Here is a 43,668-nt window from a genome sequence, read left to right on the forward strand (position 1 = left end):
CAGAGAGGCCGCAGGCGCGCATCGCGTGCATGACGGCTGCGACCGCGAGCTCGGAGGCCTCCACCTTGAGAAGATTGATCGAGGACTGGAAGTCGACGGACGACAGCGCGCGTTCGTCGCCTTCGCGAGCCTGATAGAACTGGCGATTCGCGGAGATGATCGCACGCAGTTTCGTCAGCGTCATTTTGGCGGTGGTGAAATGCGCCGCGCCGGGAGGCATATTGCCGCCCGCCCCGCGGGCGGCCTTGCGGATGAAGAGCTGCGCTCGGTCCACCGCCGCAGCCGCGATCCCCGCCCACACCGAAGACCAGCAGAGGTGTGCGACGGGTGTCATTGTCTGCGCATGAATCTTTTCGTATGCGACGGGGAATATCTGGTCCGCAGTGCCTCTGAAGTTCAGCTTGAACCCGGCGCTGCAGGTCCCACGCATGCCAAGCGTCTCCCACGCGAGAGTGGGTTCCAGCGTGTAGTCGTCGCGGGTGATGGCCAGGAGCACCTGATCGGATCCGGCCGCAGAGTCGGAACGACGGGCAACGGTGATGATGCCGTCCGCCTCGGCGCCGTATGAAATCACCGTCGCGTCGCGCACCAGCGAAATCTCGCCGCCTGCGCGCTCCACCGCGGCCGAGCTGAATCTGATGTTTCCGCCGTTCTGGCCCTCCGTGGTCGACGATGCCAGCAGCAGCTGTTCGGCAGCCACACGGCGCATGAGGCTTTCGTGCCAGCCGCTGCCCGCGCCGTGGCGGACCAGACACGCGATCTTGGTCTGATGCATCGCGAAGATCATCCCGACCGAGGCGCAGGCACGGCCGAGCGCGTAGCACATATCGGTCACGTCGGAGATAGATGCTCCGTCGCCGCCGAACTCGATCGGAATCTGAGCACCCAGAAGTCTCTCCTTGCGCGCCGCTTCGATCGCCTCCCGCGGGAAGCGCGCTTCGCGATCGACCGCCCCTGCCTCCGTCGCAGCGACCCGCGCGACATTTGCCGTCCGCTGCCGAAACGAGGAGTCGTCAGGAGAGAATGCTACTCGGCCAATTTCCGTGGCGATGTCGCGGAACTGGACTTCCTGCACATTCATGGCCAAGGCCCCGGATTTCATGGTTGAACGACGCGAAACATGCGAGATGAATTCCGCCGAAAATCGACAACTAGCCCACTTCCCTGGCTGCGTCGTTGGCGCAAAAGTGGGTATCAAGGAGCTTCCGCTCCCGGGCGAGGTACCTCCGAAGCAGACTGTTGACCCGAAGAGCAGTTGGGTATCGTCGCCCGATTGTGATCAGGCCCGGTCACGGCGAGGGACCGTTGAAATGCATAACTTTACCGTCAACGTTCAGAACCGTGTTCTATCCGTCGTCAGGAGTGTCCTCGAGCAGAACGCGATCACCGCAGATGTCCACCCGGATTCGCGGCTGGTGGATATCGGCCTGAGCTCGATGGGCATGGTCGAGCTGATGCTCAAGGTTGAGGCCGAGTTCGATCTCATCCTTCCCCAACTCGCGATCACGCCCGAAAATTTTCAATCGGTGAAGACGATGGAGCGGATGATCCTCAACCAGCTCGGACCCGGGTCGGGATGAAGCCAGTTGAACACGGTTTCTGCTCCGACGATCACGCCGGCCGCATCGACAACGATTGCGCGGTCGTTCTGGCCGCGACCTTGCCGGCTAGCGAGCAGGTACGCGTGGATGTCGATCCAACCCGACTGCCTGACCAGGTCGTGAAGACAGCCGGGGCGACCAGACGCGATGCGCCGCAGCGCAGACGCTCCGCCGCCAAGACGTGGCTGCAAGCCCTCGCGCTAACCGCGCAGGTCGAAGCGCAGCCGCATCGGTTGTTCGCCGACATCGTGGAAGAATGGGCACAGCGTCAGCCCGGGCGACCTGCCCTGCTCTCGGACGGCCAATCGTTCACCTATGGAGAGCTCGCCGCGCGGATCAACCGGTATGCGCGCTGGGCGCGCAGCCTCGGCCTCCATGCCGGCCACACCGTCTGTCTGCTGATGCCGAACCGGCCGGACTACCTCGCCTGCTGGCTTGGCATCAGCAGGGTCGGCGGGACGGTAGCGCTGATCAATACCAGGCTGGTCGGCCGGTCGCTCGCCCACTGCATCGACGTCGCACGTGCCGATCACGTCATCCTTGCTGCCGATTGCGTGGAAGCGTTCGAAACCGCACGTCCATACCTGCACCACATACCGCAAAGCTGGAGCCTTGGCACCGGCGGCCCAAGCGGCGATCTGGACGCGATGCTCGCCGCCTTCGAGCCGCGCCCGCTATCCCCCGCCGAACGTGGCGACGTCACGATCGAGCGACGTGCACTCCTCATCTACACCTCGGGCACCACGGGGCTACCGAAGGCGGCGAACGTCAGTCATCGCCGCATTCTCACCTGGGGCGGATGGTTTGCTGGACTGACGGACGCGTCCAGCAGCGATCGTCTCTACGATTGCCTGCCGCTCTACCACTCCGTGGGAGGCGTCGCAGCTCCCTGCAGCATGCTGTCCGCGGGGGGCTCGGTCGCGATTGCGGAGAAATTCTCCGCTAGCAGCTTCTGGGACGACATCGCGCGTTTCGACTGCACCGTCTTCCAATATATCGGTGAGCTGTGCCGCTATTTGCTGAAAGCGCCGGCGTCTGAACGAGAGGCGCGACACGGGTTGCGGCTGGCCGTCGGCAACGGATTGCGTGGCGACATCTGGGAAATGTTCGCCAGCCGGTTCGCAATTCCGCAGATCCTCGAATTCTATGCCGCAACGGAAGGCAATTTCTCCCTGTTCAACGTCGAAGGAAAACCCGGCGCGATCGGCCGGATTCCGCCGGTGCTTGCGCACCGCTTTCCCGCCTCGATCGTCAAGGTCGATGCCGACAGCGGCAGTCCACTCCGCAGCGACGCCGGGCTCTGCATCGCCTGCGGCCCCGGCGAGACGGGCGAGGCTGTCGGACGCATCGGCGGCGCCGATCGCGATGGCGCGCCTTTCGAGGGCTACACAGATCCCGTCGAGACGGAGAAAAAGATCCTGCGCGACGTCTTTACCGAGGGCGATGTCTGGTTTCGCACCGGTGATCTGATGCTGCGCGATGAGCAAGGCTACTTGCATTTCGTCGACCGCGTCGGCGACACCTTCCGCTGGAAGGGCGAGAACGTTGCGACCAGCGAAGTGAACGACGCAATAAGGGACTGCCCCGGCGTTCTCGACGCCTCGACCTATGGAGTTGCCGTTTCCGGGGCCGATGGCCGCGCGGGCATGGCGGCCCTGGTGGTGGACCGAAGTTTCGATTTCGGGATGTTCAGAGAACACCTTTCGCGTCGGCTTCCGCCCTATGCAGTCCCAGCCTTCGTCAGGCTGTGCCGGGCGCTCGAGGCGACCGACACTTTCAAGCAGAAGAAGCAGCGGTTGATCCGCGAGGGATTCGATCCGTCAGTCGTGGACGATCCGCTGTTCCTGCGCGATTCAGCAACCGGCGACTATCGTTCGATCGACCGGGCGGTCTACGCGGGCATCGTTGAAGGCGAGATCAGGCTCTAACATCGGCCCGGAAAGCCGAGCAGTGAGGTGTACCATGTCGGTCAAGTCGAAGATTTTCTCCGCGATGAAGCAGATCGCCGAGGAACAGAAGGTCACGCTTCCGTCACTCGAGGACGATCTGCCACTGAACGAGACCGGGTTCGATTCGCTGGCATTCGCAATCCTGGTTGCGCGGCTGGAGGACGAGCTCGGCATTGATCCCTTCACAGTCGCCGAGGACGCAGCCTTCCCGTCAACCCTCGGTGAGTTTGTCCGAGCCTACGAGAATGTCCCCGCCTGACATCTTCGCACTGCGCCAATATCTCGGCCCGGAGCTGAAGGATCGCACGATTTCCGATGCCCGGCACAGTGTATCGCTGACCGACATTATCGAGTACAGCTGCCTGACCGGCAAATCCCGCGAGCTGTCCGGCCGCTCGGTGCTGCTTGCGACGTCGGGACAGCTGCTGTCCGCACTTGCAATGATTGAGCTCGACGGCGTCGCCCGCCGCATACTTCTGTGCCCGCCCGACCTCGATTGGGACCGCCTCCAGGTCCTGCTCGAGCAGGCCGAGATCGACACCATCGTCACCGATCGGCCGTTACACCGATGTAGTGCTGGGGGGCACGACGTCGTCGGCATCGACCTGCCCGAACGGAGGACCGTGGGATGGAAGGTCGACCGCGCGACCGAGTGGCTGATGCTGACCTCGGGGACGTCAGGGCTGCCGAAGATCGTCCGGCATACGCTCGATGGGCTCGCCGGCGCGATCATCGCCGACGGGACTGCGCGCTACCGGAACGCAACCTGGGCGACGTTCTACGACATCCGTCGCTACGGCGGCCTGCAAATCTTCCTTCGCGCCTTGATCGGCGGCGGATCGATGGTGCTTTCGGAGCCCGGGGAAGCCATCGTGGACCATGTGGCGCGGCTGCGCGTGGGCGGCGTCACCCACGTATCCGGGACACCGTCGCATTGGCGCAAGCTCCTGATGAGCGGCGCGGCCGCCGACTTCTCGCCGCACTATGTCCGCCTGTCGGGCGAGATCGCTGACCAGGCAGTGCTCGACGGCCTGGCTCGGGCATTTCCGCATGCGTCGATCGGCCACGCCTACGCCTCGACCGAGGCTGGCGTCGGTTTCAGCGTGGACGACGGGCGCGAGGGTTTTCCTGCCCACCTGATCGGACGGAATCGCGGCGGCGTTGAGATTAAGGTGGTCGACGGCTCGCTGCGGATCCGTTCCAGGCGTACTGCGCGCGCCTATGTCGGCGCCGATGCGCCGCCGCTCGCCGACACTGACGGCTTCGTCGATACCGGCGATATTGTCGAGCTGCGCGGCGAACGCTACCACTTCGTCGGCCGGCGAGGCGGCATCATCAACATCGGCGGCTTGAAGGTCCATCCGGAGGAGGTGGAGGCCGTGATAAACCGGCACGCCTCCGTCCAGATGTCGCGCGCGCGATCGCGCAGGAGCCCGATCACCGGCGCCATCGTGGTCGCCGATGTCGTCCTTGCCGACGGCACCGATCGGGAGCGCCACGAGACGATCCGCAAGGAGATTCTCAGCCGGTGCAAAGACTGCCTGGCGGCCTGGAAGGTGCCTGCCGTGATCCGCTTTGTCGAACGGCTCGAGGTTACGGCAGCGGGGAAACTGGCACGCACCGATGCGTAACGTCCTCGTGACCGGCGGTAGCCGCGGTATCGGCCTTGCCATTGCGCGCGGGCTCGCCGCATCCGGCGACTACAATGTGGTCGCGGTAGCGCGCCGAGAGAGTGGCGAGCTCGCCGCTGCGGTCCGCGAAGCACAAGGGCGCCTGCATTTCCGCGCCTGCGACCTCGCGGTGACCGATGCGATTCCGGCCTTCGCAAAATCGGTGCGCGACGAATTTGGCACGATCTACGGGCTCGTCAACAATGCCGGGATCGGCACCGATGGGGTGCTGGCCACCATGCACAATTCCGAAATCGAGGCCCTGATTCGCCTGAACGTATTGTCGCCGATCATCCTGACCAAATACGTGGCCCGCCATATGATGGCCGACGGTGCGGGGCGGATCGTCAACATTTCCTCGATCGTCGCCTCAACCGGCTACAACGGCCTGTCGGTGTATGCCGCGTCGAAGGCCGCGGTTGCCGGCTTCACCCGTTCGCTGGCCCGCGAGCTCGGAAGGGTCGGCATCACCGTGAACGCGATCGCGCCCGGCTTCATCGACACGGAATTGACCAGATCCCTGGACGACGCAGGCCGTCGACGCATTACTGGCCGCAGCGCATTGCGTCGCCTGCCCGAAGCCGACGACTCGCTTCAATGGTCGAATATCTTCTCGGCGAAGGCGGCCGGAACATCACCGGCACGGTGGTGACGGTCGACGCCGGTAATACCGCCTGACTACTGAAACTATCGAAGGTCGACGGTGCCTGACTGCCGGCCGTGCACTTCATTCCAGCGCAGGCCCCTTCAGATGCTCCAGCATCGTGTTGCAGGCGTCCTCTGCCTCCGTGAAACTCGCAAACTCCGAGCCGCCGATCTTGATCGCGCCGTCACCCCGATAGAGCGGCCGCCACGACGCCACATAGCCGTCATGTCCATGAAAGCCAGACCCGTCAGGGCTCTCGTACGTGATCACAAAGGAAAAGCCGTCGCCGGTCGCGCTCCAAATTTCCATGTTCTCGATGGCACGGTGAAAATGAAGGGACATCAAGATGCGCCCACCTACGCGATTTCGGTTCGACGACAGAGTTTGGTCCCGATGGCGGGCCGTCCATGGAGAAACGGCCCTGACCATAGGGGGCAGCAGGGAGGGCCAGGGCCGCCGCTCCAGATGTGCCCACGTCCAGTCGGCACATCTCTGCGATCGCATCTGGAGCCGTTCGCTATCGCCCGCGACTGAGTTTTACCTGACAACGGACAAACCGCGATGGACCCAGAGCTGCAGATGACCAATAAATACACTTCTCTGCCGATACTTTGGCTGCGATTTTGGATCAGCCGCCTGCCCCGACGGACTACCCCACCAAGCTGCCGGGACATTGACCTCGCCGATCAAGCGGCGCCCGTACCCATCATTTCCGGATTTCCGGCGCACGGCGACATCTGGCGTCTCGTTCCGCGCCCGTCGAGCCCGATCGCACAGATGGTTAAAGCAGCCTCCACGATGATCGTCCCAGCCTGGGCGGCGTATCCATCAGAGGCCGGCTGCCCATCGCCCTGCGAGCGTCGACCGGTAATGGTGGCGCGCGAGGATTTTCCCGGCGCTCCCCCACCTGCTCCACTCAATCGGGAATGCGGGCCTTCTCCCGCGGGCCGGTCGCGCGATCATGTTGCGAGATGGCGAGGGCCGCGAGCACGGTCCGATTGCTGATTTCAAGCTTCTGAAAGATGTTGTGCAGGTGCACCTTGATGGTGCCATCGGCTATGTTCAACCGTCGCCCGATTTCCTTGTTCGACAATCCTTCGGAGACCAGACGCATGATCTGACGCTCGCGGTCCGTCAGCGCCGTCAGCGCACTCTCCGAATTCGTGCTCTGCTCGTGCGAAACGATCGACTCGGATGGGGTGGCCGGCAGCAGGTTGTGATTGTTGGCGACGTGCCGCAAGGACTGCACCAGCGCTTCCGGCTCCGTGTCTTTCAGGACGATGCTGCAGGTCATCGGCGTCGCCGTGAGTACCAGTTCGCAATCCTCACTCGCGGCGAAAAATACCAAATGGGTCGAACGATTTTCTGAGTTGATGGTCGAAAGAATTCTCAGCGCGCCGAGCTCAGGCATTGCGGCGTCGACAATCGCGATATCAGGCGCCAGGTTCCGGATCGCCTCGATGCAGCTCGCAGCATCGCTACAAGATGCGACAATATTGAAATCGGCTACGGCACCGAGCACGTTGCTCAGGCCCTTCAAAACAACCGGATGCCGGTCTGCAATGACTACACTGGTACGTCGCATTGGGCGCTCCTCAGCGTGTCGCCCCCAAAAAGATAAACTCTGCGCCCCATCACTATTCACTACTAGCGATAGAATCATCTGAAATTAACAATAACACAAGCAATACTTACGGGTTAACAGGTGCGCTGGTCTGCTCGCTTCCCGACTCTCGTACAGCAATTTGGCGAGGCCAACGCCCGTAAGAACCCGGTCATCAGACAGAGACGTGCCGGCCTCTGATGCGACGAGCCCCGGACAACGGCGAAATCTCCGACGGCGTACAGCTTCGATATTTCCTCAACGTTCGATGGGCGATGCGTAGTTAACTCGCTTGCAGAATGTGTTCGCGCAGACGTAGCAACGACGAACAAAAACTCCGACAAGTTCTTCAACGTTGAATCAACATCCCGACCTAATTCACGCAGAGACTGTGCTAGACGCGGTTTTTGGGCGTCGTAATCGTACGGATATATGCCGGACCGCTCCTATAACCAACGATATATAGGGCGTTTGGAAATTCGCATCTAACATTCATAAAAGATTAAGCAATCCGGGGTGATCGCCGACAACGTTCGGCAAAAGGCAAAACAAAAGGCAAAAGAGGAGGATCACGATCGAAGTAACTCGATATTTTTCAGGACTACAAGCCAAGGGAGAACGACCAACTTAACAACAACGATTCGTTCGTCCGTCGAAAGACAAAATTGAATTCAACCGTCCGTCGCTGTTGTGTCATTGCGTAGGCTGGAGGGTAAAATGAGGAGGCGGCAATCTTACGGAACGGTCCTTATTGGAAAGAACGTTCTGATTAGAGAAGGTCGGCGCCAACGGCTACTTCGTTAACGTCATTTCGTGCGACGCATTCATCAAGTCCGTCGAGCTCGTCACGATGGGCGAGACCGTCTTCCCGCCGGCGTTTCTGACGTTTGCTCTTGACGGAAGTCACGAGCGCGAAACGGCGCCGCTCAACGAGAACGAGCACGCGATCCTCGTCACGGAGGACACGATCTCGCCGCAGCTCTCGCCACGCGAAAAGGCAATTCTATCCTGCCTTATCGAAGGCGACTCCAACAAATGCATCGCCCGAAAGATCGATATCGCCGAAGCTACCGTGAAGGTCCACGTCAAGGCGATCCTGCGCAAGATCCGGGTTCAGAACCGGACACAGGCGGCGATTTGGGGAATGAACCATGGGTCGCTGGTGCGAGCGGCAAGCGGTCGCGCGCTCACAGCCGATCCGGGCAGAGGGATCGCGAAGATCTCCGAGATGGAGCAGATCAACGAGCCTGCTCCATTGGCCCCGCAGTCCACTCACGTCGCGGTACCTCCCATCGACGGTCTACTCCGCAAGGGTGAGGATCGAGGGGCTCGCGCGGCGGCACGGCTCTACAAGTAGGCGCAGGGACCCGCGCGCGGGCACTATCCTCGCGCGCGGGTCGCTGCGGGTTCTTCATCGCTCCCGCAGCGATTCCTGTCTGTACCTCGCCAGCGGCGAGAGAAGATAGCTGATGATCCTGCGCGAGCCGGTCTTGATCTCGACCGTTACCGCCATGCCAGGGCCGAGCTTGACGAGTTTATCCTCGACCTGCATGTGCGTGCGGTCGAGTGAAATGCGCGCCGCATATTCCAGCTCCTGACCTCTCGGCTCACTGCTGCTTTGCGCCGCGCCCGATGCCCGGTCGTTCGATCCGCCTTGTGGCCTGTCGTGCGTTATGGCGTCCGTCGACACGCTCAACACGTCCCCATGAAGGAGTCCGTAGCGCGTGAAGTTGAACGTATCGACCTTGATCTCCGCCTTCTGTCCCGGATGAACGAACCCGATGTCTCGGTTGGAGAGCATGGCCTCGATCTCGAGCTGACTCTCGCTTGGAACCACGATGGCGAGCGCCTGCGCCGGCGTTACCACGCCGCCCACCGTGTGAACGGCGAGCTGCTGCACGACGCCGTCGACCGGCGCAGTCAAATGCTGGAGTTTCGTGCGCCGCTCCGCCTTGACCATCTCCTGCGCAGCGCTCGCCGCCTTCTGCTCGGCTTTCGCAAGCGCGTCATAGGTGGAACGCCGATACTCCGCGGCGGTCCTTTCTTTCGTTTCCTTCAGCAACGCGATGGCTGCGTCGGCTTCATGGAGCCGGCTCTGCTGGAGGACGAGATCCTGCTGAAGGCCGACCAGCTCCTGATACTCGGAGAGATAGACGACCTTCGAGGCCAAGGCCTTGTCGACGAGCCCCTTGCGAATGTCGACCCGCTCCTGCAGCACCGGTATGGTCGCCTGGAGCTTCGCCACGCTCGCCGACGTGGTCGCCCGCTCCGCTTCCTTCTGAGCTTGCTGGCGCTCGATCTCGGCAAGCTTGGCGCTCTGCTCGGCGCGCTGGCTGATCAGAAACTGGCGATGCATCTCGATCTCCGCCGCACTTGCGCCCTGCGGTGACCGGAAGGCGGCCAGCGGATCATCGGTCAGCGCTGCGCGCAGCCGCGCGACGTCGAGTTCAGCCGCGAGGAGATCGCTTCTCTGGCGCTCCTGATCGGCTTCCGTCATCGTTGGGTCGAGCTCGATCAGAACGTCGCCCGCCTTGACGCTCTGTCCGTCCCGTACGTGGATGGCGCGGACAACGCCCGTCTCGAACGGCTGGATCAGCTTGGTACGACCACCTGGCACGATCTTGCCGGTCGCGGTAGCGACGATATCGACGCTGCCGAATGATGCCCACAACAGCGCGACGCAAAAGAGCGCGATGATGCTCGCCCCGATCGCGCGGCCGATCGGCGACGGCGGCGTTTCGGTGATCTCGAGCGCCGCGGGCAGGAATGCAATCTCGTGCTCGCGCCGCCGAACTTCGGCTCTCGGAAACGGAACGATATTTCGGCTAGCGGACGTCATGGATACCGGCCTGCAGATAGTGGAGGTTTGCGTAGCGCCCGTTCGAGCGGATCAGCTCATCATGGCTACCGTCCTCGACGATGCGGCCATGCTCGAGCGTGATGATCCGGTTTGCATTGCGCACGGTCGAAAGCCGATGAGCGATGACGAACACAGTCCGGCCCGCGGCAATCCGCTTCATGTTTTGCTGGATGGCGCGCTCGCTCTCGTAATCGAGCGCGCTGGTAGCCTCGTCGAAGATGAGAATGCGCGGATTGGTAATGAGTGCGCGAGCGATCGCGACACGCTGGCGCTGGCCACCGGACAAGCTGCTACCGCGTTCGCCCACGATGGTGTCATAGCCCTCAGGCAGCTCCAGGATGAAGTCGTGAGCGCCGGCGAGTGACGCCGCCTCGATGACGCGCTCCATGGGCATGGTCGGGTCGGCGAGCGCAATATTCTCGCGAATCGAGCGATTGAAGAGCACGTTCTCCTGCAAGACCACGCCGATCTGGCGTCGAAGCCAGGTCAGATCGACCATCGCGAGGTCGACGCCGTCGACCAGCACGCGTCCGCTCTCCGGCACGTAGAGACGCTGGATCAGCTTGGCGATGGTGCTCTTGCCGGAGCCCGACGAGCCCACGATACCGACGACCTGGCCGGGCTCGACGCCGAAGGACACGTCGTGCAGCACTTCCGGGCCATCGGTACGATAGCGGAAGGTTGCATGCTCGAATGTGACCTTGCCACGGATTGGCGGCAGCGCAGCCCGGGTCGAACTGAAGCTTGGCTCGGGAATGGTGTTGAGAATGTCGCCAAGACGATCGACCGACAGACGGGCCTGATGGAAGTCCTGCCAGATCTGCGCGAGCCGGAGCACCGGCATGCTCACCCGGGCCGCCAGCATGTTGAACGCGACCAACTCGCCGACGGTCAGGTCGCCGCCGATCACGAGCCTGGCGCCGAAGTAGAGCGTTGCGGCGGTGACCAGCTTGTTGATCATCTGGACCGCCTGGCTCGCGGTATTGTTCAGGCTGAGCACGCGGAAGCTCGCCCCCACATAGCCGGCGAGTTGCTCCTCCCAGCGCCGCTGCATCTGCGGCTCGACCGCCATCGACTTCAGCGTCTCGACACCCGTGACGCTCTCGACCAGGAAGGCCTGGTTCTCCGAGCCCCGGTTGAACTTTTCATCGAGGCGCCGGCGAAACAGCGGCGCGGCGCCGGCGGAAATACCGATGTAGAACGGGAACGATGCCAGAACGAGCAGGGTCAACGACGTCGAATAGTAGAACATCACCGCGAGGAAGACGACGGTGAACAAGAGATCGACGACGAGCGTGAGCGCCGAGCTCGTCAGGAACTGGCGGATGTTCTCGAGCTCGCGAACGCGTGCGACGGAATCGCCGACACGGCGGGTCTGGAAATATGCGATCGGCAACGCCATCAGGTGACGAAACAACCGGGCGCCAAGCTCGACGTCGATGCGGTTCGTGGTGTGCGCGAACAGATGGACGCGCAACGTGCCGAGAACCGTCTCGAACAGGGTCAATCCGACGAGGCCCGCGACCAGGACGTCGAGCGTGCTGACGCTTCGATGCACGAGCACCTTGTCGATGATGACCTGGAAGAACAGCGGGGCGACGAGGGCGAAGACCTGAAGGAAGAACGACGCGATCAGCACCTCGCCGAGAAGACGACGATACTTGTGGACCGCACCGAGAAACCAGCTGATGTCGAATCGCCGGGAGAGATCCGTCAGGCTCGCCCGTCGGGTCATCAGGATGATATCGCCGTCCCAGATGGCCTCGAGCTCGGCCTGAGTCATGGCCTCGGGTCGGGGGGACAATGGGCGCTGAACGAGAAGCTTGTCCTCGATGACCTTGCCCAGGATCAGGAAGCTGCCGTCGCGCAGCACGGCAATTCCCGGCAGCGGCGTGACGCCAAGCCTGTTCCAGCTCGACCGCTGCGACCGGGCCTTGAGCCCGAACTCCTTGGCGCAGCGCAGGATTTCGGTCACACCGATCCGCGCCGTGCCCATGCGATGCCGAATTTGCTCCGGATCGGCCGCAATGCCGTGGCAACGCAGCAGGATCGTCGCCGCAATGAGCCCTGACTCATCGCCGCTTGCAGGTTCAAGAACCGGCTCCTCGACAGCCATATCGGGTCGATCGGGTGACCGGGTGCGCAGCATGACATCGCGGGCGCGCATGAAGACGTCGCTAGCGCGCCTCAACATGACGTCCCTGACGCGCGTCAACATAGTACCGGCATGCATCGCGGCATCGCCGGCACGCTGCGCCAGATCACGCCCCGGGATATTCATGCCCGCAAGGGAATGAAGCAACCTGTGCACGAGATTCTGTGAGCCGGCCAGGATTAAACGGCCGTCCCACACCTCTTCGAACTCGGCGCGCGTCATCATCCTCGGACGCGATGCGGTCGGATACAGCACAAGTGCCGTCTCGTCCTCGACCTTGCCGAGAAGCAGGAATCCGCCATCACGCAGCGACGCGATTCCGGGTAACGTGGTGCTTGCAAGTCGCTTCCAACGCGTCGTGCGCGAGCGGACTTTGATTCCGAATTCGTGGGCACAGCGAAGCATCGCGCTGATGCCGATATCGTTGCTGCCACAACGGTCGCGGAGCTGCTCGGGCTCGGCGTTCACGCCATGAAGACGGAGGAACAGAGCCAGGGCTCGAAGCCCGAGATCTGCGGCATGGGCATTTCCATTCTGGATCGCCATATTTTTTACTCAACCCTTCGCGGCTACCGACCGCGTATGATGTTCCTTCTGATGCATTCACAAACTTGACGGTGCCGCACCCAGGCGTTGGGCCTGGGTGCGGCCGGGCATTAATGTTGCGGTCTGGTCAGCAACGATTCATGTCCCCAAGCGGTGGCTTGCGAAGCGGCGGCGACGATGTGTCCGGGATCGAACCGACCGGTGTTACCGGCCAGATACTGGTTCAGCAGCGCAAAGCTCTGGCTCGCCAGGGACGCCGTGCTCGGGGCGGCCGCGACCGGATGATCCGCCACGAGGATCGGCTCCCGCCCGGTCGATGCCAGCGTGCTGGTCGCCGGGTCCATGTGCTGCTGGAGCAGCGCGAAGGCCCGGCTTGCCAAGCCCCCCGCGTTCGCGGCGATCGCATGCTGAAGATCCGTTGAGTTGATCGTCTGCGGCGAGGTCGTGGTCGCAGCGGCCGTGGTCGTGGCGGGCGCGGTCGTGACGGTCGTGGTGGGAGAAGACACGTGATCCGTGCTGGTGCTCGTATGCGAGGACGTGCTCGTATGCGACGTGCTCGTATGCGAGGACGTGCTCGTATGCGACGTGCTCGTATGCGACGCGCTCGTATGCGACGACGACGTGCTCGTATGCCACGACGTCGACCGAGGATCCGTCACGGTGATGGTCTTCGGCGAGGACGTCGACACGGAGCCGGTGGTCGGATCCTTCGCGCTTGCCGTCAGTGTCAGTGTCGCGACCGGATGTCCGCCACCCCTGTAATACGAGTGTAGCGTCAGTCCGCTGTCGACCTGCGCGGCCGTCAAGGTGATGTTGCTTCCCCTGAACGTCTTACCATCGAGCTTGTCGGTGATCGTCTCGTACCTCGGCAACCCCGCGATGTTCACGGTCACGGCGTCGTTGGAGTCGCTCGTCGCCACCTTGGTCCCGAGGTCGACCTTGCCGCCTCGCCCGGCAACCCAGAGCGAGTCATCCGCGATAGTCAGGACCGGCTTGGTCGATGACGGGGTCGAAGGGGTGGTCGGCGTCGTTGGGGCGCTCGGCGTGGTCGGCGTCGTCGGCGTGGTCGATGTCGGCGGGTCGATCTGAAGACCCGTAAACGTCTTCACCGCGCCCGAGAGATTGGCCGCAACACCGGACGAATCCTTGATGCTCGCACCGCTCGGAAGGTTGACCCCCGTGATGGCGAGCGCGGACACACTGGTGTCGGTCGACGCGACAGTGGTTTTGAACGTGAGCGTGCCCGTGCCCGAGCCGCCGACATAGGTGGCCTTGCCGCCGTCATTGAGCGACAGCGTGGGCGTGCCCGTCACCTTCACGGCCTCATTGAAGGCAAGCGTCAGGGTGATCGTGTCTCCCACATTCTCGGTGCCCGTTCCAGGTGAGGCCGTGGCCTTGGTCACCTCCGGTGTGACTGATGGTGTCGTCGGCGTCGTTGGCGCCGACGGCGCGCTCGGCGTCGACGGCGCGCTCGGCGTCGACGGCGCGCTCGGCGTCGTCGATGTCGGCGGGTCGATCTGAAGACCCGTGAAGGTCTTCACCGCGCCCGAGAGATTGGCCGCAACACCGGACGAATCCTTGATGCTCGCACCGCTCGGAAGGTTGACCCCCGTGATGGCGAGCGCGGACACACTGGTGTCGGTCGACGCGACAGTCGTTTTGAACGTGAGCGTGCCCGTGCCCGAGCCGCCGACATAGGTGGCCTTGCCGCCGTCATTGAGCGACAGCGTGGGCGTGCCCGTCACATTCACGGCCTCATTGAAGGCAAGCGTCAGGGTGATCGTATCTCCCACGTTCTCGGTGCCCGTTCCAGGCGAGGCCGTGGCCTTGGTCACCTCCGGTGTGACTGATGGTGTCGTCGGCGTCGTCGGCGTCGTCGCTGGCGCCGACGGCGCGCTCGGGGCCGACGGCGCGCTGGGGGCCGATGCCGCCCCGGTCGTTATCTGCAGATTGCTATAGTCTGCGGCAACCGCTTCCGAGGCTGGCGCGCGGTAGACGCCTTCCTTCCAATAATAGCTCTCGTTGCTCGTCCCACTTCCGAGCGGTCCCGTGTAGTTGACGATCTGCGTCCCATCTCGCCAGACCTTGAGAGTTCCGGTTCCGTCACTGCCAAAGTCCACTTGAATGTTCATTTGGTATTGATGGCCCCGCTCGATGGGGTTCGGATCCCGATAAATGTCGTTCTCCGCACCGTTTGGGCCACGTGTGATGATCATCATGTGCTCGCCGTACATCGCAACCGCGAATGGAGGCGAACCACCCTTTATGGTGTTGTGAATCTGGCCGAGAACCATCCATGAAGAGGTGTTTGCCGCTCCAGACTCCAGCGTAAAACCGTAGGATATGTTGATCTGGGTGTTCGGAGAGTAGTGTTGATTCAACTCGATCTCCGAACGTTCGGAGGTGTTGCCGCTCGAGATGTCGTTGCTCCAAGAGTCCCCCGAGTCCACCTGGAACCTCAGCGTGTTGCTATCGGGCTCCGTCAGGCTGTAGCTACGGTTCGCGTTTTCGACCTGAGCGCTCATCCCACCGACGGTGACGCTGCCACCATTTGCACTCGAGAACGAAGTGATGTTCGCCATTCCGTCATCCTTTTTGATTGCTAAAGACAGGGCATTCCACTGCCGCACGAACACGCGCGCGACATACCGCATACTCACAGCATTACGCCGCGAGCAGATTTTCAAAGCAGTGGGATTTTTGAAGCGCCCCCCCGACTGCTGGAACGGTTGGTTATTAATCAAACGTGGCAAAAAAAGTTTCGAAATGTGATTTTTACACACCTATGCAGGCATACGTAGGTATGTAATTGAGGCCAGGACGCAGGTATTTATGCGGGTATCCAGGTCATCGGCGTCCGGTCACGTAACGGCTGGGGGGCGAATAGCACGCAATGCAGCGCCGGCCGATTTGGCGATCAGGACCACCCACCTGGGCCACAGCATCTTTTGAATGCGCGCATTTGATCGCGACCTGATCCGCAGAGGGCATGATGGCCAGCGGTCATGTGGACCGCGCAACTGGCTGAACGCATCGCTGCTCAACCAATGCTGCAGCGTGACGATTCTTCTTGCCGACGCGGAGCCGTCCACACACAGCCCGCGTGATCGTGCGCTGGCTTCTCCAACCGAGAGCTGTTGTTTTCGGGTTCGATGATGCACGCGCAAACCGTCAAAGACGCGCGAGCCGCGCGCGAGACGAACGCATGTCTGCGTCGATCGATCTTAGTGCACTGGTGCGCGGGTGCCACGCCGCCGCTTGGGTCGCTGTCGCGGATCGCCAAATTTGAGCTCGGCCACCAGACGCCAGAGCTGAACCTCGTGACCGTCCGCCAACCGCCCGGCCCGCTCGGTTGCAGACGCGTCGTCTGGGCAGTGAAGGTTGACGACTCCCCCCAACTGGCCATGTTCGTCCAAAACGAATGCACGATAGTGTGGCATCGCAAATCCCCACGCGCGATAACATCTTACTTGCAGCCCCGCTCTTCGGCGCGGAGATTTTGGGTCATTACGAGCTACCTCTGATGGGCGACATGCTTGCTGCAGCATGCTCCGAACCGCGCAGATGCGGACCCTTCATCGCTCGTTCAAGCACGGCCGGAGCGTACACTAAGCCGTGATGGCGGAAATGGCCCGGTCCGGCTCTTCGGAAGCACTACGATAGCCGTTCGGGTTCTGTAATTGCCAACGCCAATGATCGGCACACATTTGCGCCAAAGACCGCGTCGATCTCCAACCCAACACTTCTTCTGCATGCGTCGGGTCGGCATAACAGACGGCGGCATCGCCTACCCGGCGTTCGGCGAACTCATACGGCACCGGCCTGCCGCTCACCGCCTCGAATGTCCGAACGACTTCCAGGACACTGTTGCCGTTTCCCGTCCCGAGATTGACCGTGAGCAGCCCAGGCCCTTTCAGATGGCGCAAGACGCTTAGATGACCAGCGGCAAGATCGACGACATGGATGAAGTCGCGAATGCCGGTGCCATCGGGCGTGTCGTAGTCGTTGCCCCAAATCCGCAGCTTCTCGCGCTTTCCAATCGCCACTTGCGCCACAAACGGCACCAGGTTGTTCGGAACGCCCAGCGGATCTTCTCCGATCAGCCCGCTCTCGTGCGCGCCAACAGGATTGAAATAGCGCAGAATGCCGATCCGCCAATCATCGTCCGACTGGTAGACATCCTTGAGCATTTCTTCGATGAAGTACTTCGTGCGACCGTATGGATTTGCCGGTCCAAGGGGATGCTTTTCGTCGAGCGGCAGGTATGTCGGTATCCCGTAGACAGTGGCGGACGAACTAAAGACCAACGTCTTGACCTTTGCGCTCTTCATGGCCGACAAGAGCCGCATCGTTCCGAAGATGTTGTTCTCGTAATAGGTCATGGGCCGAACGTTGGACTCGCCGACAGCCTTCAGCCCCGCAAGATGGATGACAGCCGTCACATCGTAGGCCCGAAGTGTTTCGTAGATGGCCTCTTCATCCCGAATGTCGGTGTGCCGAAAGACGAGCGACCTCCCGCAGATGGATTGCACCCGATCGAGCGAGGCTGTTTTGCTGTTGGAGAGATTGTCAACGACGACGACATCGAACCCGGCGTCTAGCAACGCGATACAGATGTGGGAGCCGATGTAGCCTGCGCCTCCTGTCAACATGATCATCAGTGACACCTTCCACTTGGCTCAAACCGGTTTGGTGCGACGCCTACCGCCGGCTACGCATTCCAGAGACCGCCATCCCTCCACGTGACTCTCGCTGGCAGCCCAGTGCAACAGCCCCGAAGGACTACCCCTTCGGCGTCTCGCGGAGAGCTCTCGATGGCGCACGCGACAAACGCGATCGAGAGCAAGCAAAAGCCCGGAATACTGCTACCGCCGGCGCTGCGCCTCGCATCGACGACGGGCTTCGCGTTGTCCGCGACAGGTTTCCCGCGCGAGCAAACCAACCGTCACGGCATCTGGCGCAACGGGCTACGCAAGCGCGAGATCCTGAGCGGCTATTCGGCGGCGATGATATGTGGCTGCTCGTACGATTGGACTGCCCGATCGCCGCGGAAGAATGCAACGGTCGGCCTCAATCCGTCTTGCAGCTTTACGGTCGGTTGCCAGCCCAATTCGGCTCTGGCGAGCGTCGTATCGGGGCGGCGTTGCCTCGGATCATCGCGGGGCAAAGGTAACTTGACGAGCTTTGATGACGAGCCCGTTTCAGCGATCACCAGTTCCGCAAGCTCGCGAATGGTGAATTCTCCTTCGTTCCCCAGGTTGACCGGCCCGGTGATTGAAGGTCGACTGTCCATAAGACGCACAAGGCCATCTACCAAGTCGTCAACGTAGCAGAACGAACGTGTCTGGTTGCCGTCACCGTAAAGCGTAATCGGCTCGCCGCTGAGCGCCTGAATGATGAAATTGGAAACTACTCGACCGTCTGATCGATGCATCCTCGGCCCGTACGTGTTGAAGATGCGGGCAACCTTGATTTCGACGCCGCATTGTCTGTGATAATCGAAAAACAAAGTTTCGGCGCACCGCTTCCCTTCATCGTAACAGGACCGAGGACCAATGGGATTCACGTGACCCCAATAGTGCTCGGTTTGAGGATGAACCGCAGGATCGCCATAGACCTCACTCGTCGAGGCCTGCAGAATTCGACACTTCAGCCGCTTCGCAAGGCCCAACATATTTATCGCGCCGAGTACCGAGGTCTTTGTGGTCTGCACCGGATCGTGCTGGTATTGCACCGGCGATGCGGGACAAGCCAAGTTGTAGATTTCATCGACCTCTACGTACAAGGGAAAGGTGATATCGTGGCGTAGAAATTCGAAGCGCGCATTTGCGTGCAAATGCTCAATGTTCTGCTTGGTTCCCGTGAAGAGATTGTCCACGCAGACAACCTCGTGGCCGTCAGAGAGCAGTCGGTCGATCAAGTGGGAGCCTAAAAAGCCGGCTCCGCCCGTGACCAAAACGCGTTTGCAACTGCCATACGTACGTCGCATGTGGATCTCCTTCGAAATGAATAGGCCGGACGCTGCATTATGCTGGCAGCGTCGCCGGTCGCATCCCAGCCTGGCGCGCTTCCGTTCGAGTTGTCTTTGGCCCCTGAACGTAAAGCCGCTCGGAACTCTGCCCGCCAAGGCTGCGAGGACCGCCCTGGAGGTCTTTCTCCAATCGCCACGAATTCGCTTCGGAAAGTACGGCCTCGTCACCTCCTCCCGACGCGCAGCGAGTCGTCCCCGCCCGCATCGGCTCGGCCCATCGCTGACGCTGCCGGAATACTCGAGCTGCTTAGCTTTCGGGGAGTATCGGGACCGTCCTGGTATCGCAGGGTCACCTCGACGGCGTCACCCGGCTGCAGCTCGGTATCTTCACTCGCGACAATCCGTTCCTGCCCTTTATCGCCTTTCCTGATGATGGCGATGTCCGGCTTACTGCCAGTTCCTCGTACGAGTTGCGATCGAACCATCGACGTGTACTGGAGCTTCTCGCTCACACTCTGCAGCTTTTCGCGAAGTTGGTTCAGCTTTACACTGGTGTCTTGCAACTCACGGAGCAGGTCGAGCCTGCGCTGATCGTCGAGCTTTGCCAGCTTTCTGGTGAACTCGTCCTGCTGCTTCTTGACCTGCAGAAGTTGCGCAGAAGTCTGCAGCTTCCTGGTTGATGACAGCAGCACCGCGCGACGCGCATCCGTAACGCGAGGGCTGATCAAGGAACCCTTTCCGAACAGATCGGACGCTTTCTGCAGTTCTTCGAGGTCTGACTGAAGTCCCTCTTCATCTTTCTTCTGCTGCTCCGACAACACGCGGACCTCATCGTCTCCTTGTCGGATACCGCGCTGAAGGAACATCTTTTCCTGCTGATAGTCGCTCTGCTTCGTCTTCAAGATTTCCGTTTCGGCATGAACGATTTCCGAGATCGCCGATCGAGCTACGGGCACGTCCGTCAAGGCGACCGGACTGATCTGCGCCGTTTCTCCGAGCTCGGACTTGATGCGCCACATACGCGCCTGCTCTTTGGCGAAGTCCGTCCAAAGCGATCCATACTCGCTTCTCATGTCTGCCGACTCGAGATATGGATTGTTCATTCTGATATGCATGATGTCGTAGCCGCCCGCCAAAGCGATGAGTTGGCGCGCGGTGATGGACAGCCGATAAGCGTACTCACCCGGCTTTGACACGTCCCCGTTCGCGTATATCGGCCTGTATTCCGCTACGGTCGTCGTGACCTCATCTGCATCGATCACGATCGCGACCTCGCGGCCATCCGCAGCCCTCTGGCGAAATGTCTTGCTGGCCAGTGCGGCCCCGATTTTGGTTCGGATCTGCGGTAAAGGCAGGCCGGCTACTGGAAGCACTCCGACCAGTGGCAACGAAATATTCCCATCTATCTGGACGGGAGCGCGATATTTGAGATCTGGCACGCCCGCCACCGCGACCTCCAGTACATCTCCGACGTTTACGCGATATTCGGCCCTTACTTGAGTGACGGACATCGTCACGCCGACAGTCACCAAGCCCCACTTGATGCAACGACCCAGCTTGTTGCCAAGCACGTCGATAGGACGCCTATTGCGCAGTCTGGAGTTCGGCACGGCGGCAACTCCCTGTACGAACGTGGTCACCGGATGAAATCCTTCAGTCTGTTTGCGGAAGGCAGCATGCTCGGCATCGCTACCGTTCGAACAATGGTCCACACACCGTTCTGTAAAACCAATGCTGCGTTCCATCGCTTGCGGCCGAATCGCCCAGCACCTTCTTCGCTACGTTGGGTTGCACGGGTTACTATCGTTTCGCATCCGATCAGGCCCGTCGGGCACTTCAGGCGGATTGCAACCGGAACTTTAATCACGCCCTGTCCCGGCTCAATGGACCATCGTAGTTACCCACTTATTGGGACCATCGTGGTACCCACTTATTGCAATTCCTATCCAGCAACCCGGAATGTTACTGATCGGCACGCGCAGACGGCGTGACTGGGTGGCGGAGTGCTATGAATTATGCGTCCCTTACCAATTTGCCGGCTTCTACCAAGTATCCGGCACATTCGGTCGATGGCGGTACGTCAGTCTCAGCACGCGTCAGCAGGAACCGACTGGCTGCCTTGTTGGTACTGGCGGCAGCGACTGAATTCCTACTCGTAGCGTTTGCAGGCTATTTCGCTGCCTTCCTCTATCATTGGTTGATACTGATGGAGGCGCCTGCTCCCGACAGGTACATCGGGGAATCCCTCCTGATCTCGACGTTGCAGCTGCTCGTTTCCATCGGGCTCCGGCAATATTCCGGGATCCTGACGCAGCCCCGCCTCAAGCTCCTATTGAGCGGCGCCAGCGGCGTCTTCCTCGTCTTCTCCTTCTTTGTATCGACGATATTCCTCCTAAGAGTCTCCGAGGACTACTCCCGTACGCTTGTCATGATGCAAGCGGCAAGCGTGGGCCTCGCGGTACTCTGCGTCCGGTCAGCATGGTGTTCCCTGCTGCAGTCGGGCATTGCGTCGGGCCAGGTCGACGTTAGGCGCGTCGTTCTTATAGGAGACCCGGGTGATTGCCTGCATTTCTCGGCCCGGGCGATGCCCGCCGGAAGTCGGACCATCCGTTCCTTCGATTTTCCGAGCCTTCCCCCATACCCCTCGTCAGTCGCAGGCACTGTCCAAGTGCTGCCTGATGTTCACCAGCTGGTCGCGGATTGCCGCCTCCTCCTGGCTGATGACATCGTCATCTTGACTTCGCAGCAGGACTCCCGGTCGGTTCTCACGCTAGCGAGCGCGCTATCGGAACTGCCAGTTGACGTTCACGTGGTCCCCATAGACTCCATCAACCTGATGGCGCGGTCGCGGATTGCTCAATTCGGCAACATCTTGACGATGCGCCTCTTCCAATCCCCCCTGACTCCATTCAAACGGGCAATCAAGCGAGCGTTCGACATCGTCGGGGCAGTTGCCGCCCTCGTCTTGGCGAGCCCGCTCTTCGTGATCGTTCCGCTGATCATCAAGCTCGATTCCCGTGGCCCGGTCCTTTTTCGCCAGACCCGGCACGGCTACAACAACGAACTCATTCGCGTGCTGAAATTCCGATCGATGACCGTGATGGAGGCCGGCGACAATTTCCGTCCTGTCGTCAGGCGCGATCCACGTGTCACCCGCGTCGGACGCTTTTTGCGCCGTACCAATATCGATGAGCTTCCGCAGTTGTTGAACGTGTTGGCCGGCGACATGTCGATGGTCGGGCCCCGTCCACATCCAACCGCGCAAAACGAAGTCTTCGCCGAGCTCATTTCGTCATTCTTCCGTCGTCACAATGTCAAGCCGGGCATGACGGGCTGGGCCCAGGTCAACGGCTATCGTGGCGACACCGATACACTCGAGAAGATGCAGCACCGTCTGGAGCACGATCTGCACTATATCGACAACTGGTCACTGCTCCTCGATCTCAAAATCATAGTCATGACCTTGTTTTCCAGGAAGGTGTACTGGAATGCCTATTAGCGCCGGCTCTGAGTGCCTCCCCTTCACTCGCGGAGTTTAATGATCCTTGTGTCCAACAGGCCTCTCCCAACATCCGAGAGCCAAACTATCAGCGCTGGTAAGAGAAAATGCTGCAGACCCATCAGACGGACCCTTCGATAAATCTCGGCACGCCGCCGTCCGAATTTCGCTCATTGGCCGAGTCTCTGGCTGAAGGCGTCGCCTTCATACGGCGGCACCTCTCGATCATGTTGCTGACGTGTGCCATATCGGCTGGGGCGGCCCTGCTTTACCTCGTTACTGTCGTTCCAACGTTTACTGCCGACGCTCAGGTCGTTGTCGACTCAAAGGCAGCGCGTGGAGACGGCGCGTCCGTTTCGACCATCGTCGAAAGTCAGATCGCGATTTTAAAGTCTGAGGGCATCGCTCGTGCCGTGATAACAAAACTGGCCCTGGCAAGGGATCCAGAACTCTCCGGTTCCAATGGCATCCTTCGAAGCTTGAAGAGGTCGATATACAGGCTGCTCGGCTGGAGCAAACCGGAAACCGAGGCCAGCGCGATGCAATATGCCGTCGAGTCGTTCGAACGCAAGCTTACGGCTAAGCGCGCCGGCCTTACGTACATTGTCGACCTTACCTTCGATTCCAAGGATCCAGAGAGAGCGGCACAGATACTAAACACCGTCATAGAAACATATGTCGCGTCTCAGATGGACTCAAAGTTCAAGTCGGCTTTGGGAAGCGAGAAATGGGTCAAGGATCGGCTGGACGAATTGAGCGCCCAGGCGTCAGCAGCTCAGAAAGCGGTTGCGAATTATCGCAAGAACAGAAGCGATAGCGCGGCCTCAACGGAGCCTGGAGATGCAGGTTCCTCCACATCGCCGGGTGAGCTCCGTGTGCTGGAGGCCGCCGCCGAAACAGCGACAAGGAACCATGACAATTTTGTCCGGATGCTGCGCTACATGGAGGCGCAACAACAATCACAGCCGGTCCTTGAATCCCACGTGCTCACCGACGCATCCCCTCCCTTGAGGGCCAGTTCGCCCAACATCGCAATCGTGCTTGGAATTTCGGCCGCAGCGGGAGTGTTTCTTGGCCTCGCTTTCGGAATGCTGCGCGATCTGTCACATCGAGGCACCATCCGCACCGGCGCCGAGGTGTGGAACGAGTTTCAAATAGCATGCATTGCAGTTGTCCCAGCGATCGAATCCCTCGCTGGCAGGCTCGCTGCGTTCGCGCACCGCCCCGCCCGAACCGAGCGAGCGTTGCCCAATGCCAGATCGAGAAGCATCGCACGCACCGACAATCCAATCTGGACCGTTACGGATGCACCACAGTCCCGATTTACCGGATCGCTTCTCGAGATCAAGCTCGCCATCGACGGCATGAACCGTAGCGGCAAGCGAAACCAGGTTATTGGACTGACCTCGGCGCAGCCGGACGAGGGAAAGTCAACTGTCGCAGCCGCCCTGGCGTTGTTTATGGCGCGGAGCGGAGCCAAAGTTGTTTTACTAGACTGCAACCTGCGAAGTCGCTCGCTCTCGGCAGCGTTGGCTCCGACTGCCGAACGGGGCCTTTTGGATGTCCTTTCCGGCGCGGCGACACTACGTGAAATTGCATGGATCGAGCCAGCAACGCAGCTTGCCTTTCTGCCTATCGGCAATAGCGCTCGCCCCATTTGCGATAGTGAAATCGTAGCATCTGAGAGACTGGACGGACTATTTCGGAGTCTTCGGGAAACTTATGAATACGTCATTGTCGATCTCCCAGCGGTGACGCCGTTTGCGGACGTGCAAGCCGCGGTGAGCGCATTGGATTCGCTCATCTTTGTAGTCGAAGCGGGGCGCACCAATATCGACCTCATAAAGCGCGGGCTCGATGTCGTTCGACATGAGAATGTGGTCGGCATCGTACTCAACAAAGCAAAGCACGATGGCGTATTGGCCGCTTTCGGCAGGCGGTAGAAGAAAACGATCTAGTCCGATTGCTCGTGCAAACACGGCAAAGCAGGTGCTGTCCGATGAGCCTATGTACCAAGACGCAATATCGCGACCATCGTCCCGACGAGGGCCGATTTGCGGAGCTTGACATCGGACTCAACACGCCATCGAAAGAGGGCGTCCAGAAAGTCAGCTCCTCTTCCGTATCCAGTGAAAAGACAGTTCGTGACTGCGCCTTCAGGTCGAACCACCGACTATTGTGTGTTGTTAAGGACCGTTATCCCCCATTCCGAGTGGACGTGACCGAGCTGTTTTCACACTGGCTGGTAAGTGCGGGATACAGCATCGACTGGTTGATGCCCAGAGGTGACCGCGGTCAGTCCGAGATTGTGATTTCCCCGCCGGGCGAGCGCACTTTCGTGCTCGGGACCGGATCGTTCGGCGCTCGGCTGGTGGCTCTGGGGCTCATCGGAAGGGTCGCCGCCGCGATTCTGCGCGGCGACTACGATATTGTGCAGGCTCGGGACCGATCGACATCTTCCCTTCTGTTTCTCGTGCTGGCGAAAATGGCCGGTCGCCCATTCGTGTACTGGATGTCTTGGCCGATGCTCGAGGGGATGCTCGACCGGGCTCGCGATCCGAGCGAAGCCATTCCGACCTGGCGTCGGTTGGCGATGCGGGCCTATGTCGCGGTGGGGCGGCCGATCCTCTACCGCATCGTTCTCCAAGCCGCGGATCACATTTTCGCCCAGAGCGTGCGAATGAAAGCCGCCCTGGTTGAGCGAGGAGTTCCTGCGCAAAAGATAACGCCAGTTCCGATGGGAGTTTCGGTTGATCGTTTCAACCCGTCGAGGATAGCACCGATCGATGACCGGCGCCTGGCCGGAAGGAATGTCCTCCTCTACATGGGTTCAAGCGCGCCGGGACGCCGGATCGATGTCATCGTTCGGGCGCTCGGCGCGGTGGTGCGGAAAGGCCATGACGCCATTCTCGTGCTGCTCGGCGACACGCGACCGGCAGATCGTGACGCATTGCTCGACATTGCCAGGGAGGAAGGGGTATCCGATCGCCTGATCTTCACCGGCCATCTCGCCCTGGCACTTGCGCTCAGCTATGTCCGGCGTGCGGATGTATGTCTGTCGCCGTGCCCACCCAGCCCGCTATTGGTCGTCGGGACCCCGACCAAGTTGGTTGAGTATCTGGCAATGGGCCGGCCGGTCGTCGCGAACGATCATCCCGACCAGCGCGAAGTCCTGGAAGCGAGTGGAGCGGGATTGATTAGCGACCTTTCGCCCGAAGGCTTCGCCGAAGCAATCGCCATCCTGCTTTCGAACAAGGCCGCCGCCGAATCCATGGCTATGCGAGGGCCGCCTTGGATTGCTGATCACCGATCGTACGCAGTTCATGCCAACTTGATCAACTCCGTCTATTCGAAACTCGTTCGGGTGACACCGCAGTGACGCCGGCAACTCCGAACATAACCGTCGACGTCCGTGCGGACGGGTGGCCGACCCACGCTGGGGACGTTTCCCGCCGTCTCGCCAGTCCGCCGGCCCATCAACTTCTCATCGTCCTCCTCGCAGCCGGTCTGCTATTCGAGTTCGGCGCGTTCCGAATGCAGTTGTCCGGAAATGATCCAAGTGTCCCTACCGACACGGAGACTGCGTCCTCGATCGTCCAGATCCTGATCGGATTGATCATGGTTGGGTCTGCCGGACTGCTCCTTTGCTCACGACGAGCAGGCGAAATGCTGCGCGGCACTTGGCCCATTTTCCTGATGCCGGCCCTGGCGTTCACATCCATGCTTTGGTCTCCGGATCCCGGCTATACGCTTCGAAAGGGCGTTGCGTTCACCGGATCGGTGCTGATCGGGTTTTTGGTCGCGACAGTATTGAATACCCAGGACGCCGTGCGCCTGTTGGGCCGTGTCCTGTCTTTCATAATCTTGCTCAGCATCGTCTATGTGTTTATCTTTCCGCATTACGGGGTGCACAATGCCTCGGATTTTTTCCAATCGGTGCACGCCGGACATTGGCGCGGCGTGTTTTCCCACCGAACTGCATTGGGGCACGTCGCCGGCGTCAGCATAGGTTTGCTGATCTGCTACGGAAGCCTCATCTGGTCGTCGCGCATCCTTCGCTACGCGATAGTGGTTCTTTCACTTGCGTGTATCATCAAAGCTGGCTCCGGTGGCGGCTTCCTGACGGCCGCGATCTTTCCTTTGGCACTGCTGGGTACGCAGCGATTGACCAGGATAAGATCGGCTCGCCGCCGTCGCACGGTGCTGCTCTCGTTGCTCGCGACCGCGCTGCCCCTGATCCTCCTGGTTCCGAAAATATTTACCGCGGCGCTCGCCGTGCTCAACAAGCAAGCAGATCTAACGGGTCGGGTCCCCCTGTGGGACACGTTGGTCGTCTTGGCGCAGGAGCGTCCCTTTCTTGGATATGGCTATGCTGCCGGCTTTCGCGACGAGATCCAACCCCAAGTTTTGGCCGCGACGGGAAACGTCTATGCACACTGCCACAACGGGTATCTTGAGGTGTTGATGGCCTTCGGCAGTGTGGGGCTTGCTATCCTCCTGGCTGTCATAATTTGGCTGTTGACGACAACGGGACGGCTCGTTGTCAATCCTCCTGCTCACCTCGGTCCTTTGAGCGGGTTTCCCTTTATCGTTGTCATCTACGTTCTGGGCGCCAACTGCATCGAATCCTATCTCATCATCGAGTGCAACGCAGTCGCACTGCTTGCGCTGGCAGCCGGCCTGGCAACAAGGGCAAGGATCGAAGCGCGGGACCTTCACGCCCAGACCGCCAGCTTTCGCCGAGATTGACCATGTATAGCCAGGGTCAATTGAGCGCCGGCGAGAGCCACGAGTTGGCCTCTGGAGCAAACAATGGGATTTACGTCAAGCCTCTAATTCGACGCGCGCTCTTCATTCATGTCAATGCCAGAGCTGCGAACCTGATCCTCGCGTTCGGATTTCAGATCCTCGTCGTCAAGAGACTTCCGGTCGCGGACTACGCTACCTATGCCGTTCTCCTTGCCGCGCTGATGCTCGCACAAAACATCTTGTCATTCGGCGTCGAAAGAACGGTATATCGGTTTGTGCCCGATCTGACCTTGCGCGGGAAACGCGACGAATTGCTTGCGCTGGGACTCGGGATCGTGACGGCGCGTCTGGCCGGAATTGCGCTGTTCCTCGTCGCTGTCGAATACGGCGTCCTCGACTGGTTCACTTCTGAAAGGCTTACGACCACAACTCGTGTTGCGTTCATCGTATGGTATATCGCGACAAGCCTGTTCGCTGATGCCGATGCGCTGGCCCAGACCTGGGTCGCTCACAGCCGGCTGGCAATCGCGACGACGGTAGAAGTCGTCAGCCGCTTTGCCGCGGTGGTCGCGCTTCCGATGGCGGGCTACGCCGCTAACGCCGAGTTGATTGTTGTGATCAGCGCCGCCACTACCTTGCTGGCATTGGTGACCATTGCGGCACTTCTCCTGCCAGTTGTTACCGCGTTGTGGTGCAGCCGTGCCGCCGCGGATACGTCAATGCCGGTCGACGTTAGGCAGGCGCCGCGTTTCGCCGCAACGATCTATCTGGCGCACTTTGCGTGGGTGGTGTCGAACCCGTCCGTGGTGCGGCTCGTAGCGGCCACCGGTCTCGACTTGGTCGCCCTGGCCGGCTTTTCATTTGCACAAAGTCTCTTGGGATCATTGCAGCGCGGCCTTCCAGGGACGTTGGTGCTTCCGGGTCTGGAGCCGATGGTGATGGCCAACGTGGCCCGAGGAGCACCACGCGAGAAACTCTTCGCGCCACTGTCGCTTGTTTATAAGCTCGATCTCATTTGTAGTTGCGCCCTCGTGATTGCCACTTCGGTCGCCGGCGGAGCGATCGTTCGGATCCTTGCGAAGCCGGCATATGCCGAGTATTTTTTCGTGTTGCCGGTATTTGCGGCGATGATGGCTATCAACACGGCGTACAGAATTTTCGAAATCGTAGGTAATTTGCATTTCAAGCAGAGGGTGTTCCTGCTCCTGTCTCCCTTGGGCCTGGCCTCGGCCGGCGCAATTTATCTCACTATCGGAAGATACGGCATCTGGAGCGTACTCGCGTTTCCTTTGATCGAGAGCTTCGCTCGCTTTTGCATTTTCCTGCTCGTTTATCGAAAGGACGCGGTGGGTAGCGCTATCGATCTCGTCCGAATAGTCGAATTCGCCTTGATCAGCCTTCTCGCTATTCTGGCCGGGCTCGGCCTCAAAGAATGGATCGGAGCTGGCTCAGATCACGCGGCGCTGCTTATCGCCGGGGGATGCGTCGCTGCGATGATCGGCGGCATTCTCCTCCTGCGTCCGATGCGGCGGGACGAGGGCGAGGTGGCATTGAGCATGATACCTGACACGTGGTTGCGGATCCGCAATCTGATCGTGTGGCTAACGCGTTGATCGGGGAGGACGAGATGGCAGAGACGAAGCACTCCGATTTGGTCTACGATGTCGGAATGAACCGCGGCGAGGATACCGAGTTTTACTTGAAGATGGGATATCGCGTCGTTGGTTTCGAGGCTGATCCACAGCTCGTGGATTACTGCCGAAAACGTTTTCCGGCGGCACTCTCGGACGGTCAATTGAATATTGTTGCGGGTGTGATCTGCGCTGACCAGCCAGCGTCCGGAAGCGTCGCTTTTTATCGTAGCACGAACGACCAGTGGGGCACCGTCTGCCAGGATTGGGACGAACGAAACCAGCAGCTTGGCAGCACCTCTTCGGTGATACATCTTCAGGCGATCGACTTTGCCGAGTGCCTCGCTCAATTCGGTATCCCTCATTACATGAAGGTCGACATAGAGGGCGCGGACCTCATTTGTGCCAAGGCGCTACTGCAGTTCACGGGACGTCCAGACTATCTCTCGATCGAGTCCACAAAGACCGATTTTTCGGCCCTGCTCGGAGAATTTGGAGTCTTGTCCCAGCTCGGCTACTCGCGCTTTGCAGTCGTGCAACAACAGACCATAGACGGCAAGTCGTATAAGGGACAATCGCTGGGCGGCGCGTCGGTACGACACGTGTTTCCACGAGGAGCATCGGGCCCGTTCGGTACTGAGATCGAGGAGCCGTATCTGTCGCAGGCGGACGCGATCAGTGAATATGAGCGTGTCTTTCGGATGTATCGAATGTTCGGCGATGACTCAGCCCTGCGGCGGAACGCCCTCGGCCGGCACCTGTACAACGCCTCGTGGCGCCTGCAGAAACATCTCCGTTTGGCAATACCTGGCTGGTACGACACTCATGCGGCGCTGCATTGAAAGTGAGCTGCACGCCGCAACATTGCGCTGATCTTGCGTCTAACGGTTGGCCCCATCTGTTTCGCTTTCTTGGGATCTCGTCATGAACGTACTGCTGCAGTCGTCCCAAACGGAAAGTGGAAAGAGTTGCGCCGGGGCCAAAGCAATGGAGGGAGGTTTGAGTCACGATGTCAGTGGACACCACGTAACGATCTCCGCACGTACTTCAACGAGACCGGATGCTTACTCTGAGGGGACGCGAATTCAGGCGGATAACGGCACGGTCGAAACGACCATCGATACGCTTCGCGTGATGGTGGCTACTCCCTTTGGCCAGTATGGCCGAGGGGGAATAGATCGATTGACGGATCTCATCATTAACTCCATTGACCAGCGAAAAGAGCTCGGAGTCAAGGCGGCGAGGCTCGTGACCAGGGGAGAGAAGAGGTGGTGGCCGCTCGTCTTTGCCCGGGCATTGGTTCAATTTGGGATTGCAGCCTGGCGGCGTGACGTTGACGTGGTGCACCTCCAACTCTCGTGGCGCGCTGGCGTATACCGCAAACTCTTCATCGCGGCGATCGCGCGGCACTTGGGGATCCCCTACGTCGTGCATCTTCATAGCGGTCGGTTCGGACGTTTTTGGACGGGCTCTGGGGCATATGTGTCTCGGAGGATCGACCGACTCTTCATGGAGAGTGCAGCGATTATAGTTCTAGGGCAGTGTTGGGCGCGCCTTGTTGTGGATCGGGTGCCTGACGTGAAGGGCAAAATCATAGTTCTTCCGAACGCGACGACTGTACTGGACGGGCCAAAGCGAGACCGGGCGGACGGCGAGCCGATCCAGATCACCTTTCTTGGTCAGGTCCGACCGGAGAAGGGCGTTCCGCAACTCATTGACGCGCTCGGAAAATTATCATCCCGCGCGGGTTGGTCGGCCACGATAGCCGGAAATGGAAGCTTGGATCAAAGTCGATCCCATGCCCAGCAGCTGGGAATTTCCGATCGAGTGGATTTCCCCGGGTGGCTTGGCCCCCACGAAACGGCGGCGTTGCTTTCTAGAACCGATATCCTGGTGCTACCGTCCTTCGTGGAGAACCTCCCGATGGTGGTCATAGAAGGCTTTGCCTATGGCGTGGCGGTGATTGCAACGCCGGTTGGTGCGGTACCCGAAGTTATCGATCACGAACGCAACGGCTTGCTTGTGCCGGTTGGTGATGTCGGAGCGCTCGCTGCGGCGCTTGATCGACTGATCGAGAATGGGGAATTGCGTCGAAGTCTCGGCGACGCCGGGCGTCGCGACTATGCGGAGCGATACGAGATCGGCGCCTATATCCCGCGCCTGGTGTCTGCTTGGCGGCGGGCGGCGAGAAGTTGACGTCTTGAAGAGTGCTACCGAAAGTCGAGGTACGGCGTGCGCAAGATTTTTTCTGTCAAGTGGGCAACCGCAGCCGTGGTGCTTTGCGTGCTAATTGCGTGCGCGGCCGAGGTCGTTTTCCTATATTCGAGCATTTTCCTGATGGGACGCATCCCCCTATCCGATGAATTTGCGACCCGCGATTTCTCTCGATGGAACGGCTTGGCAAAACAAGTTTGCTGCAGCGGGTCGGCAGTCGTCGTTGACGCGCCCAATTGGAGTTCCAAGAGTGCCGTTAGATTCGAGATCAATTTCCAGGACCCTCTCGTTAAGGGGAGTCATCGATCCGAATTTCGATTGCAGGCGACGGAATTTCACCGCCTGTATGAGTACGGATTGAAGATTTTCGTGCCGGAGGACTGGCCGTCCGACAAGCACGAGGTTGCGGTGATGCAAATGCATAACGTACCAGACAATTGGAAAGGTGAGTGGGGTCTCTCTCCTCCACTGGAATTGAGTTTACTCGACGATACCTGGGTTCTCCGAACGGCTCGGGGGCGAACTCCAACCTGGCTCGATCGAAAAGGGGACATTCGACATGACGTCGCGTGGTCGCAGCCATTTGAACGTGGCAAGTGGAGCAGTTGGATTTTTCGTACCAAGTGGTCGCTTGGTGGGGACGGGATTATCGAGGTCGAGAAGGACGGCAATCTGATTCTGCAAAGGCACGGCGCGAACTGTTACGACAATCTGCTGGCTCCCTACCTCAAATTTGGGGCCTACGCTCCTACGTGGATACATCTAAGTGTGCCGCCCGAATTCAAGACAAGGGAGATCTATTTTACGGACGTTTTTGCACGCGAGCTTTGAGAGGCGGACCGAGACCTTTGTTGCAACATGCGGGTTAGCTATGCGCGACAGCGGAATGTGGCTACATCAATTACGTCGACGAACCAGGATAGGACAGCGCAGGCTGCCATCGTTGCTCGTGCTCACTTCGTCATCATTCTTCGCACTCGGGGGCTTGGTGGCAGCAGACAGCCGGGGCAGCGTCACCTTGCCAAGCGGTACTCTTTCGGGAGGTGCTCGCAGCTCGGCCGCGATGAATATTGCGGCTGGCACGGACGAAGTGCCGCGAGCTCCGGTAGGTGAGATGGAAACGGAGCGCGGCTTGTTCTCCGGCGCCAATGACTCAATCATAGAGATCGGTGGAACCAGCGGCCAAGTCCAGAATGCAAACCAGATGTGGAGCCTGACCTCGCCGGAGAACCACGCGTTCCGGTTTGAGGTCCGCCCTGGCGATCATTGGAGCAATTCCGGCTGGAGCGATCTTTTGGACAACGATGGGGCCGAGCGCTCTGAAATCGAGCTCGAACCTCGGTTCGAATCCGGCATCACCATAAATGTATCTTACGAATTTATGATCGAAACCGGGGCAGAAAATACCTCACCATGGCTTGTCATCGGTCAATTTCATCAAACCAATGCAAGCGGTCCGCCTCCATTCGCCGTAGCGCTGACTGGCGAACATATGCAAATCATCATCCGAAATGTGCCCAAAACCGGGTTGGTAGCTTATCGAGATCCGAACCCCATTCAACGGGGGCGATATTATTCCATGAGCATTCAGGTGAGGTTTGACGACAAGAAGAACGGAGCCCTCAGTGTTTCGCGGGACGGCGTACAGCTTGTGCGCTACCAAGGCCTGATCGGATATGGGCGCAGCGAGACATACTATTGGAAGGAAGGCATTTACCGCGCGCGCGGGAGCACCGCACCGATGGCGGCGGTCTACAAGGATCTGCGGGTAACCACCACGCGGTCGGATCTGCCCCAAGAGTGATGCAATCCGCCGTTTCGGAGCCGCGCCGCAGGCTGCCTTCGCGTTAACGTTTGCGCACTCGACCGCCGAACTGGGCAACGTCGCCCTGCCCTCGGATGCGGAGAAACGTCCCAGAGCGGGACTCGAAGCGATCCAGCGACATTCGAAGTTCAAGCGGATCGGTAGTCCCCGTATGGCCATGCTAATATCCGCACAGCTTGAGCTCCCCTCATAGCCAGGAGCACGCTCTGGAAGGCCGGGCTACACCATTCCTGGGTCTGTTCAAACGGCGCATGGGGAGTTCAGGTCCGGCGCTCGCAGGCAGCTCAACTTCTGCTGTCGCTCGCGGCCCGATATGGCCTCGAGGACCAATTCAATCTCGGGTACCCACAATTGGGTAGCCACTCCGCCTGCGTTAGCACCCCTTTTGCTGACGCTTGCGCGGCGCGACTCGCGGCTATTGTGCCGGGATGAAAATAGCAGTGTTCGGACTTGGTTACGTCGGCATGACGGCGGCCGCTTGCCTCACAAGGGACGGCCACGAAGTCATCGGCGTCGACGTGAGCGATGAAAAGGTGGCGATCGTCAACGAGGGCAGGTCGCCAATCACGGAGCCTGGTCTCGATGAGCTCGTCGGGCGCGCCGTCCGCAAAGGCTTGTTGAGCGCGACGAAGGATGCGAGCGAACATCTCGACGGTTGCGCAATGGCCATCGTGTGCGTGGGAACGCCCAGTGCTCCGGACGGCTCCCACAACATGAGCTTCATCGTTGAAGTGTCCCACCAGATCGCGGCGCTGGTCGGCCCGGCCCGAACAACGACGTTGACGGTCGTCTTCCGCTCCACGGTGAGGCCCGGCACGCTCGAGGAGCTGGTTCTCCCGATTTTCGAGAACGCGTTGAAACACAGGATGGGGCTGGTCGAACTCGTCTACAATCCCGAATTCCTGCGCGAATCCGTAGCGGTCGAGGACTTCTTCCATCCACCGAAGATCGTGATTGGGACGAAGGATGGCGGGCGGTGCGCTGCTCTTGACGAGTTGAACGCAAGAATCGAAGCGCCCGTCTTCTACACGACTTATCGTGCGGCAGAGTTGACCAAATTCGTCGATAATACGTTTCATGCCGTGAAGGTTGCTTTTGCCAACGAAGTGGGGCGCGTTTGCGATAAGCTGGGCATCAGTGCCGCGATGGTTCACAAGATATTCATCTCGGACACGAAGCTCAACATATCGCCATATTACCTGAGGCCAGGCGGAGCATTCGGCGGCTCATGCTTGCCGAAAGACGTTCGTGCGCTCCAATACATCGCAAGTGACGTAGGGGCGCATACTCACGTTGTGGATGCGCTTCTCAGATCGAATGATGCGCACAAGAATTTCCTGTTTGAGAATTGCGTGAGGTCAATCCCGCCGGGCGGCCACGTGCTTATGCTGGGTCTTGCCTTCAAGGAAGCCAGCGACGATCTTCGCGAGAGTCCTAATATCGATCTGGCCCGTAAATTCCTACAGTCGCACATCGACCTCTCGATCTACGATCCTCACGTAGAGCCATCGAAATTGCTGGGTCAGAACCTTGGCTATGCGTTCTCAAATCTGCCCGCGCTCCGCAAGTTGCTAGTTCCAAAATCAACCGCCGAGTCGGAGCAGTTCGATCTTGTGGTCGATACCAGAGGATGGGCGAAGAGCATGTCGTTGCGCACTGGACGAGTCATCGATGTCAATACGCTTTCATGACGAGCGCGGCGCCCGCGACCTTGGTCAAGCGGGTAAGGCGAAACCACCCGGGTCGATCGGCGTCGCGAGCGAACTCCGCGAATGGGCGGTTTCAGAGACTACCTCTGCAGGCTCGACTGCATCGATTCCCTACACGGCGATAGACCGATCGGTTCGGCGCCGGGTGCTTATCATCGTCGAAAACCTTCCAGTGCCCTTCGATCGCCGCGTCTGGTCGGAGGCCACCACACTGGCTCGGCATGGCTATGAAGTGTCCGTCATTTGTCCCAAGGGACCTGGCGCCACGGCCTCGTTTGAGATCATCGAGGGAATTGCCGTCTATCGCCACTGGTTGCCGGGAGAAGGGCGCGGCGTGCTGAACTATGTGGCCGAGTACAGCGCGGCGTTGTTTTGGGAGCTCGTGCTGAGTTTAAGAATTCTAGCAACGCGCGGGTTTGACGTCATTCACGCTTGCAATCCGCCGGATCTCATTTTCGTCGTTGGCGCATTTCACAAATTTCTGTTTGGCAAGTCTTTCATCTACGATCAACACGATATCAATCCGGAATTCTATGAGGCAAAATTTGGACGCCGCGGCTTTCTCTGGCGGGTCCTGGTTCTCCTTGAGCGTCTTACATTTGCATTATCGGACGTATCGATAGCGACAAATAATTCTTTCCGAAAAATCGCAATTGAACGGGGACGAATGAATCCGGACCGCGTGTTCGTTGTACGCTCCGGTCCGAACCTTTCGCGCGTACGGTCACTTCCACCGGATCCTTCCTGGAAGAAAGGCCGGAAATTTCTCGTCGCATATGTGGGCGTTATTGCAAGGCCGGAGGGGATCGATCTGCTGCTTGAATCGATCAGGCACATCCGCAGCCAACGAAACCGCGATGATGTTCAGTTCGTCATTGTCGGGAGCGGCCCTGAACTGGAGGAAGTCAGGAGACTCGCGACGGCCTTTGAGCTGGATGAATTCGTGACGTTCACTGGCCGTGTCGATGATGCGACGCTGTTCACAATACTTTCGACGGCAGACGTCTGCGTGGATCCGGATCGCCCCAACCCGATGAACGATAAATCGACCATGAACAAGACCATGGAGTACATGGCCTTAGGGCGGCCTATCGTCCAATTCGACCTCACCGAAGGGCGCGTTTCGGCGGGCGAGGCATCCCTTTATGTATCGAATACCGACACTGCGGAGTTCGGTGACAAGATACTTGAACTTCTGGATGATCCGATGCGGCGTGCTCATATGGGCGCGTTCGGTCAAAAGAGAATCCACAACGAACTCGCCTGGGACCACGAGGCCGCACACCTTCTAAGCGCCTACGAAAAGGCATTCGATCTGAGAGACTCGCCAAACGCCAATCGGGGCGGTGCCGTACTGGAGTCGAGCCGGCGCGACGGCCCACACTGATGCGGACGGTCTCGCCGCGGACCCGGTCCCTTTTTCCGGGTACGATCGTAGCATAGGTCGAGAGATCCGCGGATGCCCTGCCCCCTGACTCGATCGCTTGTGGAGGTCTCGTAAGAGCCAAATGAGGCAGCTCGCGACAGACGGAATCCTACACGGGATTCATTGGATGGGACTCATGCCGGTGTTCCGCCGAATATTCGCCGGACGAGCGGTCATTGTCATGTTCCATGAAATACAGCGGGATTTCCGCCATGAACTGATGACGGGCACGTCGGTAGATCTCTTCCGACATTCGCTCGATTGGCTCCAGCAGCAAGGATGGAAAATCGTCAGCCTTGATGAATGTTTGCAGGCGCTTTCACGGAACGAACCGAAAGCGCCAAGGTACGCAGTGCTGACGTTCGATGATGGATATCGAGACGTGCTCTCCGTGGCGCTTCCGCTCATGGAGCAGCGCAAGGCGCCATTTACGGTTTACGTACCTACGGGTGCCCCAACTCGCGCCATGAAGTCTTGGTGGATCGGCCTGCGGGAACTCTTTCGCCGAGAGGACCGGGTCACCATCGATGCGATGGAAAGGAGCTTTGCTTGCCCGGACTTTCACAGCAAGCGAGCAGGATTGAAAACGGCAATCCAGTGGGTTCACGGGGACTATCGCCGTTCCGCATTGCTTGAACCAACATTCCGCAAGTACGGTATTTCACTTTCTGCTTTGAACGATGCGTATTTTCTCGACGAGCGAGAACTGCAAGCGCTCTCCCGCCATCCTCTGGCGTCAATTGGGGCGCACACCGCGTCGCATGCGGCACTCGCTACCCTCGACACGTCCTCCGCGCGAGCGGAACTGGAAGACAATCGCATATACCTCGAGACCCTCCTCGAACGACCGGTTCGTCACCTGGCTTATCCCTATGGGAGCGCCGGCGCATGCGGGCCTCGCGAATATCGCCTTGCCGAACAAGGCGGCTTTTCAACAGCGGTGACGACGCGGAAAGGCCACTTGGCCAACGGGAGCCTCGATCGTTTCGCCTTGCCTCGCATCGGCGTCGGCTGCCACTCCGAGGCGCGAATGTCATTTGAGGCCAACCTGAACGGCGTTCACGCGGGCGCACAGGCGCTCATGAAGGCTGTCTCGCTGAGGCGAGATGCGAGTGGATTGGGTGATCAGGCTCCTGCCGCCGAGAAGGCTTCCGGGTGAACAAAATTTTCAAAAGCAGCCTGTTCTACGGCGCGGGTCAGCTCGGACGACTGCCTTTTTGTCGCGTCCGGTTCGCCGGTAGAGCAGCCATTATATGTTTCCATGAGATTCAGCGGGACTGCGCATCGGAACTGATGACCGGGACCTCGGTTTCGCTCTTTGAGTTTTCACTTGATTGGTTGCGACGACAAGGTTGGTCCATTGTCAGCATGGACGAATGTCTTCAGAAGCTGGCAAGCAATGATCGGTCCGGCCGTTATGCGGTTCTGACTTTCGACGACGGATACCGGGATAATGTCTCCGTAGCCCTTCCAATCCTGGAGCGACATAACGCCCCGTTCACGATGTACGTGCCGACTGGTGCCCCAACACGATCCATGCAGTCGTGGTGGTTGGGTTTGCGTCGATTAATTCTCTCGAAAGACAAGATTACAATCGATGCGCTGGGCCGCCAGTTCCAGTGTTCCGACATTCGGAGCAAAATGTTGGCCTTCACGGAGGTGACCCAGTGGGTTCACGAAGATTACCGGCGGGGTGCAATGCTCGCGCCGACCTTCGAACAGAATGGGATTTCGCTCACGGAATTGAATAACGCCTATTTCCTGGACGAGCGCGAGCTCCGCCTTCTTGCACGTCATCCGCTCGCGTCAATCGGCGGCCACACGAGCTCGCACGCAGCGCTTGCGAACCTGGATACGTCCTCGGCGAGAGCCGAATTGGCAGATAACCGCCACTATCTGGAGAATCTCCTCCAATTGTCCGTTCGGCACCTTGCATATCCGTATGGCTCCGTCAGGGCGTGCGGTCCTCGCGAAGAGCATCTGGCGAACGACGTGGGTTTTCAATCGGCGGTGACGACACGACAAGGGCAATTGTACGATCGCAACGTGAATCGCTTCGCACTTCCTAGGATCGGCGTTTACAGTCGATCAGTCTTCATGGCGGGAATGAGCGGTATCGTCGATGTCATGCAGGCGCTACGACAACGGCTTCGCGCCGACCACGCTACTGGACCGCATGATCAATTAACTGAACTTGACGCACGTAATTCACGTTGATCAGATCCGTCCATCCGATCGAGAGCGGCCTTCCGACCGAAGTGCTTCTCGCCCAGATTGCATTAGCCAACTGTGCCGCGGGCTGCCCAGTAGCGGCAGGAAGCGATCTACAAACAGCACGACGTCGATCTCGACCAATCGCGCTTCGTCCCTTTCGGTATTCCTCTTTTCAAGAGTCGGCTCACAGCCGTGAATAGCCCTTAAGAAGTACATCGAAAGATACAGCGTTCGCTATTGGGCAATTGCGATGACAACCGGATCAATGCCTAGTTGATGAGCAACCTTCGACCGCCCGAGGGCTTCCGTTCGTTCGTTTTCTGGAGGAATCGCATCGCGTCTGGAGAAAATGCGGGAGAAGCAGAACCACCCGGCCGATGGTCCGGAGTTCTGAACTCGGATGGTGCACAGGCTGTCAGTCGCACCATTACTTCCGTGAGTAGTCAGGAATAACGTCTTCACATCCCCTGCTCACGATAAGAGATTCCTCCCGATGCAACAAGACCGAGTGCTCCGCGCGTGCCGTCAGCGAGGACATTCCCGGGGACGACTGCCGCAGTCTGAAAAGTCAGGATCTCTTGACGACAGACAATATCTCTTGACGGCAAAGGAGAATCGTCTTGACCGCTTTGCGGATGCCGACCAAGTCGCTGTCGGAGGACGTGGTGTTCTGGCCGGATGACCAGACTGTCGCGCATTCGCAACTGACCGCCTTCAGGCGATGGTGTGAGGTCCGGACCGGGCGATCCCTGCCCGATCATGCTGCGATGGACCGATTCTCGGTGGCAGAGTTCCGAAGCTTCTGGCGCCTCTTCCTGGAGTGGTCCGATCTGCCTCGCGACGGTACGCTCGACCCGGTCTGTGTCGGCGATGCCTGCGAGACCGCCCGCTTCTTCCCGGATCTCCGCCTCAACTATGCCGAGTGCCTCCTCGCCGGCAGTCCCGATCAGCCGGCCCTTATGGCCTATCACGCTGGCGGCAGCCGCGACCGGTTCACCCGGGGCGAACTGCGCGTCGCCGTCGCCCGCCTGGCCACGTCGCTACAGCGACTGGGTGTGCGTGCAGGTGACCATGTTGCGGCGATCGCACGCAACAACGCCGAAGCAGTCATTGCCGCCCTGGCTACCGCTGCCATTGGCGCGACCTTCGCCAGCTGCGCACCCGATATGGGCGTGCCCGCCATCCTCGCGCGGTTCGCCCCTCTCGAGCCCGTGGTGCTGTTCGGCTGCCTCCGGGCGGAACTTTGGGATCAGGGCGTCCCCGTCGCAGAGCGCGTTGCTGGTGCTGCAGCCGGCCTGCAGAGCCTCGCCGCAATCATCGCGCTGGATAGCGGCTCACTTCCCGCCGGCGAGCAGACTGTGCCTCTGCACCGGCTTGACGACCTGCTCCGCGACGCCGCTGGCAGCGAGGACAGCTTCGAATGGCTGCGTCATCCGTTCAACCAGCCGCTGTTCACGATGTTCTCCTCCGGCACCACGGGCGCGCCGAAGTGCATCCAGCACGGCGCCGGCGGCACCCTGCTGGAGCATGTGAAGGAGCACCGGCTGCATTGCGATCTCGGGCGGGGCGACAAGCTGTTCTTCCAGACCTCCTGCGGCTGGATGATGTGGAACTGGCAGCTCTCGGCACTCGCCTCCGGCGTGGAGCTCGTGCTCTACGATGGGCCGCTCGAAGGGCCGGACACCTTCTGGCGGATCGTTGCCGAGGAATCCGTGACCGTGTTCGGCACCAATCCTGCCTATCTGCATTTTTGCGAGAACGCTGGCTTCGCCCCGGGCCGTGTGTTCGACTTTTCCGCCCTGCGAGCGGTGCTCTCCACCGGATCCATCCTGTATGCCCGCCAGTACGACTGGGTCCGTGACCAGGTGAAGGCGGCGATGCCGCTGCAGTCGATCTCGGGCGGCACCGACATCATCGGCTGCTTTGTACTTGGGAATCCGAACTTGCCCGTCCAACGCGGCGAAGCACAGTGCCGCAGCCTCGGCCTCGATGTCCGCTCACTGCCACCATCTGACGATCCCAGGGCGCCGATTGGTGAGCTGGTCTGTGCCAACCCTTTTCCCTCACGACCCCTTGGCTTTCATGGCGATGCCGACGGCACTCGCTTCCATGCCGCCTATTTTGCCCAGAACCCCGGCTTCTGGACGCACGGCGACCTGATCGAGACTACGCCGCATTGCGGTTGGCGGCTGCATGGCCGCTCCGACGGGGTGCTCAATGTGCGCGGCATCCGCATCGGCACCGCGGAGATCTACCGCATCCTCGGTGACATCGAGGAAATCCTCGAGGCGATGGCGGTCGAGCAGCAGGCTAAGGAGGAGCCCGGCGGCTCGCGCATGGTTCTCCTTGTCGTGCTACGCGGAGGCCTGATTCTCGACGACGCGCTGGCGAAGCACATCCGCTCGGAGCTGGCACGCTGCGGCAGCCCGGCGTTCGTGCCGGCGCGCATCGCACAGGTCGCGGCGGTGCCCGTCACCTTCAATGGCAAGCGGTCCGAGGCTGCGGCGCGCGATGCGGTAAATGGCCGGCCTGCACAAAACCGTAGTGCACTACAGAACCCGGAGTGCCTCGATGTCATCGCCAAGCATCCGGTTCTCCGGTCGCCTCACGCAGCCATCAAGGCACCGCCGAGGTCGGCACTGGGCCGTGCGGCAATCCCGGCCGGCGACCGACTACGGCGCGAGTTGCAGGCGATTTGCGAGCGCGTGCTTGGCGTCTCGCACATCGGCTGGTCCGATAGTCTCATTGGCTTCGGCGCCGATTCACTCGCACTGGTGAACCTTCTGCTCGAGATCGAGGACTATGCTGGACACCCCCTGCCCCTCTCGGTCTTGCTGTCGGCGCCATCGATCGAAGGCCTGGCTACGGCTCTGTCCATGGGCGTGGAGGCCATGTCTGCGCAGCAGGCTGGTCAGCCGGGCCCGCATCTCCGTGCCATGGATCCGGCGGACCGCGATCCGGTCTGCCGCTTCCTCGAGGAAACCTTTTGCGAGTCGGGACTCAAAGCAGCCACCTGGCGTCAGCTGTTCGACCACAACTGGTCCGATCATGGGCCCGGTTTCGTGCTCATCGACGGAAACGCAATCGTCGGCTTCATCGCCACCATTGCCGCCCCGCGACAGGTAAACGGCGAGGCAGCCCTGGTCTGCAACGTCTCCTCCTGGTCCGTGCACCCGAAGTACCGCGGCTGGGGCATGGCACTGCTGGCTGCCGTGCTAGAGGACGAGAGCATCACCTACACGGCCTTCACCCCCTCGCCGACCTCCTGGGCTGTCCTCGCGGCGCAAGATTTCATGCCGTTGGGCGCGCACAGGATCGTCATGCCGCCATTACTACAGCCCGAGACGCTGTTCGGGTCGACCCGGCCGGTCATCAGCTTCGATCAGGCCGCGATCCGCGAGCGGCTGACCAGCGAGCAACGACAGATCTTTGACGATCATGCGCGATATGATTGCCTCCAGCTCACCGTCAGCGACGGGCCCGACCATGCCTATTTGGTGGTGAAGCGCCGTCTCGCTTCGAAGCGACGGCGACGGGCTCTGCCAGCGCGGATCCCGTATTCGGACATTCTGTATTGCAGTGCCCCCGAGCTGCTGGCGCGGCATCTCGAACGTGTCAAGCTGGCGATCCTGCGCCGGCAACGGACCGCGGCGCTCGTTGCCGAGGCGCGGCTCTTTCCGGTCCGCCCACGGGGCCTGCTGCTCCCGATGCAAACCTGCTACCGTTCCCCGCTGCTCCCGGCCGGCGACCTCGACAGGCTGTATTCGGAATTCGTGCTCCTGCCCATCTGAGGCCAGGGGCGTAGAAAGTCCCGCCGTTCTCAATTGCTCAAAATTGACATCGAACGCGCCGCTGCTCAATCGCACAAAGGCGAATAGTACACGCCAAATGACGCAATAAGGACACGCGTTACGGATCGGGCCAAGAACGGGCTCGCTCGAGATACAGAATAGCGCGACCGGCAAAGACGCCCAAGACGCCACCTGCAATCTTTTGGACTCCATCAAGGACTCGCGCGTGGCGATCCGGCGTAAGCAATTGCAGAACTTCAAGCGAGACCGCCGTGGCGAGTACAAAGATCAGGACGGCAGGGATACGTCTTGGATAAGCCAGGCAGAAGAGCGCGCCGAAAACCATGAACGCCGCGACATGTTCAACATTCGCGGAGATCAGCAAAGTTGGCCTATCTCGAAGAGGAGACAGGGTGGCGTAGGCAATAAAAAACAAGGAAGCCCAAGCGGCAGTCCTGAGGAGGCGTTTTGGTGGCATTTCGGCCTTGCTCGCAGTGAACAATTCTGCTGCTCCTCGCCCGCTCCCGCCGAGCCGGGCCAATCCAACGGATCGGAGCAAATTCAGCATACGATAACATATGAGGGCACCGTCACACCAAAGCGGGCGCATTACCTCTTTTTCGTCAGTTTGCCCCGCCGCAAGCAGCGTATCGACTAATAGCTGCACGGGAGAAAGGAAGCGAACGGCCACAAGCCTTCCCGGCAAAGCTCGGCGACGTCGATCGCAAGGAGCCATTCGATGGCGGATCTCGGCGCGAGGCCTGCGAAGACCCCGAGCTCAAATCACGAAACCACTCGTCGCAAACCTTGAGCGCCTCACGTCTCCGTTGATTGTCCACCACTCTAACCAGAAAGGGGTAAGCAGGTCCTCCATGCGAGTTATAGGATTCGCTCACAGGCCGTGCGCATAATGACACATCTGTAACAAGCACATTACCATGCGACGGATCATTGCAAATGGGCCGCAGGGTTACCTGCCTACGCTGGGACGATCCACGCTCCCGTGGATGACGGCCGCTGTGCTCTTGATTGGGGGCACGTTGGACACGCATGCGTCCCCCGATCGAGCGCGGCACCAGGCGGACGCAAGATACGGAACGGCTTCCGACAATCTCGATTTTCGCAGAATGGCGGGTCGTATTGAGTTTGTGGCGTCGCCGCTGCACCGCGACGACACTGACAAATCCATGCAGGTCGCGCAAGCAACGACGATCGATAAAGGAGGACTCGAGCAGCCTCCCGAATTGGAACTTCGCGGACCGGAGTCGCTGCTCCGTGACCTCACCCTCGCGCGACGCGATATCGAGCTGCTGCAGCACTTCGAACAGGAACACGACCGCGCCGAACAGCTGGAGCAGGCGCTTGCGGCCGCGCAACGCGATCTCGAGACTCAGACAGCGCTCGCAGCAAAGGCGAGCAACGAGGTCACCGAGCTGAAGCAGGCGGCGACGGGCGGCTCCATGGAGTTGCAGAAATCCCTGCAACAGGAGCGGGACCGGACCAACCAGCTGGAGCAGGCGCTCGCGGCCGCGCGACGCGATGTCGAGACTCAGACGGCGCTCGCGACAAAGGCGAGCGATGAGGTCACCGAACTGAAGCAGGCGGCGAA

Annotated in this window: 29 protein-coding genes and 3 pseudogenes (1 of these 32 cut by a window edge); 22 read left to right on the top strand and 10 right to left on the bottom strand. The window is 60.1% G+C overall.

Going from position 1 to position 43,668, the window contains the following annotated elements:
• Positions 1-1,081 carry the 5' portion of an acyl-CoA dehydrogenase family protein gene (locus tag Q3C01_RS03050; protein WP_458143688.1) on the bottom strand. Its footprint begins 146 nt before the window's first position, so only the first 1,081 of its 1,227 coding nucleotides appear in the window; its start codon is at positions 1,079-1,081; the stop codon falls past the left edge of the window.
• A gap of 229 nt (positions 1,082-1,310) precedes the next feature.
• Between Q3C01_RS03050 and Q3C01_RS03055 the strand changes: the two genes are divergently transcribed.
• From Q3C01_RS03055 to Q3C01_RS03075, 5 genes and pseudogenes are all read left to right on the top strand, one after another.
• Complete coding sequence (locus Q3C01_RS03055) at positions 1,311-1,580, top strand: phosphopantetheine-binding protein (RefSeq protein ID WP_458143827.1); 270 nt, start codon at positions 1,311-1,313, stop codon at positions 1,578-1,580.
• Complete coding sequence (locus Q3C01_RS03060) at positions 1,577-3,529, top strand: long-chain-acyl-CoA synthetase (RefSeq protein WP_458143690.1); 1,953 nt, start codon at positions 1,577-1,579, stop codon at positions 3,527-3,529. Before Q3C01_RS03055 ends, Q3C01_RS03060 begins: the two co-directional genes overlap by 4 nt.
• 34 nt (positions 3,530-3,563) lie before the next feature.
• The gene (locus tag Q3C01_RS03065; protein WP_458143692.1) at positions 3,564-3,809 is read left to right on the top strand and encodes an acyl carrier protein; all 246 of its coding nucleotides are present in this window, start codon (positions 3,564-3,566) and stop codon (positions 3,807-3,809) included.
• Entirely contained in the window at positions 3,796-5,181 is a 1,386-nt protein-coding gene (locus Q3C01_RS03070; RefSeq protein WP_458143694.1) for a class I adenylate-forming enzyme family protein, read from the top strand. The genes Q3C01_RS03065 and Q3C01_RS03070 overlap by 14 nt, the downstream gene beginning before the upstream one ends.
• Positions 5,174-5,898: pseudogene (locus Q3C01_RS03075) on the top strand (SDR family NAD(P)-dependent oxidoreductase). The gene Q3C01_RS03070 and the pseudogene Q3C01_RS03075 overlap by 8 nt, the downstream one beginning before the upstream one ends.
• 49 nt (positions 5,899-5,947) lie before the next feature.
• Here Q3C01_RS03075 and Q3C01_RS03080 read toward each other — a convergent pair.
• Both Q3C01_RS03080 and Q3C01_RS03085 read right to left on the bottom strand, forming a co-directional pair.
• A complete protein-coding gene (locus tag Q3C01_RS03080) occupies positions 5,948-6,208 on the bottom strand; it encodes a hypothetical protein (protein ID WP_458143696.1) in 261 nt (86 codons plus the stop codon).
• A gap of 574 nt (positions 6,209-6,782) precedes the next feature.
• On the bottom strand, positions 6,783-7,529 hold the full coding sequence (locus Q3C01_RS03085; protein ID WP_458143698.1) for a LuxR C-terminal-related transcriptional regulator: 747 nt from the start codon (positions 7,527-7,529) through the stop codon (positions 6,783-6,785).
• 919 nt (positions 7,530-8,448) lie between these two features.
• Between Q3C01_RS03085 and Q3C01_RS03090 the strand changes: the two are divergent.
• Positions 8,449-8,826: pseudogene (locus Q3C01_RS03090) on the top strand (response regulator transcription factor); the annotation flags it as partial.
• Between the two features lie 54 nt (positions 8,827-8,880).
• On the opposite strand, the gene Q3C01_RS03095 reads toward Q3C01_RS03090, so the two are convergent.
• From Q3C01_RS03095 to Q3C01_RS03105, 3 genes are all read right to left on the bottom strand, one after another.
• The gene (locus Q3C01_RS03095; RefSeq protein ID WP_458143700.1) at positions 8,881-10,308 is read right to left on the bottom strand and encodes an HlyD family type I secretion periplasmic adaptor subunit; all 1,428 of its coding nucleotides are present in this window, start codon (positions 10,306-10,308) and stop codon (positions 8,881-8,883) included.
• Positions 10,295-13,030 carry a type I secretion system permease/ATPase gene (locus Q3C01_RS03100; protein WP_458143702.1) on the bottom strand — a complete coding sequence of 912 codons (2,736 nt, stop codon included), beginning with the start codon at positions 13,028-13,030 and terminating at the stop codon, positions 10,295-10,297. The genes Q3C01_RS03095 and Q3C01_RS03100 overlap by 14 nt, the downstream gene beginning before the upstream one ends.
• Positions 13,031-13,140: 110 nt before the next feature.
• The gene (locus Q3C01_RS03105; RefSeq protein WP_458143704.1) at positions 13,141-15,612 is read right to left on the bottom strand and encodes a heparin lyase I family protein; all 2,472 of its coding nucleotides are present in this window, start codon (positions 15,610-15,612) and stop codon (positions 13,141-13,143) included.
• Here Q3C01_RS03105 and Q3C01_RS03110 point away from each other — a divergent pair.
• A complete protein-coding gene (locus tag Q3C01_RS03110) occupies positions 15,602-15,802 on the top strand; it encodes a hypothetical protein (protein ID WP_458143706.1) in 201 nt (66 codons plus the stop codon). The genes Q3C01_RS03105 and Q3C01_RS03110 overlap by 11 nt on opposite strands.
• A gap of 836 nt (positions 15,803-16,638) precedes the next feature.
• Here Q3C01_RS03110 and galE read toward each other — a convergent pair.
• From galE to Q3C01_RS03125, 3 genes are all read right to left on the bottom strand, one after another.
• Positions 16,639-17,691, bottom strand: coding sequence for a UDP-glucose 4-epimerase GalE (gene galE, locus Q3C01_RS03115; RefSeq protein WP_458143828.1), 1,053 nt, complete (start codon positions 17,689-17,691; stop codon positions 16,639-16,641).
• A gap of 332 nt (positions 17,692-18,023) precedes the next feature.
• Positions 18,024-19,019: a UDP-glucuronic acid decarboxylase family protein gene (locus Q3C01_RS03120; RefSeq protein ID WP_458143708.1), complete on the bottom strand. Its 996-nt coding sequence runs from the start codon at positions 19,017-19,019 to the stop codon at positions 18,024-18,026.
• A 206-nt stretch (positions 19,020-19,225) separates the two neighbouring features.
• Positions 19,226-20,746, bottom strand: coding sequence for a polysaccharide biosynthesis/export family protein (locus Q3C01_RS03125; RefSeq protein WP_458143710.1), 1,521 nt, complete (start codon positions 20,744-20,746; stop codon positions 19,226-19,228).
• A gap of 263 nt (positions 20,747-21,009) precedes the next feature.
• Here Q3C01_RS03125 and Q3C01_RS03130 point away from each other — a divergent pair, with 263 nt between their 5' ends.
• The 14 genes from Q3C01_RS03130 to Q3C01_RS03195 all read left to right on the top strand — a co-directional run bounded on the left by Q3C01_RS03130 (position 21,010) and on the right by Q3C01_RS03195 (position 42,059).
• Positions 21,010-22,500 carry an undecaprenyl-phosphate glucose phosphotransferase gene (locus Q3C01_RS03130; RefSeq protein ID WP_458143712.1) on the top strand — a complete coding sequence of 497 codons (1,491 nt, stop codon included), beginning with the start codon at positions 21,010-21,012 and terminating at the stop codon, positions 22,498-22,500.
• A gap of 107 nt (positions 22,501-22,607) precedes the next feature.
• Positions 22,608-24,443, top strand: coding sequence for a tyrosine-protein kinase domain-containing protein (locus Q3C01_RS03135; RefSeq protein WP_458143713.1), 1,836 nt, complete (start codon positions 22,608-22,610; stop codon positions 24,441-24,443).
• 56 nt (positions 24,444-24,499) lie between these two features.
• Entirely contained in the window at positions 24,500-25,879 is a 1,380-nt protein-coding gene (locus tag Q3C01_RS03140) for a glycosyltransferase family 4 protein (protein ID WP_458143715.1), read from the top strand.
• A gap of 287 nt (positions 25,880-26,166) precedes the next feature.
• Positions 26,167-27,249, top strand: coding sequence for an O-antigen ligase family protein (locus Q3C01_RS03145; RefSeq protein WP_458143717.1), 1,083 nt, complete (start codon positions 26,167-26,169; stop codon positions 27,247-27,249).
• 2 nt (positions 27,250-27,251) lie between these two features.
• A complete protein-coding gene (locus tag Q3C01_RS03150) occupies positions 27,252-28,862 on the top strand; it encodes a lipopolysaccharide biosynthesis protein (RefSeq protein ID WP_458143718.1) in 1,611 nt (536 codons plus the stop codon).
• Between the two features lie 14 nt (positions 28,863-28,876).
• Entirely contained in the window at positions 28,877-29,722 is an 846-nt protein-coding gene (locus tag Q3C01_RS03155) for an FkbM family methyltransferase (protein ID WP_458143720.1), read from the top strand.
• Between the two features lie 82 nt (positions 29,723-29,804).
• On the top strand, positions 29,805-31,076 hold the full coding sequence (locus Q3C01_RS03160; RefSeq protein WP_458143722.1) for a glycosyltransferase family 4 protein: 1,272 nt from the start codon (positions 29,805-29,807) through the stop codon (positions 31,074-31,076).
• Between the two features lie 36 nt (positions 31,077-31,112).
• Positions 31,113-31,925, top strand: coding sequence for a polysaccharide lyase family 20 protein (locus Q3C01_RS03165; RefSeq protein ID WP_458143723.1), 813 nt, complete (start codon positions 31,113-31,115; stop codon positions 31,923-31,925).
• A 157-nt stretch (positions 31,926-32,082) separates the two neighbouring features.
• Positions 32,083-32,898 (top strand): heparin lyase I family protein, encoded by an 816-nt coding sequence (locus Q3C01_RS03170; RefSeq protein ID WP_458143725.1) that lies wholly within the window; start codon positions 32,083-32,085, stop codon positions 32,896-32,898.
• A gap of 461 nt (positions 32,899-33,359) precedes the next feature.
• The gene (locus tag Q3C01_RS03175) at positions 33,360-34,610 is read left to right on the top strand and encodes a nucleotide sugar dehydrogenase (protein ID WP_458143727.1); all 1,251 of its coding nucleotides are present in this window, start codon (positions 33,360-33,362) and stop codon (positions 34,608-34,610) included.
• Positions 34,591-36,015, top strand: coding sequence for a glycosyltransferase family 4 protein (locus Q3C01_RS03180; protein ID WP_458143728.1), 1,425 nt, complete (start codon positions 34,591-34,593; stop codon positions 36,013-36,015). Before Q3C01_RS03175 ends, Q3C01_RS03180 begins: the two co-directional genes overlap by 20 nt.
• Positions 36,016-36,190: 175 nt before the next feature.
• Positions 36,191-37,213 (top strand): polysaccharide deacetylase family protein, encoded by a 1,023-nt coding sequence (locus Q3C01_RS03185; protein WP_458143730.1) that lies wholly within the window; start codon positions 36,191-36,193, stop codon positions 37,211-37,213.
• Complete coding sequence (locus tag Q3C01_RS03190) at positions 37,210-38,271, top strand: polysaccharide deacetylase family protein (protein ID WP_458143732.1); 1,062 nt, start codon at positions 37,210-37,212, stop codon at positions 38,269-38,271. Before Q3C01_RS03185 ends, Q3C01_RS03190 begins: the two co-directional genes overlap by 4 nt.
• Before the next feature lie 632 nt (positions 38,272-38,903).
• Positions 38,904-42,059, top strand: a complete 3,156-nt coding sequence (locus tag Q3C01_RS03195) for an acetoacetate--CoA ligase (RefSeq protein ID WP_458143829.1) — start codon at positions 38,904-38,906, stop codon at positions 42,057-42,059.
• A 118-nt stretch (positions 42,060-42,177) separates the two neighbouring features.
• Here Q3C01_RS03195 and Q3C01_RS44945 read toward each other — a convergent pair whose 3' ends face one another.
• Complete coding sequence (locus Q3C01_RS44945; RefSeq protein WP_479684009.1) at positions 42,178-42,795, bottom strand: VanZ family protein; 618 nt, start codon at positions 42,793-42,795, stop codon at positions 42,178-42,180.
• 391 nt (positions 42,796-43,186) lie between these two features.
• Between Q3C01_RS44945 and Q3C01_RS03210 the strand changes: the two are divergent.
• Positions 43,187-43,668 (top strand): annotated as a pseudogene (locus Q3C01_RS03210) (hypothetical protein); the annotation flags it as partial.

This window comes from Bradyrhizobium sp. UFLA05-109 (assembly GCF_054185165.1).

Coding starts and splice junctions, on each gene's coding strand:
- Q3C01_RS03135 (WP_458143713.1), top strand. CDS start 22,608: ATGCTGCAGACCCATCAGACGGACCCTTCGATAAATCTCGGCACGCCG.
- Q3C01_RS03095 (WP_458143700.1), bottom strand. CDS start 10,308: ATGACGTCCGCTAGCCGAAATATCGTTCCGTTTCCGAGAGCCGAAGTT.
- Q3C01_RS03100 (WP_458143702.1), bottom strand. CDS start 13,030: ATGGCGATCCAGAATGGAAATGCCCATGCCGCAGATCTCGGGCTTCGA.
- Q3C01_RS03155 (WP_458143720.1), top strand. CDS start 28,877: ATGGCAGAGACGAAGCACTCCGATTTGGTCTACGATGTCGGAATGAAC.
- Q3C01_RS03055 (WP_458143827.1), top strand. CDS start 1,311: ATGCATAACTTTACCGTCAACGTTCAGAACCGTGTTCTATCCGTCGTC.
- Q3C01_RS03140 (WP_458143715.1), top strand. CDS start 24,500: ATGAGCCTATGTACCAAGACGCAATATCGCGACCATCGTCCCGACGAG.
- Q3C01_RS03085 (WP_458143698.1), bottom strand. CDS start 7,529: ATGATTCTATCGCTAGTAGTGAATAGTGATGGGGCGCAGAGTTTATCT.
- Q3C01_RS03110 (WP_458143706.1), top strand. CDS start 15,602: ATGTTCGCCATTCCGTCATCCTTTTTGATTGCTAAAGACAGGGCATTC.
- Q3C01_RS03180 (WP_458143728.1), top strand. CDS start 34,591: ATGTCAATACGCTTTCATGACGAGCGCGGCGCCCGCGACCTTGGTCAA.
- Q3C01_RS03160 (WP_458143722.1), top strand. CDS start 29,805: ATGAACGTACTGCTGCAGTCGTCCCAAACGGAAAGTGGAAAGAGTTGC.
- Q3C01_RS03150 (WP_458143718.1), top strand. CDS start 27,252: ATGTATAGCCAGGGTCAATTGAGCGCCGGCGAGAGCCACGAGTTGGCC.
- Q3C01_RS03060 (WP_458143690.1), top strand. CDS start 1,577: ATGAAGCCAGTTGAACACGGTTTCTGCTCCGACGATCACGCCGGCCGC.
- Q3C01_RS03185 (WP_458143730.1), top strand. CDS start 36,191: ATGCCGGTGTTCCGCCGAATATTCGCCGGACGAGCGGTCATTGTCATG.
- Q3C01_RS03145 (WP_458143717.1), top strand. CDS start 26,167: ATGCTGCGCGGCACTTGGCCCATTTTCCTGATGCCGGCCCTGGCGTTC.
- Q3C01_RS03070 (WP_458143694.1), top strand. CDS start 3,796: ATGTCCCCGCCTGACATCTTCGCACTGCGCCAATATCTCGGCCCGGAG.
- Q3C01_RS03105 (WP_458143704.1), bottom strand. CDS start 15,612: ATGGCGAACATCACTTCGTTCTCGAGTGCAAATGGTGGCAGCGTCACC.
- Q3C01_RS03130 (WP_458143712.1), top strand. CDS start 21,010: ATGAATTATGCGTCCCTTACCAATTTGCCGGCTTCTACCAAGTATCCG.
- Q3C01_RS03125 (WP_458143710.1), bottom strand. CDS start 20,746: ATGGAACGCAGCATTGGTTTTACAGAACGGTGTGTGGACCATTGTTCG.
- Q3C01_RS03195 (WP_458143829.1), top strand. CDS start 38,904: ATGCCGACCAAGTCGCTGTCGGAGGACGTGGTGTTCTGGCCGGATGAC.
- Q3C01_RS44945 (WP_479684009.1), bottom strand. CDS start 42,795: ATGGCTCCTTGCGATCGACGTCGCCGAGCTTTGCCGGGAAGGCTTGTG.
- Q3C01_RS03120 (WP_458143708.1), bottom strand. CDS start 19,019: ATGCGACGTACGTATGGCAGTTGCAAACGCGTTTTGGTCACGGGCGGA.
- Q3C01_RS03065 (WP_458143692.1), top strand. CDS start 3,564: ATGTCGGTCAAGTCGAAGATTTTCTCCGCGATGAAGCAGATCGCCGAG.
- Q3C01_RS03080 (WP_458143696.1), bottom strand. CDS start 6,208: ATGTCCCTTCATTTTCACCGTGCCATCGAGAACATGGAAATTTGGAGC.